Origin of the sequence: Micromonospora phaseoli, assembly GCF_900109115.1 — a bacterium.
Lineage (GTDB): Bacteria > Actinomycetota > Actinomycetes > Mycobacteriales > Micromonosporaceae > Micromonospora > Micromonospora phaseoli.
The window spans coordinates 228,193-285,651 of sequence record NZ_FNYV01000002.1; the positions used below are offsets into that span (position 1 = coordinate 228,193).

General features: G+C 71.0%; 52 protein-coding genes and 1 pseudogene (1 of these 53 only partly in view). 23 read left to right on the plus strand and 30 right to left on the minus strand.

Annotated elements, in window-relative coordinates; genetic code table 11:
- Positions 1–84: 84 nt before the first annotated feature.
- From BMY89_RS05880 to BMY89_RS05915, 8 genes are all read right to left on the minus strand, one after another.
- The gene (locus BMY89_RS05880; RefSeq protein ID WP_092376140.1) at positions 85–873 is read right to left on the minus strand and encodes an IclR family transcriptional regulator; all 789 of its coding nucleotides are present in this window, start codon (positions 871–873) and stop codon (positions 85–87) included.
- Entirely contained in the window at positions 870–1,250 is a 381-nt protein-coding gene (pcaC, locus tag BMY89_RS05885; protein WP_092376143.1) for a 4-carboxymuconolactone decarboxylase, read from the minus strand. The genes BMY89_RS05880 and pcaC overlap by 4 nt, the downstream gene beginning before the upstream one ends.
- A complete protein-coding gene (gene pcaD, locus BMY89_RS05890; protein WP_092376146.1) occupies positions 1,247–2,029 on the minus strand; it encodes a 3-oxoadipate enol-lactonase in 783 nt (260 codons plus the stop codon). Before pcaD ends, pcaC begins: the two co-directional genes overlap by 4 nt.
- Positions 2,026–3,366, minus strand: coding sequence for a 3-carboxy-cis,cis-muconate cycloisomerase (pcaB, locus tag BMY89_RS05895; protein ID WP_092376149.1), 1,341 nt, complete (start codon positions 3,364–3,366; stop codon positions 2,026–2,028). Before pcaB ends, pcaD begins: the two co-directional genes overlap by 4 nt.
- A complete protein-coding gene (gene pcaG, locus BMY89_RS05900; protein WP_092376152.1) occupies positions 3,341–3,910 on the minus strand; it encodes a protocatechuate 3,4-dioxygenase subunit alpha in 570 nt (189 codons plus the stop codon). Before pcaG ends, pcaB begins: the two co-directional genes overlap by 26 nt.
- Complete coding sequence (gene pcaH, locus BMY89_RS05905; protein ID WP_092376154.1) at positions 3,903–4,643, minus strand: protocatechuate 3,4-dioxygenase subunit beta; 741 nt, start codon at positions 4,641–4,643, stop codon at positions 3,903–3,905. The genes pcaG and pcaH overlap by 8 nt, the downstream gene beginning before the upstream one ends.
- A gap of 61 nt (positions 4,644–4,704) precedes the next feature.
- Positions 4,705–5,457: a CoA-transferase subunit beta gene (locus tag BMY89_RS05910; RefSeq protein WP_092376157.1), complete on the minus strand. Its 753-nt coding sequence runs from the start codon at positions 5,455–5,457 to the stop codon at positions 4,705–4,707.
- Positions 5,454–6,272 carry a CoA transferase subunit A gene (locus BMY89_RS05915; protein ID WP_092376160.1) on the minus strand — a complete coding sequence of 273 codons (819 nt, stop codon included), beginning with the start codon at positions 6,270–6,272 and terminating at the stop codon, positions 5,454–5,456. Before BMY89_RS05915 ends, BMY89_RS05910 begins: the two co-directional genes overlap by 4 nt.
- A 335-nt stretch (positions 6,273–6,607) precedes the next feature.
- Between BMY89_RS05915 and BMY89_RS05920 the strand changes: the two genes are divergently transcribed.
- The 3 genes from BMY89_RS05920 to BMY89_RS05930 all read left to right on the plus strand — a co-directional run bounded on the left by BMY89_RS05920 (position 6,608) and on the right by BMY89_RS05930 (position 10,198).
- Positions 6,608–8,068 (plus strand): benzaldehyde dehydrogenase, encoded by a 1,461-nt coding sequence (locus tag BMY89_RS05920; protein ID WP_092376162.1) that lies wholly within the window; start codon positions 6,608–6,610, stop codon positions 8,066–8,068.
- Positions 8,069–8,079: 11 nt separating this feature from the next.
- Complete coding sequence (locus BMY89_RS05925; protein WP_092376164.1) at positions 8,080–8,877, plus strand: IclR family transcriptional regulator; 798 nt, start codon at positions 8,080–8,082, stop codon at positions 8,875–8,877.
- A 151-nt stretch (positions 8,878–9,028) separates the two neighbouring features.
- The gene (locus tag BMY89_RS05930) at positions 9,029–10,198 is read left to right on the plus strand and encodes a 4-hydroxybenzoate 3-monooxygenase (RefSeq protein WP_092376167.1); all 1,170 of its coding nucleotides are present in this window, start codon (positions 9,029–9,031) and stop codon (positions 10,196–10,198) included.
- Between the two features lie 32 nt (positions 10,199–10,230).
- Here the strand turns inward: BMY89_RS05930 and BMY89_RS05935 are convergent, their stop codons facing one another.
- A complete protein-coding gene (locus BMY89_RS05935) occupies positions 10,231–10,953 on the minus strand; it encodes a class I SAM-dependent methyltransferase (protein WP_092376170.1) in 723 nt (240 codons plus the stop codon).
- A gap of 273 nt (positions 10,954–11,226) precedes the next feature.
- Here BMY89_RS05935 and BMY89_RS05940 point away from each other — a divergent pair, with 273 nt between their 5' ends.
- The gene (locus BMY89_RS05940) at positions 11,227–12,690 is read left to right on the plus strand and encodes a PepSY-associated TM helix domain-containing protein (RefSeq protein ID WP_092376173.1); all 1,464 of its coding nucleotides are present in this window, start codon (positions 11,227–11,229) and stop codon (positions 12,688–12,690) included.
- Positions 12,691–12,906: 216 nt separating this feature from the next.
- Positions 12,907–14,769 (plus strand): adenylyl cyclase, encoded by a 1,863-nt coding sequence (locus BMY89_RS05945; protein WP_092376176.1) that lies wholly within the window; start codon positions 12,907–12,909, stop codon positions 14,767–14,769.
- A gap of 68 nt (positions 14,770–14,837) precedes the next feature.
- Here the strand turns inward: BMY89_RS05945 and BMY89_RS05950 are convergent, their stop codons facing one another.
- The 6 genes from BMY89_RS05950 to BMY89_RS05975 all read right to left on the minus strand — a co-directional run bounded on the left by BMY89_RS05950 (position 14,838) and on the right by BMY89_RS05975 (position 20,017).
- On the minus strand, positions 14,838–15,335 hold the full coding sequence (locus BMY89_RS05950; protein WP_092376179.1) for a GNAT family N-acetyltransferase: 498 nt from the start codon (positions 15,333–15,335) through the stop codon (positions 14,838–14,840).
- A 97-nt stretch (positions 15,336–15,432) separates the two neighbouring features.
- A complete protein-coding gene (locus tag BMY89_RS05955) occupies positions 15,433–16,350 on the minus strand; it encodes an oxidoreductase (RefSeq protein ID WP_092376182.1) in 918 nt (305 codons plus the stop codon).
- 74 nt (positions 16,351–16,424) lie between these two features.
- Positions 16,425–16,892, minus strand: a complete 468-nt coding sequence (locus tag BMY89_RS05960; protein WP_092376183.1) for a MaoC family dehydratase — start codon at positions 16,890–16,892, stop codon at positions 16,425–16,427.
- Positions 16,889–18,061, minus strand: a complete 1,173-nt coding sequence (locus BMY89_RS05965) for an acyl-CoA dehydrogenase family protein (RefSeq protein WP_092376186.1) — start codon at positions 18,059–18,061, stop codon at positions 16,889–16,891. The genes BMY89_RS05960 and BMY89_RS05965 overlap by 4 nt, the downstream gene beginning before the upstream one ends.
- A gap of 30 nt (positions 18,062–18,091) precedes the next feature.
- A complete protein-coding gene (gene fabG, locus BMY89_RS05970; protein ID WP_092376189.1) occupies positions 18,092–18,850 on the minus strand; it encodes a 3-oxoacyl-ACP reductase FabG in 759 nt (252 codons plus the stop codon).
- Positions 18,851–18,868: 18 nt separating this feature from the next.
- Positions 18,869–20,017, minus strand: a complete 1,149-nt coding sequence (locus BMY89_RS05975) for an acyl-CoA dehydrogenase family protein (protein WP_092376193.1) — start codon at positions 20,015–20,017, stop codon at positions 18,869–18,871.
- A 113-nt stretch (positions 20,018–20,130) separates the two neighbouring features.
- Between BMY89_RS05975 and BMY89_RS05980 the strand changes: the two genes are divergently transcribed.
- The 4 genes from BMY89_RS05980 (at position 20,131) to BMY89_RS06000 (ending at position 26,333) form a co-directional block, all read left to right on the plus strand.
- The gene (locus BMY89_RS05980; protein ID WP_092376196.1) at positions 20,131–20,796 is read left to right on the plus strand and encodes a TetR/AcrR family transcriptional regulator; all 666 of its coding nucleotides are present in this window, start codon (positions 20,131–20,133) and stop codon (positions 20,794–20,796) included.
- A 43-nt stretch (positions 20,797–20,839) separates the two neighbouring features.
- On the plus strand, positions 20,840–22,258 hold the full coding sequence (locus tag BMY89_RS05985) for an aldehyde dehydrogenase family protein (RefSeq protein ID WP_092376199.1): 1,419 nt from the start codon (positions 20,840–20,842) through the stop codon (positions 22,256–22,258).
- Positions 22,255–23,331: a zinc-binding dehydrogenase gene (locus tag BMY89_RS05990; protein WP_092376203.1), complete on the plus strand. Its 1,077-nt coding sequence runs from the start codon at positions 22,255–22,257 to the stop codon at positions 23,329–23,331. The genes BMY89_RS05985 and BMY89_RS05990 overlap by 4 nt, the downstream gene beginning before the upstream one ends.
- A 1,793-nt stretch (positions 23,332–25,124) precedes the next feature.
- Positions 25,125–26,333 carry a monooxygenase gene (locus tag BMY89_RS06000; protein ID WP_232521085.1) on the plus strand — a complete coding sequence of 403 codons (1,209 nt, stop codon included), beginning with the start codon at positions 25,125–25,127 and terminating at the stop codon, positions 26,331–26,333.
- Between the two features lie 238 nt (positions 26,334–26,571).
- Here BMY89_RS06000 and BMY89_RS06005 read toward each other — a convergent pair whose 3' ends face one another.
- Positions 26,572–27,237 (minus strand): response regulator, encoded by a 666-nt coding sequence (locus BMY89_RS06005; protein WP_092376209.1) that lies wholly within the window; start codon positions 27,235–27,237, stop codon positions 26,572–26,574.
- 255 nt (positions 27,238–27,492) lie between these two features.
- Here BMY89_RS06005 and BMY89_RS06010 point away from each other — a divergent pair, with 255 nt between their 5' ends.
- Entirely contained in the window at positions 27,493–28,014 is a 522-nt protein-coding gene (locus BMY89_RS06010) for a P-loop NTPase family protein (RefSeq protein WP_092376212.1), read from the plus strand.
- Positions 28,015–28,299: 285 nt separating this feature from the next.
- Here the strand turns inward: BMY89_RS06010 and BMY89_RS06015 are convergent, their stop codons facing one another.
- From BMY89_RS06015 to BMY89_RS30260, 5 genes are all read right to left on the minus strand, one after another.
- Positions 28,300–28,581 carry a hypothetical protein gene (locus tag BMY89_RS06015; RefSeq protein WP_092376215.1) on the minus strand — a complete coding sequence of 94 codons (282 nt, stop codon included), beginning with the start codon at positions 28,579–28,581 and terminating at the stop codon, positions 28,300–28,302.
- Between the two features lie 123 nt (positions 28,582–28,704).
- Positions 28,705–29,094 (minus strand): hypothetical protein, encoded by a 390-nt coding sequence (locus tag BMY89_RS06020; RefSeq protein ID WP_175510307.1) that lies wholly within the window; start codon positions 29,092–29,094, stop codon positions 28,705–28,707.
- Between the two features lie 166 nt (positions 29,095–29,260).
- The gene (locus tag BMY89_RS06025; protein WP_170147663.1) at positions 29,261–31,738 is read right to left on the minus strand and encodes an FtsX-like permease family protein; all 2,478 of its coding nucleotides are present in this window, start codon (positions 31,736–31,738) and stop codon (positions 29,261–29,263) included.
- A 53-nt stretch (positions 31,739–31,791) separates the two neighbouring features.
- Entirely contained in the window at positions 31,792–32,502 is a 711-nt protein-coding gene (locus tag BMY89_RS06030; protein WP_092376221.1) for an ABC transporter ATP-binding protein, read from the minus strand.
- Positions 32,503–33,341: 839 nt separating this feature from the next.
- The gene (locus BMY89_RS30260; RefSeq protein WP_170147664.1) at positions 33,342–33,491 is read right to left on the minus strand and encodes an aromatic-ring hydroxylase C-terminal domain-containing protein; all 150 of its coding nucleotides are present in this window, start codon (positions 33,489–33,491) and stop codon (positions 33,342–33,344) included.
- A gap of 26 nt (positions 33,492–33,517) precedes the next feature.
- Between BMY89_RS30260 and BMY89_RS31445 the strand changes: the two are divergent.
- The 3 genes and pseudogenes from BMY89_RS31445 to BMY89_RS06045 all read left to right on the plus strand — a co-directional run.
- A pseudogene (locus BMY89_RS31445) lies at positions 33,518–33,859 on the plus strand (hypothetical protein); the annotation flags it as partial.
- A gap of 108 nt (positions 33,860–33,967) precedes the next feature.
- The gene (locus tag BMY89_RS06040; protein ID WP_175510308.1) at positions 33,968–34,651 is read left to right on the plus strand and encodes a response regulator transcription factor; all 684 of its coding nucleotides are present in this window, start codon (positions 33,968–33,970) and stop codon (positions 34,649–34,651) included.
- On the plus strand, positions 34,648–36,099 hold the full coding sequence (locus BMY89_RS06045) for a HAMP domain-containing sensor histidine kinase (RefSeq protein ID WP_092376227.1): 1,452 nt from the start codon (positions 34,648–34,650) through the stop codon (positions 36,097–36,099). The genes BMY89_RS06040 and BMY89_RS06045 overlap by 4 nt, the downstream gene beginning before the upstream one ends.
- 1,491 nt (positions 36,100–37,590) lie before the next feature.
- Here BMY89_RS06045 and BMY89_RS29795 read toward each other — a convergent pair.
- Positions 37,591–38,049, minus strand: coding sequence for a hypothetical protein (locus BMY89_RS29795; protein ID WP_139217909.1), 459 nt, complete (start codon positions 38,047–38,049; stop codon positions 37,591–37,593).
- Between the two features lie 530 nt (positions 38,050–38,579).
- Positions 38,580–39,857, minus strand: a complete 1,278-nt coding sequence (locus BMY89_RS06050) for an MFS transporter (RefSeq protein WP_175510309.1) — start codon at positions 39,855–39,857, stop codon at positions 38,580–38,582.
- A gap of 146 nt (positions 39,858–40,003) precedes the next feature.
- Here BMY89_RS06050 and BMY89_RS06055 point away from each other — a divergent pair, with 146 nt between their 5' ends.
- The 6 genes from BMY89_RS06055 (at position 40,004) to BMY89_RS06080 (ending at position 46,378) form a co-directional block, all read left to right on the plus strand.
- Positions 40,004–41,065 carry an aromatic ring-hydroxylating oxygenase subunit alpha gene (locus BMY89_RS06055; protein WP_092376233.1) on the plus strand — a complete coding sequence of 354 codons (1,062 nt, stop codon included), beginning with the start codon at positions 40,004–40,006 and terminating at the stop codon, positions 41,063–41,065.
- Positions 41,062–41,286 (plus strand): hypothetical protein, encoded by a 225-nt coding sequence (locus BMY89_RS06060; RefSeq protein ID WP_092376236.1) that lies wholly within the window; start codon positions 41,062–41,064, stop codon positions 41,284–41,286. Before BMY89_RS06055 ends, BMY89_RS06060 begins: the two co-directional genes overlap by 4 nt.
- Entirely contained in the window at positions 41,283–42,236 is a 954-nt protein-coding gene (locus BMY89_RS06065; protein WP_092376238.1) for a PDR/VanB family oxidoreductase, read from the plus strand. The genes BMY89_RS06060 and BMY89_RS06065 overlap by 4 nt, the downstream gene beginning before the upstream one ends.
- Before the next feature lie 30 nt (positions 42,237–42,266).
- Complete coding sequence (locus BMY89_RS06070; protein ID WP_175510310.1) at positions 42,267–43,064, plus strand: IclR family transcriptional regulator; 798 nt, start codon at positions 42,267–42,269, stop codon at positions 43,062–43,064.
- Between the two features lie 82 nt (positions 43,065–43,146).
- Entirely contained in the window at positions 43,147–44,031 is an 885-nt protein-coding gene (locus BMY89_RS06075) for a PaaX family transcriptional regulator (RefSeq protein ID WP_139217910.1), read from the plus strand.
- A gap of 241 nt (positions 44,032–44,272) precedes the next feature.
- Positions 44,273–46,378, plus strand: a complete 2,106-nt coding sequence (locus tag BMY89_RS06080; protein ID WP_092376244.1) for a DUF6351 family protein — start codon at positions 44,273–44,275, stop codon at positions 46,376–46,378.
- Here BMY89_RS06080 and BMY89_RS06085 read toward each other — a convergent pair.
- The gene (locus BMY89_RS06085) at positions 46,375–46,911 is read right to left on the minus strand and encodes a MarR family winged helix-turn-helix transcriptional regulator (protein WP_092376247.1); all 537 of its coding nucleotides are present in this window, start codon (positions 46,909–46,911) and stop codon (positions 46,375–46,377) included. The two genes, BMY89_RS06080 and BMY89_RS06085, sit on opposite strands and share 4 nt — an antisense overlap.
- Before the next feature lie 82 nt (positions 46,912–46,993).
- Between BMY89_RS06085 and BMY89_RS06090 the strand changes: the two genes are divergently transcribed.
- Genes BMY89_RS06090 through BMY89_RS06105 form a run of 4 tightly spaced genes read left to right on the plus strand, consistent with a single transcriptional unit; the run spans position 46,994 to position 50,879 of the window.
- A complete protein-coding gene (locus BMY89_RS06090; protein WP_092376251.1) occupies positions 46,994–47,920 on the plus strand; it encodes an SDR family oxidoreductase in 927 nt (308 codons plus the stop codon).
- Positions 47,921–47,944: 24 nt separating this feature from the next.
- Entirely contained in the window at positions 47,945–48,832 is an 888-nt protein-coding gene (locus tag BMY89_RS06095; RefSeq protein WP_092376254.1) for an amidohydrolase family protein, read from the plus strand.
- Between the two features lie 19 nt (positions 48,833–48,851).
- Complete coding sequence (locus BMY89_RS06100) at positions 48,852–49,304, plus strand: MaoC family dehydratase (RefSeq protein WP_092376257.1); 453 nt, start codon at positions 48,852–48,854, stop codon at positions 49,302–49,304.
- A gap of 48 nt (positions 49,305–49,352) precedes the next feature.
- The gene (locus BMY89_RS06105; protein WP_198413965.1) at positions 49,353–50,879 is read left to right on the plus strand and encodes an acyl-CoA synthetase; all 1,527 of its coding nucleotides are present in this window, start codon (positions 49,353–49,355) and stop codon (positions 50,877–50,879) included.
- Here the strand turns inward: BMY89_RS06105 and BMY89_RS06110 are convergent.
- From BMY89_RS06110 to BMY89_RS06135, 6 genes are all read right to left on the minus strand, one after another.
- Entirely contained in the window at positions 50,803–51,690 is an 888-nt protein-coding gene (locus BMY89_RS06110; protein WP_092376263.1) for a PaaX family transcriptional regulator, read from the minus strand. The genes BMY89_RS06105 and BMY89_RS06110 overlap by 77 nt on opposite strands.
- Before the next feature lie 35 nt (positions 51,691–51,725).
- Positions 51,726–52,538 (minus strand): ABC transporter ATP-binding protein, encoded by an 813-nt coding sequence (locus tag BMY89_RS06115; RefSeq protein WP_092376267.1) that lies wholly within the window; start codon positions 52,536–52,538, stop codon positions 51,726–51,728.
- On the minus strand, positions 52,531–53,355 hold the full coding sequence (locus BMY89_RS06120; RefSeq protein ID WP_092376270.1) for an ABC transporter permease: 825 nt from the start codon (positions 53,353–53,355) through the stop codon (positions 52,531–52,533). The genes BMY89_RS06115 and BMY89_RS06120 overlap by 8 nt, the downstream gene beginning before the upstream one ends.
- Positions 53,352–54,152 carry an ABC transporter permease gene (locus BMY89_RS06125; protein ID WP_175510311.1) on the minus strand — a complete coding sequence of 267 codons (801 nt, stop codon included), beginning with the start codon at positions 54,150–54,152 and terminating at the stop codon, positions 53,352–53,354. The genes BMY89_RS06120 and BMY89_RS06125 overlap by 4 nt, the downstream gene beginning before the upstream one ends.
- Before the next feature lie 69 nt (positions 54,153–54,221).
- Positions 54,222–55,193, minus strand: coding sequence for an ABC transporter substrate-binding protein (locus BMY89_RS06130; protein ID WP_092376274.1), 972 nt, complete (start codon positions 55,191–55,193; stop codon positions 54,222–54,224).
- Between the two features lie 191 nt (positions 55,194–55,384).
- Positions 55,385–57,459 carry the 3' portion of a helix-turn-helix transcriptional regulator gene (locus tag BMY89_RS06135; protein ID WP_092376277.1) on the minus strand. It continues 718 nt past the right edge of the window, so 2,075 of the gene's 2,793 nt are visible here — the last part of the coding sequence; its start codon lies off the right edge, out of view — the gene reads right to left on this strand; the stop codon is at positions 55,385–55,387.

The following is a 57,459-nucleotide window of genomic DNA, read 5'->3' on the forward strand; positions in this document are numbered from 1 at the left end:
GACCGGCTGTCGCGGGCCGATTCCGCACACGGACGGTGGCGCGCCGGCCGAGCGGCCCGAGCCGGCGTACGAGGGCGCGCCGGCCTAGCGGCCCGAGCCGGCGCCCAGGTCCTCCTCGATGCGCTTCGCGGTGGCCAGCAGCGGCGGCAACAGTTCCTTGCGGATCGTCTCGAAGGAGCCGCGACTGGCGTGGGCGGAGACGTTGACCGCGGCGATCACGGACCCGTTGTCGCCGTGGATCGGCGCGGCCAGCGACCGCAGCCCCTCCTCCAGCTCCTGGTCGACGAGCGCGTATCCCTGGGCGGCGATCCTGGTGAGCGTGGTGCGCAGCTTGGCCGGGTCGGTGATGGTGCGCCGGGTCAGCGGTCGCAGCTGCGCCGTGCGGAGGTAGTCGTCCAGCCAGCCGGCCGGTGCAGCGGCGAGCAGCACCCGACCCATCGACGTCGCGTACGCGGGGAAGCGGGTGCCGACGCTGATCCCGACCGTCATGATCCGCTTGGTGGGTACCCGGGCGACATAGACCACCTCGTCGCCGTCGAGGACGGACACCGAACAGGATTCGTGGACCTGCGCGACCAGCGCCTCCATGTGCGGCCGCGCCACCTCGGGCAGGCTCAGGCTGGACAGGTAGGCGTAGCCGAGGTCGAGGATGCGCGGACGCAGCGAGAACAGTCGCCCGTCGGTGTGCACGTAGCCCAACTCGACCAGGGTGAGCAGGAAGCGGCGCGCGGCGGCCCGGGTGAGCCCGGTGCTGCGGGCCACCTCGCTGAGGGTGAGCTGCGGATGTTCGGCGTCGAAGGCCCGGATGACGGCGAGGCCACGCTCCAGTGACTGGACGAACTCACCGGATCTCGTCGCCACCTCGTCGGTCACTGGCCCTCCTGCCGCAGAGTCTGCTGGGCCACCTTGAACGCCCGGTTCGCCGCCGGTACGCCAGCGTAGACGGCCACCTGCAGCAGGACCTCGCCGATCTCCTCGGCGGTCAGGCCGTTGCGCAGCGCGGCGCGCACATGCATGGCCAGCTCCTCGTCGTGGTGCTGGGTGGCCAGCACCGCGAGCGTGATGACGCTGCGGGTACGCCGGTCCAGGCCGGGGCGGGTCCAGATCTCGCCCCACGCGTAGCGGGTGATCAGATCCTGGAAGTCGGCGGTGAACTCGTCGGTGCCCGCGACGGCCCGGTCGACGTGCGCGTCACCGAGCACCTGCCGGCGTACCGCCATGCCGTCCTCGTGCCGCCGCTGGTCGGTCATCGGCTCGCCGTCCCTTCCGGGTCGAAGTGGGCCGTCAGCAGGCGGGTGACGGCCTCGGGTTGCTCGACGTTGGCCAGGTGTGCCGCGCCGTCGAGCACCGCCAGCCGGGCGGACGGAATCCGCTCGGCGATGGCGGCGGCGTGCACCGGCGGGGTCGCCAGATCGTCGGCGGCACCGATCACCAGCGTCGGGGCGCGTACCGCCGCCAGGTCCGCGCGCAGGTCCATGCCGGCGATGGCCTCGCAGCAGGCGGCGTACCCGGCCGTCGGAACGGCGGTCAGCAGGTCCCGGTACGCGGCGACGGTCTCCGGGTGGGCGGCGGCGAAGCCGGGGGTGAACCAGCGTTCGACGATCGTGTCGGCGATGGTGTCGAGCCGGCCGGCACGGACGGTCGCCGCCCGGGCCCGCCAGCCGTCGGCCGGCCCGAGCGAGGCCGAGGTGCACAGCAGGGCGAGGCGGTCGATCCGTTCGGGGGCGTGCGCCGCCAACCACATGCCGACCATCCCGCCGAGCGACAGCCCCGCATAGTGGACCCGTCCGACGCCCAGGTCGTCCAGCAGCCGCAGCACCTTCCGGCCGAGCAGGTCGATCGTGTACGGCCCGGGCGGCACCGGCGAGCCGCCGTGGCCGAGATGGTCGTACCGGATGACGCGCAGGCGCGCGGCCAGCGCCGGCACCTGCGGCTGCCACATCGCGCCGGTGGTGCCCAGCGAGCTGCCCAGCACCAGCACCGGCCCCTCCGGTGGGCCGTCCACGACGGCGTGCAGCCCGGCGGTCACGGCTGCGCCCCGCGATGCAGGTCGAGGGCGCGGTCGACCAGCTGGCCGGCGGAGCCGAGCCAGCCCACCGGGTCGAGTGCGGCGTCGACGTCCTGCTCGGACAGGTGAGCGCTGATGTCCGGGTCGGTGAGCAGCGCCTGCCGGAAGTCGGCTCGGGCGGCGGCGCGGCGGACCAGGTCGTGGGCGACGGCACGGCCCACCGCCGGCGCCAGCCGGGCCGCGACGGCCTCGGCGAGCAGCACTCCACCGGTGGTGTCGAGGTTGGCGCGCATCCGCGCCGGGTGCACGTCCAGGTCGGTGAGCATCCGGGCGGTGCGGGCGGCGGCCCCACCGGCCAGGTGTACCAGGTCGAGCAGGGGTTCCCACTCGGCGTGCCAGCCGCCGGTGGCCCGCTCGTGCTCCTGGCCGGCGGCGGCGAAGAGGGTGCCGACGAGCCCGGGGCCGCGCCGGGCCGCGGCGGTGACCAGCACCGAGTCGACCGGGTTGCGTTTGTGCGGCATCGCCGACGACCCACCGCGCCCCGCGCCGCCCTCGGTCACCTCGCCGACCTCGGTCTGTGCGAGCAGGCCGACGTCGAGCGCGACCTTGCCGCTGGCGGCGAGCAGCCCGCCGAGGGCGGCGGCGACGTCGAGGAGAGGCTGACGGCGGGTGTGCCAGGGCAGCGGGCTCGCCGCCAGGCCGAGGTGGGCGGCGAACCGTTCGGCGACCGCCGGTCCGGCCGAGCCGTACGTCGCGAGGGTGCCGACCGCCCCACCGAGCTGCGCGGGCAGGGCGGCGCGCGCCGAGGCGAGTCTGGTCCGGGCCTCGACCAGGCCGACCAGCCAGCCGGCCGCCTTGAGTCCGAAGGTGGTGGGGGCGGCCTGCTGGCCGAGGGTGCGGGCGACCATCAGGGTGTCCCGGTGGGTCCGGGCGAGCCGGGCGGCGGCGTCGACGGCGTCGGTGAGGTGCCGCAGCAGCGGCCCGGCGGCCCGGACCACCACCAGCGACAGGGCGCTGTCGAGCACGTCCTGGCTGGTCGCGCCGTGGTGCACCCAGGGTCGGGCCGATTCGGCGAGCGCGGCGGTCAACTCCCGCACCAGCGGGACGACGGGGTTGCCGGCGGCCTCGGCTGCCGCACCCAGGGCGGCCGGGTCGTAGCGCTCGGCGCGGCACTGCCGGGCGATCTCGTCGGCCGCCGCGGCGGGCACCAGACCGGCATCGGCACCGGCTCGGGCGAGTGCGGCCTCCACCGTCAGCATCGCCCGCAGCACGGCGCGGTCGTGGATCTCGGCGTCGACGTCGGGCGTACCGGAGAGCCCGCGCAGCAGACCCTCAGACGGCGAAGAAGACGGTTTCATGCTCTCCCTGCAGGCGGATGTCGAACTCGAACCCGTCCGTCGCCGGACGCGCCAGCAGCGTGTCACGGCGGTCGGGGTCGACGGTACGCAGCACCGGGTCGGCCGCGTTGGCCGCCTCGCCGGGGAAGTAGATCCGGGTCACCAGGCGGTGCAGCAGGCCACGGCCGAAGACGGAGACCGTCAGGTGTGGCGCCTCGGTCGCACCGTCGGGGCTCGGCAGCGGCCCCGGCTTGACGGTGTGCAGCGCGTACCGGCCCTGGCCGTCGGTCTCGGTCCGGCCGAAGCCACGGAATCCGTCGACTCCCGGTGGCCGGGCGCCGCGCGGGTCGTCGGGGTGGTCGAAGCGGCCGTCCGGGTCGGCCTGCCAGCTCTCCACCAGCGCGTCGACCACGGCGGCGCCGGTGCCGTCGACGAGCCGGCCGCGCAGCCAGAACGCTCCGGGCGTGCCCTCCGGGACCACGTACGGTCCGTCGGACCAGCGCAGGCCGATGTGCAGGTACGGCCCGACGGTCTGGGCGGGCGTGACGCCCAGGCGCTCACTCATCGTCGTCCTCATCCTCGAATACGGTGGCGTCCCTGCCGCGCAGCACGATGTCGAACTCGTAGGCCAGCGCCCATTCGGGGCGGGTCGCGGTGTGGTCGTACCGGGCGACCATCCGCTGCCGGGCCTGCGGGTCGCGGACCGAGTTGAAGATCGGGTCCTGAGAGAACAGCGGGTCGCCCGGGAAGTACATCTGGGTCACCAGCCGCTGGGTGAAGGCGCGGCCGAAGAGCGAGAAGTGGATGTGGGCGGGCCGCCAGGCGTTGTCGTGGTTGCGCCACGGGTAGGCGCCCGGTTGCACGGTGACGAAGTGGTACCGCCCCTGGCCGTCGGTGAGGGCCCGCCCGACGCCGGTGAAGTTCGGGTCCAACGGCGCCGGCCAGGTGTCGGCGGCGTGCCGGTAGCGGCCGGCGGCGTTGGCCTGCCAGATCTCCACCAGGGTGTGCGGTACGGCGTGGCCGTCGCCGTCGAGGACCCGGCCGTGCACGATGATCCGTTGCCCCTGCGGCTCGCCGTCGTGCTGGCGGGTCAGGTCGTGGTCGAGGTCGCCGAGGCGACCCTCGCCGAGCAGCGGGCCGGTGACCTCGGTGAGCCGCTGCGGCAGGTAGACCAGGGGTTGCCGGGGCGCACGGGTCACCGTGGAGCCGTAACCGGGGCTGAGCAGGGGTGGATGGACGTCGACGTCGTCGCGCCGGTAGCTCGGCAGCACCAGTTTCCGGCCGGTGTCCTGGGTCATGACGGCAGTTTCTCCCCTCAGGCTTTCAGTATGGATCCGTGACCCGGTGGGCGGCGAGGTGTCAGGCCGCCATCAGGGCACGCAGCACGGCGAGCTCGTCGGGGGTGGGCGGTTCGCCGGTGGCCAGGTCGTCGGCGACTGCGAGGGGCCAACCGGTGGCCTCGCGGGCCCGCTCGACGGTGACGCCCGGGTGCAGCCGGGTGAGGGTGAGTTCACAGGTGACCGGGTCGGCCTCGAGGACACCGAGATCGGTGATCACGGTACGCGGGCCGCCGCCGCGCAGACCGAGTCGCGCCCGGTCGCCGGGGCCGGCACCGAAGCCGACCGAGGTGACGAAGTCGACGCGTTCGGTGAAGGTACGCAGGCTCTGCCGGACGATGACGACCACCTCTCCGCAGGACGCGGCGATCTCCGGTGCGCCGCCGGCGCCGGGCAGGCGCACCTTCGGGTCGGTGTAGTCACCGCCGATCACGGTGGTGTTGATGTTGCCGTAGCGGTCGAGTTGCGCGGCGCCGAGGAAGCCGACGTCGATGCGACCGGGTTGCAGCCAGTAGTTGAAGACCTCGGGCACCGACACCACCGAGTCGGCGGTGTCGGCGAGGATGCCGTCGCCGATGGAGAGCGGCAACCGGTCGGGCTTCGCGCCGAGGCAACCCGATTCGTAGATGAGCACCAGGCCCGGGGCGTGGGTGGCGCGGGCCAGGTTCGCCGCGGTGCTGGGCAGCCCGATCCCGACGAAGCAGGCGGTGCCGTCGCGCAACTGGCGGGCGGCGGCGACGGTCATCATCTCGTCCGCGGTGTAGTTCGCACTCATGCCTGCGCCTCCGCCGTCAGCACGTGCTGCGTGATCCAGTCCCGGAACGTGTCACGGTCCCGGCTGATCTCGTCCCAGGCCTGGTAGAAGTCGTTGTCCCGGACGGAGTAGCCCTGGGCGTACGACGGGTGCGCCCCACCGGGCGCGTGCGCCACCGCGGTGATCGCCCATCCGGGCAGGACGACCTGCCCGGGTAGGGGCTCGAACTCGTCGACGATCTCCTCGACGGTGACCAGTGACCGCCGCGCGGCCAGCAGGGCCTCCTTCTGTACGCCGGTGATGCCCCACATCTGCACGTTGCCGGCGCGGTCGGCCCGCTGGGCGTGCACCACGGTGACGTCGGGGCGCAGGGCGGGGACGGCGGTGAGTGTCTCGCCGGTGAACGGGCAGTCGATGGTGCGGATGTTTGTGGTGTGCCGGGGCAGGTCGGTGCCGGTGTAGCCGCGCAGCACCGCGAAGGGCAGGCCGGAGGCGCCGGCGACGTAGCGGTTGGCCATCCCGGCGTGGCTGTGCTCCTCCAGCTCCAGCGGTGCCGGCCAGGAGTTCTGCACGGCGTCGCGGAAGCGGTGCAGCGACCCGACGCCGGGGTTGCCGCCCCACGAGAAGACCAGTCGGCGGGCGCAGCCGGCGCCGATGAGCTGGTCGTAGATGACGTCGGGTGTCATCCGTACCAGGGTCAGGTCCCGTCGCCCCTGCCGGATGATCTCGTGTCCGGCAGCGAACGGGATCAGGTGGGTGAAGCCCTCCAGCGCCACCGTGTCCCCGTCGCGGACCAGTTCCGCGACGCCGTCGGCCAGCGAGACGAGCTTCGCCATGAGCCTCCCCGCCTCCTGTGTCGTACCCCGCCGACCGCTGTTCGGTATGCGGACCGACGTACTTATCTCGAACGTAATCCGCGTCGGTGAGGTTCGTCAACGCGCCACGGCCGGCCGGATTCCCGCGTCCAACCTATTGCAGAAATGTTGCGGCGATCCGTTGACGCGAGTCGAGTCCCGTGCAAATGTCCTAGATGAGAACGCTTGTTCGGCAAGCGAACAGGCGGCGCGCGGTCGGCCCTGGCTACCGACGGACCGCTGTCCGCGTACGGCGTGGTCGACACCCACCCGCCGGCCACCGCCTGCGGCTGTTCTGCGGCGCAAGGAGGATCACCATGCCCCTGCTCGACACCGACACCTGGCACGGCCGGCTCTACAGCGACGGCTGGGTGACGGCGGCCGGCGGCACCGCCATCGTTCGCGCGCCCGCCACCGGCGAGGAGATCGGCCAGATCGGCGTGGCCGACGCCGACGACGTCGCCCGGGCCAGCGCCCGGGCCGCCGCCGCGCAGCGGGCCTGGGCCGCCACCAGCTACCTGGAGCGGGCCGCCGTGCTACGCCGGGCCGGTGCGTTGTGGGAGCAGCACGCCGCCGAGGTCGGCGACTGGGTGGTCCGCGAGTCCGGATCGATCCCGCCGAAGGGCGTCCTGGAGACCAGCACCGCCGCCCAGGAGTGCTACGAGGCCGCGACGCTGCCCTCGCGTTCGCTCGGTGAGATCATCCCCAGCGCCCAGCCACGACTGAGCATGGCCCGCCGGCTACCGGTCGGCGTGGTGGGCGTCATCTCGCCGTTCAACGCCCCGCTGATCCTGGCCATCCGTTCGGTCGCCCCGGCGCTGGCGCTGGGCAACGCGGTGGTGCTCAAGCCGGACCTGCGTACGGCGGTCTGCGGCGGGCTTGCCATCGCCCGGGTCTTCGAGGAGGCCGGGCTGCCCGAGGGGCTGCTGCACGTGCTGCCCGGCGGCGTGGCAACCGGCGAGGCGCTGGTCGCCGACCCGCACGTGCGGGTGATCAGCTTCACCGGTTCGTCCGCCGCGGGCCGCAAGGTCGGCGAGGCCGCCGCCCGGCACCTCAAGCGGGCGCACCTGGAGCTGGGCGGCAACTCCGCGCTGGTGGTGCTCGACGACGCGGACCTGGACCTCGCCGTCTCGGCCGGCGCGTGGGGTTCCTTCCTGCACCAGGGGCAGATCTGCATGACCACCGGCCGGCACCTGGTGCACGAGAGCGTCGCCGAGCGGTACGTCACCGAGCTGGCCGCCAAGGCCGACCACCTACCGGTCGGCGACCCCGCCAAGGAGCAGGTGGCGCTCGGGCCGATCATCGACGAGGCGCAGCGCGACAAGATCCACTCGCTTGTCACGTCGAGTGTGGACGCGGGTGCCCGGCTCGCCGCCGGCGGCACCTACGACGGCCTGTTCTACCGGCCGACGGTGCTCGCCGACGTCACCCCGGACACCCCGGCGTACGCGCAGGAGGTGTTCGGTCCGGTGGCCCCGGTGCTCACCTTCTCCGACCTCGACGAGGCGGCGGCGCTCGCCGGCGCCAGCGAGTACGGGCTGTCGCTGGGCATCCTCAGCCGCGACGTGATGAAGGCGATGGCGCTGGCCGAGCGCATTCCCAGCGGCATCGTGCACATCAACGACCAGACCGTCAGCGACGAGGCGGTCGCGCCGTTCGGCGGTGTCGGCGCCTCCGGCACCGGTTCCCGCTTCGGTGGGGCGGCGGCGAACATCGAGGCGTTCACCGAGACCCAGTGGCTCACGGTGCAGGGCGACATCACCCGCTACCCGTTCTGAGCAGGCCGGGCATGGCGGGCAGGACGGGAACTCCCGGGGCGTCGGTGACCTCGCGGCTGTTGGCCGTGCTGGGCGCGTTCGACGCGGCCCACCCGGCGTTGACGCTCAGCGAGATCGCCCGGCGCAGCGGGCTGCCGCTGGCCACCACGCACCGGCTGGTCGCCGAACTGGTGGCCGGTCGGGCGCTGGCCCGCGCCGCCGACAGCAGATACACCATCGGTGTCCGGCTGTGGGAGGCCGGGCTGCTCTCTCCGCTGCACACCCGGCTACGCGAGGTGGCCCTGCCCTACCTGCAGGAGTTGCACACCGCCGTGCGGGAGAACGTGCACCTCGCGGTCCGCGACGGCGACGAGGCGCTGTACGTGGAGAAGGTCACCGGGCACCGGTCGGTGCCGACCGTCTCCCGGGCCGGTGGGCGGCTGCCGCTGCACGCCACCGGCGTCGGCAAGGCACTGCTGGCGTACGCTCCGCCGGAGGTCGTCGCCGCGCACCTGCGCCGGCCGCTGCGCCGCTGCACCGCGTACACGGTGACCGAGCCCGGCCGGCTGGCCCGCGAGCTGGCCACGGTGCGCGAACGCGGCTGGGCGCGGACCCACGAGGAGATGACCCTCGGCTCCTGCTCGGTGGCCGTCCCGGTGCGCGGGGCCGACGGAGCCGTGCAGGCCGCGATCGGCGTCGTCGGGCACAGCCTCGGCGCCGCGCCCCAACGGCTGGTGCCGGCGCTGCTGGCCGCGGCCGAGCGGGTCGCCGCCCGGCTCGCCGAAACCGCACACGTTCCGGGCGACGCCGCGCTGCGACAGAGCGCCTGAAGGTCCGGCCGACACCGGGCCGCGGACGACCGGCCCGCACCGGGCTTCCACTGAGTGGAAACCGGCAGCGGCGGCGTGGGGCGCGAGCGGGCAGGCTGGGAAGCCGGGTGACAATGTCGCCCCCACCACCATCGGCGGCGAGGAGGCACGGATGCGTACCCAGGTCGGCATCATCGGAGCGGGACCGGCCGGTCTCATGCTGTCGCACCTGCTGCACCGGCACGGGATCGAGTCGGTGGTGATCGAGAGCCGCAGCCGGGAGTACGTGGAGCACCGGTTGCGCGCCGGGGTGCTCGAACAGGGCTCGGTCGACCTGCTGCGGGACAGCGGCCTGGGGGCGCGTCTGGACCGGGAGGGGCTGCGGCACGAGGGCATCGAGCTGCGCTTCGACGGCGAGTCGCACCGGGTGCCGATGACCGAGCTGACCGGCCGGGCGATCACCGTGTACGGGCAGCAGGAGGTGGTCAAGGACATGATCGCCGCCCGGTTGGCGGCGGGCGGGACGATCCTGTTCGAGGCGCCGGCCGAGCGTCTGTCCGGGCTGGACTCGGCACCGGTGGTCCACTTCCGCTTTCAGGGCCGGGACGAGGAGCTGCACTGTGACTTCGTGGTCGGCTGCGACGGCTACCACGGGATCAGCCGACCGACCGTGCCCGACGGGGTGCTGACCACCTACGAGCGCACCTACCCGTTCGCCTGGCTGGGCGTGCTCGCCGCCGCCCCGCCGGCGGTGGAGGAGCTCATCTACGCCCACCACGAGCGCGGCTTCGCCCTCTACAGCATGCGCTCGCCACAGATCTCCCGGCTGTACCTACAGGTCCCGGCGGACGAGGACATCGCCGACTGGCCGGACGAGCGGATCTGGGCGGAGCTGCGTACCCGGCTGGAGACGGTGCCGAACTGGACGCTCAACGAGGGGCCGGTGCTGGAGAAGTCGATCACACCGCTGCGCAGTCTGGTGGTCGAGCCGATGCAGTGGCAGCGGCTGTACCTGGCCGGCGACGCGGTGCACATCGTGCCGCCGACCGGCGCCAAGGGCATGAACCTGGCACTCGCGGACGTCGCGCTGCTCGGTGACGCCTTCGCCGCCTGGTACGCCGACGGCAGCACGCAGCTGTTGGACGGCTACTCGCGCACCGCGCTGCGCCGGGTCTGGCGGGCGCAGCAGTTCTCCTGGTGGATGACCTCGATGCTGCACCGGCTCAACGCCGACGACCCCTACGAGGCGAAGCTCCAGTCGGCGACCCTGCGCTACGTCACCACATCTGCGGCGTACGCGACCAGCCTCGCGGAGAACTACGTCGGCCTACCCGAGGTCTGAGCGCGGAGCGGATCGTCCGAAGACGACGGACGTCAGTACGAGGCGGCCGGCTTGCCCGCCAGGATGAGCCGGAACCGTGGGCTGCCGTCGCGGTGCTGACCCAGCACGGTCAGGGCGGTGTCCGTCACGGTGAAGCCGACCGCCGTCAGGTCGCCACGGAGCGCGGCCAGGCCGGTGGTGTGGTAGTACATCACGAACGGGGGTCGCCACACCGCGTTGCGGACCCGCATGGCCAGGTCGAATCCGCGGGTCACCCAGTGCGAGACCGAGGTACGCGGCGGCCCCGTACCGATCGGAACGGCGAAGATCCCGCCCGGCCGCAGCGCCCGGTACACCCCGCCAAAGAGCGCGGGCCGTTCCACCGGCAGGAAATGTCCGAGCGCGCCGGCGCTGACCGCGAGATCGAACCCCTCGGTGAACGGCAGGGCCCGAGCGTCGGCCCGCACCCAGGAGGCATCCGGGTGCGCGCGGCGCGCCTGGGCGAGCATCCCGGCGCTGAAGTCCACGCCCGTGGTCCCCTCCCGGCACAGGGACCTGAGGACCTGCATGCCGGCGCCGGTACCGCAGCACACGTCCAGCCCCCGGTCGAACGACCCGAGTTCGGAGAGCGCTTGCGCGGTCGCGCCGAGAACGCTGTCCGGCGTACGGAAGGGCGTGTAGTCGAACTTCGGCGCCAGCAGGTCGTAGCCGCGCTCGACCGAGGAGAGCGCCTGGACGCACAGCTCCCGTAGCGAGGGGCCGTTGGGCGAGAACACCGGCCGAGGGTACCTTCCGGACCGCCGATCCAGGGCCGACGTCGGGCCGTACCGCCGACGTCGGGCCGTACCGCCAGCCGCGCGAGGGCGGGCGGACGAACGGGTGGCAGTCGCGGGAACCAGTACGGCCCGCCGTGCGACTAGGTGATCGAGCGGCGGCATCCGGGCGACGGCAGGCGGCACTGACCCGACGGGCACGGGCCAGTGCAGCACTGGCCCGACGGGCACGGGCCAGGTCCGCATCACGACCTCCTGATCCGAACGGAAACACGCATGTCCTTGACCGAATTGTCCGACGAGTCCGCACCGGAGTCCCGCTCGGGCCCGGCACCCGGGACCGCTCTCCGCCCACCACGACGCGCCTCGCCGCTGGCAGCACTGCTGCTGCGCCTGCACTTCTACGCCGGGGTCCTGATCGCCCCGTTCCTGGTGGTCGCCGCGCTGACCGGCCTGGCGTACACCGTCACGCCGCAGCTGGACCAGCTGCTCTACGGCGACCAGCTCACCGCCGCCACCGTCGACGATCAGCCCAGGCCGCTAGCAGAGCAGGTCATCGCCGCCCGAACCGCCCATCCAGACGGCGATCTGGTGGCGGTGGCGCCGGGCACGGGCGACCAGACGACCCGGGTGGTCTTCGCGCTGGAGGAGTTGGGCGACAAGCAGCACACCGTCTACGTCGACCCGTACACCGGCGAGGTGCGGGGGCAGTTGACCACCTGGTTCGGCTCCACCCCGGCCACCACCTGGCTCGACGACCTGCACCGCAACCTGCACCTGGGCGACCTGGGGCGGCACTACTCCGAGATCGCCGCCAGTTGGCTGTGGGTGCTGGCGCTCGGCGGCATCATCCTGTGGTGGCGTCGCCGGCAGGTCGGACGCGGTCTCGCCAAGCACCTGCTGGTGCCGGATCTCGCTGCCGGCAAGGGCGTACGGCGGACCCGAGGCTGGCACGCGACCACCGGCATCTGGCTCACCGTCGGCCTGCTGTTCCTCGCCGCCACCGGGCTGACCTGGTCCCGCTTCGCCGGTGCGAACTTCGGCGCCGGGTTGGACGCGCTCGACGCCCGCAGGCCCACGCTGTCGACCACGTTGGACGGTGCGCCCAGCGTCGGTGGTGGCGAGCACCAGCACGGCGGCGCGTCGTCGGCGGCGGCAGCCGACCCGGCCACCTTCGATGAGGTGCTGGCGGTGGCCCGCGACGCGGGTCTGTCCGGGCCGGTCGAGATCAGCCCCGGTGCGCCCGGGACTGCCTGGGCGGTCGCCCAGACCGACAACCGGTGGCCGGTGCGGTTCGACCAGGTCGCCGTCGACCCGGACACCAACAGGGTGGCCGCGCGGAACGACTACGCCGACTGGTCTCTGCTGGCCAAGCTCAGCGCCCTCGGCGTGCAGGCCCACATGGGGCTGCTCTTCGGCCTGGTCAACCAGATCCTGCTCGCCGCGCTGGCCGTCGGCCTGCTCTGTGTGATCGTCTGGGGCTACCGGATGTGGTGGCAGCGCCGCCCGACCCGGACGGACCGACGGGCCCTGGTCGGCACGCCACCGGACCGCGGCGGCCTGCGCGGGCTGCCACTGTGGGCGGTGCTGCTCGGCGTGCCTGTGATCGCCGCGGTCGGCTGGGCGCTGCCGTGGTTCGGCGTCCCCCTGGTCGGCTTTCTCGTGATCGATGTCGTCGTCGCGGCGCTCACCCGCCGACGCCTCGACCGCCGACGCGATCCCGCGCCTGCCGCCGGGTGACGTCCGCCCGATGACGGGCACCGTATCGGCGGGACGGTGGGGCTTCGCGCGTCCGGCCCCGCCGGCCCGCCGCAACGGTGTCCGATCCGATCCAGGCATGGCGTTCGGCGGCGTTACGGGGTAGAAACATCTCGGCGAGAGAGCGCTCTCACGCCGCGTGGTCTCCCACGTCGTCGGAGCGGACAACGCACCGCACCCGACCGGAAGGACGAACCTATGCCGACCCCACCACCACACCGGCGACTCGGTCGGGCACTGGCCTTCGGGCTGGCCCTGACCACCGCCGCAGTCGCCACGAACACGCCGGTCAGCGCCGGCCCGCCCCGACCGGCCAGCCCCGACTTCGGGCCCAACGTCACCATCTTCGACCCGAGCATGCCGGTCAGCCAGATCCAGGCGACCCTCGACGCGGCGCACGCCGCGCAGGTCGACAACGAGATGGGCACCACCCGGCACGCCTACCTGTTCCGGCCGGGTAGCTACGGCACCGCCGAGCAACCCCTGCAGATCAAGGTGGGCTACTACACCGAGATCTCCGGCCTGGGCGCCTCCCCCACCGACGTGGTCATCAACGGCAAGATCGAGGCGTACAACCGCTGCCTCACCGAGGGCGGCACCGGCAACTGCATCGCTCTGGTCAACTTCTGGCGCACGCTGAGCAACCTGTCGCTGTCGATCAACGCCGCCGGTCAGGACGACTGCCGCGCCTCGGCCAACTTCTGGGCGGTCTCCCAGGCGGTGTCGATGCGCCGGCTGGACATCAGCGGCGGCGGGCTGTCGTTGATGGACTACTGCACCAACGGCCCGCAGTACGCCAGCGGCGGCTTCATCGCCGACTCCCGGCTACCCGCCACCACCAACGGCTCCCAGCAGCAGTGGCTGACCCGCAACAGCGAGGTCGAGAGCTGGTCCAACGCCGTGTGGAACCAGGTCTTCGCCGGGGTGGTCGGCGCACCCGACGACGCCGGCTTCCCCGACCCGCCGTACACCACGCTCGACACCACTCCGCTGAGCCGGGAGAAGCCCTACCTGTTCGTCGACGGCAAGGGGAAGTACCAGGTCCGCGTGCCCGTCGCGCGCCGCGACACCCGCGGCGTCACCTGGGATACGCGCACGACGCCCGGCCGGAGCATCCCGATCGGCGACTTCTTCGTCGCCAAGCCGTCGGACCCGGTGCAGGTCATCAACCGCGAACTCGCCCGCGGCAAGCACCTGCTGCTCACCCCCGGCGTGTACGACGTGGCCCGCAGCATCGAGGTCCGTCGACCCGACACGGTCGTGCTGGGCATCGGGCACGCCACCCTCACCGCGGTGAACGGTGCGGTGCCGCTCGACGTCGCCGGGGTGCCCGGCGTCGTGGTCGCCGGGGTCACCATCGACGCGGGCCTCAAGGAGTCGCCGGTGCTGCTGCGGGTCGGCCAGAAACACGGGCGCAACCACAGCACGCCGCACAACCCGATCACGCTCTCCGACGTGTACTTCCGAATCGGCGGGCCGCACATCGGCAAGACGGACACCGCGCTGGAGGTCAACAGCGACCACGTCCTGATCGACCACACCTGGGTGTGGCGGGGCGACCACGGCGTCGAGGGCTTCACCGAGGGCGTCAACGGCGACACCGATCGCTGGCGGACCAACACCGGCCGCTACGGCGCGGTCATCAACGGCGACCACGTGACCGCCACCGGCCTGTTCGTCGAGCACTTCCAGCGCTACAACACCGTGTGGAACGGCGAGCACGGCACCACGATCCTCTACCAGAACGAGCTGCCCTACGACCCGCCGACGCAGGCCGACTGGCGCAACGGCAAGGTCAACGGCTGGGCCGGCTACAAGGTCGGCGACCGGGTCCGCCACCACACCCTGTACGGCGGCGGCGTCTACGTGTTCAACCAGAACAACCCGTCGATCCGTACCGAGAACGGCTTCGAGGTGCCGGTGCGGCCCGGCGTCCGGCTGCACCACATCATGACGGTGAACCTCAGCGCCGGCGTCATCGACCACGTCGTCAACGGCGTGGGCGAAGCAGCCGACATGGACCGGATCGGCGCACCCGTCTACCTCAAGCAGTACCCCTAAGTAAGGAGGGGCCCCTTCTTAACGCCTCAGGTATAGGAGGGGGCCCCTATTAACGGTGCGGCGCCCGGTCACGTCACCACCGCGCTGCGCCGCTCCAGCAGGACGACGTCGCGCCAGCGGCCGTGGTGGCGGGCCACCCGCTCCCGGGTGCCGATCACCCGGAAGCCGGCCCGCCGGTGCAGGGCGAGGCTGGCGGCGTTCTCGGCGAAGACGCCGGACTGGATGGTCCAGACGCCCGCCGCCTCGGTCGAGGAGATCAGCGCGTCGAGCAGCAGCCGGGCCACACCTCGCCCCCGGGCCGCCGGGTCGACGTAGACGGAGTGCTCCACCACCCCGGCGTAGACCGCCCGCGAGGAGGTCGGCGACACGGCGATCCAGCCGAGCACCGTCCCGTCGGCATCCACCGCCACCAGGCGGTGCGCCGGCAGCCGACCGGCGTCGAAGTCCGCCCACGACGGCGCCACGGTCTCGAAACTGGCGTCCCCGCCGTCCAGCCCGGCCTGGTAGATCGCCAGCACCCGGTCGGCGTCGTCGGCCGTCATCGGACGCAGCGTCACCTCGGCCATCGGCGGCTCCCTTCGGATCACGGGCGAATCGTAGCGCCGCGCCGGGCAGGGCAGGCGGCTCGGTTTCCCGCAGCAGTGCGGCGGCCGGCCACCGCCGTCACTGCCCAGGGCGGCCGAGGGGGACCGCGACGCCGGTGAGCCGTTCGCTCGCCGCCCACAGCCGCTGCGCCACGGCGACGTCCTGCGCCCGCTTCGTCGTGGTGACGGCCACCGGTGGGCCGGCGTACTGGAGACGGTGGGCCGGCCCCCAGTAACTGCCGCTCGCGGCGTCCGGATCGGTGGCCGCACGGAGTGTCGGCAGCGCCCCATCGTGCGTCGTCATGGCGAGGAACCGCCCGACGGTGTTCACAAAGCCCTCGCCGGCCCGTCCCTGACCGGTGTACGTCCAGCCGGGGTGCGCGGCGGTGGCCCGGATCGGCGCGTCGGCCGCGGTCAGCCGGCGACGCAGTTCCAGGGTGAACAGCAGGTTCGCGAGCTTGCTCTGGGCGTACGCGGCGAATCGCCGGTAGCGCCGCCGTTCCCAGTTGAGGTCGTCGAGATCGATACGCCCGGTGCGGTGGGCGTTGCTGGCGACGGTGACGACCCGCGCCGCCGGGGTGGCCAACAGCAGCGGTAGCAGCCGGCCGGTGAGCGCGAAGTGGCCAAGATGGTTGGTGCCGAACTGAAGCTCGAAGCCCTGCCGGGTACGCCGAAGCGGGGGATACAACACCCCGGCGTTGTTGACGAGCAGGTCGAGCCGGTCATGGTCGGAGCGGTACGCGACGGCGAACGCGGCGACCGAGTCGAGGTCGGCGAGGTCGAGCCGGGCACACGTCACCGCACCGGCAGGTGTCTCCGCCCGGATCCGGGCGGCCGCCGCCACCCCCCGGCCGGTGTCCCGGCAGGCGAGGACGACCCGGGCCCCCCGGCCGGCGAGCATCCGGGCGGTCTCGAAACCGAGCCCGGTGTTGGCTCCGGTGACGATCGCGGTCCGCCCGCGTTGATCGGGGATGTCGTCGTACGTCCAGCGCGTCATGCCCACGCCCCTCGGCCGGTGCCGACGAGGACACCCGACCGGCTGGATCAGGTTGACGTGGCTCGATCACCACGTCAAGCAGACGTCGGCCCGACGTACAGCCGGCTGACCGTCTCGGCGACGCAGACCGGCTTGCCACCGGCGTCACTGTCCACGGTCACCGTGGTCAGCACCTGCGCACCGCCCTCGACCGGCTCCACCCGGCCGATGGTGGCGGCGGCCCGCACCGCGCCACCGACGCGTACCGGGGCCGGGAACCGGACCCGGTTGAGGCCGTAGTTGACCCCCATCCGCACCCCGTCGACCCGGTAGAGCCCGCCGACCAGCGCCGGCAGCAGCGACAGCGTGAGGTAGCCGTGGGCGATGGTGCCGCCGTACGGCCCGGCCGCCGCCCGCACGGGGTCGATGTGGATCCACTGGTGATCGTCGGTGGCGTCGGCGAACAGGTCGACGCGGCGCTGTTCGACCGGGTACCACGGGCCCGGGCCGAGAGTCTCGCCGACCGCGGCGGCCAGTTCGTCGATGCTGGTGAAGGTCCTCATGCCAGATGCCCGCCAAGCTTGGTGTAGCCGCGCAGCAGGTCCCGCGCGATGATCAACCGCTGCATCTCGTCGGTGCCCTCGAAGATCCGGTAGAGGCGCACCTGCCGGTACCAGCGTTCGATCGGCAACTCACGGGTGTAGCCCATGCCGCCGTGGATCTGGAGCACCCGGTCCACCACCCGGTTGACCATGCCGGCGCCGTAGAGCTTCGCCATCGAGGAGGCGTGCCGCGGGTCCAGGCCCTGATCCACCGTCCACGCGGCACGCAGGATCAGCCAGCGGGCCGCCTCCAGCTCGGTCTCCGAGTCGGCGATCATCCACTGGATGGCCTGGTTGGTGCCGATCTTCGCGCCGAAGGTCTCCCTGGTGTTGGCGTGCTCGATCGCCATCCGCAGCGCGCGCTCGGCGATGCCGACGGCGTGCGACGGGATGGTGTAGCGGCCCTTGCCGATCCACTGCATGCCGAGGGTGAAGCCCTGACCGACCTCGCCGAGGATGTTGCGGTGCGGTACGCGTACGTCGTCGAAGACCAGCGACGCCGGCCCGCCCTCGCCCATCGTGGGAATGAACTCCGACCGCCAGCCCATCGACCGGTCCACCAGGAACGCGGTGGCTCCACCGTCGCGGGCCCCCCGCTCCGGGTCGGTGACCGCGATGACGATGGCGAAGTCGGCCTCGTTGCCGCCGGTGATGAAGGTCTTCTCACCGTTGAGGATCCAGTCGTCGCCGTCGCGGCGGGCGCTGAACCGGATGTTGGCCGCGTCCGAACCGGCGCCCGGCTCGGTGATGGCGAAGCAGGAGATCCGCTCACCCTCGATCGTGGGCAGCAGGAACTCGCGTTGCTGCTCATCGCTGGCGTGGAAGAGGATGTTGTCCGCCTCGCCGCCGAACCGGAACGGCACGTACGTGCGACCGATCTCCGTCCAGATCAGCGACTGGCCGACGGCGGGCAGGTCCATGCCCCCGTACTCCTGCGGCGTGGCCAGCCCCCAGAAGCCGAACTTGCGGGCCCTGAGCTGCAACTCGCGCAGCTCGGAGCGTTCCAGGCCGGGGCGGTGGGCCCGTTCCCGGCGCAGCAGCTCCTGCTCCAGCGGCATGACCTCTCTGGTGATGAAGTCGCGGGCGGTGTCGCGGATGGCCCGTTCCTCGTCGGACAGCCCGAAGTCCATGTGCTCACCGGTTCCTTTCCGCGGACGCGCTCAGCGCGCGCCACCGTTGACGTAGAGGGTCTGGCCGCTGACGTAGGACGCGTCGTCACTGGCCAGGAAGGCGATCACCGAGGCGATCTCGGCGGGCTGCGCCACCCGGCGCAGCGGGGTCTGCTCGGCGGCGAACTTCTGGTGCTGCTCGGCGGTGCTGCCGACCCGCTCGGCGGTGGCGGCGGTCATCGCGGTGGCGACGTAGCCGGGGGCGACGGCGTTGACGGTGACGCCGAACGGGCCCAGCTCGATCGCCAGGGTGGCGGTGAGGCCCTGCACCCCGGCCTTGGCCGCCGCGTAGTTGACCTGGCCCCGGTTGCCGAGCGCGGAGCGGCTGCTGAGGTTGACGATCCGGCCGTACCGGGCGTCGACCATGTGCTGCTGGGCGGCCTGGCAGCAGAGGAACATGCTGGTCAGGTTGGTGGTGAGCACCGCCTGCCACTGCGGCAGCGGCATCTTGAACAGCAGGTTGTCGCGGGTGATCCCGGCATTGTTGACCAGCACGTGCCAGCCGCCGAGGCGGCGTACCACCTGCTCCCCCAGCGCCGCGACGGCCTCGGCGTCGGTCACGTCGCAGCCGATGCCGACGGCCTGTCCGCCTTTCGCCACGATCTCGTCGGCGACCGCCTGGCTGCGGCCGGCGTCGAGGTCGACCACGGCGACGGCGGCGCCCTCGGCGGCGAGGCGGTGGGCCGTGGCGGCTCCGATGCCCTGCGCGGCGCCGGTGACGACGGCGACCCGGTCGGCGAATCTGGTCACGGTTGCTCCCTGGAGTTCCTAGAAGGCGTTGACGCCGGTGAGCGCCCGGCCGATGAGTAGCTGCTGGATCTGGCTGGTGCCCTCGTAGAGGGTGGCGACGCGGGCGTCGCGCAGGAACTTGCCGACCGGGTACTCGTCGATGTAGCCGTACCCACCGAAGACCTGGATGGCGTCGTTGGCCGCCCGGACGGCGGCCTCGCTGGCGAACAGCTTGGCCATCGACGCCTCGGTGGCGAACGGCTGACCCCGGTCGATCAGGTCGGCGACCTGCCAGACGAGCAGCCGCGCGGCAGCGGTGTCCACGGCGATGCTGGCGAGCAGTTGCTGCACCAGTTGGTGCCCGGCGATCGGTTTGCCGAACTGGGTGCGCTGGCCGGCGTAGCCGACGGCGGCGTCGAGGCAGCCCTGGGCGATGCCGACGCAGCCGGCGGCGACCGACATCCGGCCCTTGGCCAGGGTGGCCAGGGCGAGCCGGAAGCCGGCGCCCTCCGCCCCGAGGCGGGCGGTGTCGGGTACCCGGACGGTGTCGAGGACGAGTTCGGCGGTGGCCTGTCCACGTAGGCCGAGCTTGCCGTGGATCTCCGAGCGGGTGAGGCCGGGGCTGTCGGTGGGGATCAGGAAGGCGGTGATGCCCCGGTGGCCCGGGCCGCCGGTGCGGGCGAACAGCAGGGCCACGTCGGCGGTGGTGCCGTTGGTGATGAAGGTCTTGCGGCCGGTGACCAGCCAGTCGTCGCCGTCGCGGACGGCCCGGGTGGTGAGCGCGGCGGCGTCGGAGCCGCTGTCCGGTTCGGTCAGCGCGAAGCAGCCCAGGGCGGTACCCGCGCAGAGCCGGGGCAGCCATCGTTCCCGCTGCTCGGGGGTTCCGTGAGTGGCGATCGACTTGGCGACCAGGCCGAGCGAGACCGAAACGATGCCGCGTACGGCGGAGTCGCCCCGGCCGAGCTCCTCCAGCACCAGGCAGTACGCGAGGTGGTCGCCGCCGGATCCGCCGTGCTCCTCGGCGATGGTGAGGCCCAGGAAGCCGACCTCGCCGAGCTTGCCGACGATGGCGGGGTCGACCGCCTCGCGTCGGTCCCAGTCGGCCGCGTACGGCGTCACCTCGCGGTTGACGAAGTCGGCGGCGAGGCGACGGACCGCAGCCTGCTCGGCGGAGAGGTGAAGGTCCATGACCGCTAAACTAGCGGTGCAAGTTTTATGCTGTCCAGACCCCGGTGTGGCAAAGTTCCGGGCGAGACACCAACACCGGGTCCCCACCGGACGCCACCCACAGGAGGAAGCCCATGCCCCGGCCGCGACAGGCGCTGCTCAGCCGGGAGCGGATCGTCGAGGCCGCCGCCGCGCTGATCGACAGCGAAGGGCTGGAAGGTTTCTCCACCCGCCGGCTCGCCGCCACGCTCGGGGTACGCGGGCCGTCGCTGTACAACCACTTCGGCACCAAGGACGCGATCCTCGACGCGGTGGCCGACAGCATCACCAGCCAGGTCGACGTCTCCTACTTCGACGAGGTCGACTGGCGCGAGGCGCTGCACCGGTGGGGGCACTCCTACCGGGCGGCCCTCGCGGCACACCCGAACATCGTGCCGCATCTCGCCCAGGGCCCCGGACGACGCCCGGCCGCGCTGGCCATGGCCGACGCCGTCTACGGCGGGCTGGTCAGGGCGGGCTGGCCACCGGCCCGGGCGACCCACATCGGCGCGCTGATGCGCTACTTCGTGACGGGCTCGGCGCTGGGGTCGTTCGCCCGGGGCTTCGTCGAGGACCCTGGCCTCTACGCCGACCAGTACCCGCACCTGAGCCAGGCCCACCGCCTCGCCGAACACCAGCAACGCGTCGACGAGGGCGCGTTCACGCTGGGCCTGGAGGCGCTGATCGACGGGTTGTCGCGCACCTACGAACGCGCGATCGGCCCACTGCCGCCCCTCCCGCAGACGGGCCAGGCGTACTAGAGTCCAAACTTGCACCGCTAGTTTTAGGCGAGGTGAGGGGCGTATGGAGTTCGCAAAGACCGACTTCTACCTCGACGGGCGATGGGTCGCCGCCGGCGGCGGGTCGCCCCTGCCGGTGCACAACCCGACGACCGAGGAGGTCGTCGCGACGGTGCCCGCCGGCACCGCCGAGGACGTCGACCGCGCCGTGGTGGCCGCCCGCACCGCGTTCGAGAGCTGGGCGGCGACCGACCCGGCCGACCGGGCCGCCCACCTCGACCGGCTGCACGCCGCACTGACCGCCCGCGCCTACGACATCGCCCGCACCATCGTGCTGGAGCTCGGCACCCCGCTGAAGGTCGCCACCCGGATCCAGACCGGCCTACCGCTGACCGTGCTGCGCAGCTACGTCGACCTGGCCGCCCGGCCGCCGGCGCCGCAGACCGTGGGCAACTCCCTGGTGGTACGCGAACCCGTCGGCGTCGTCGGCGCGATCACCCCGTGGAACTACCCGCTGCACCAGGTCATGGCCAAGGTCGCCGCCGCCCTCGCCGCCGGCTGCACCGTCGTGCTGAAGCCCAGCGAGCTGACCCCGCTGACCGCGTACCTGCTCCTCGACGCCGTGCACGAGGCCGGCCTGCCGCCGGGCGTGGTCAACCTCGTCACCGGCACCGGTCCGGTGGTCGGCGAGGCGATCGCCAGCCACCCCGACGTGGACCTGGTCTCGTTCACCGGGTCGACCGCCACCGGACGACGGATCGCGCACCTGGCCGCCGACCGCGTCGCCCGGGTCTCCCTCGAACTGGGCGGCAAGTCGGCCAACGTGATCCTCGACGACGCCGACCTGGCCACCGCGGTCAAGGTGGGCGTCGGCAACGCCTTCCTCAACTCCGGGCAGACCTGCACCGCGTGGACCCGGATGCTGGTGCACCGCTCCCGCTACGACGAGGCCCTCGACCTGCTCGCCAAGGCCACCGAGGGCTACCGGCTCGGCGATCCGCTCGACCCCGGAACTCGCCTCGGACCGCTGGTCTCCGCGTCTCAGCGGGACCGGGTACGCGACCACATCACCCGAGGGCTCGCCGACGGCAGCCGGCTGGTCGCCGGCGGACCCGACGCCCCGGTACCGCAGCAGGGCTGGTTCGTCGCCCCGACGGTGATCGCCGACGTCGACCCGGACAGCGCGCTGGCCCAGGAGGAGGTCTTCGGGCCGGTCCTCGCGGTCATCCCGGTGGACGACGACGACCACGCGGTGGCGGTGGCGAACAACTCCCGCTACGGTCTGGCCGGCGCGGTCTTCTCCGGCGACGAGGAACGGGCGTTGCGGGTCGCCCGACGGCTGCGCACCGGCGCCGTCGACATCAACGGCGCTCAGTTCAACCCGATGGCCCCGTTCGGCGGCTACAAGCAGTCCGGCCTCGGACGCGAGTTGGGCATGCACGGCCTGGAGGAGTTCTGCGAAGTGAAGGCGATCCAGCGGTGAGGGGCCTGGTCGCCCGGGCCGCCGGGACACCGCCCCAGGTCGAGCAGATCGACCTGCCCGCCACCGGCCCCGGGCAGGTACGGGTGCAGATCCGCGCGGCGGGCGTCTGCCACTCCGACCTGTCCATGGTGGACGGTACCCTCACCGCGCCGTACCCGCTGCTGCTCGGCCACGAGGCCGCCGGCGTGGTCACCGAGGTCGGCGACGGCGTCGACCGGGTCACCACCGGCGACCACGTGGTGCTGAACTGGGCGCCCGCCTGCCGCACCTGCTGGTACTGCACGCACGGCGAACCCTGGCTGTGCGAGCGCGGCGGCGCACCCGCCGCCGCCCGTGGGCACACCGCCGACGGCGAGCCACTGCACGTCACCCTCGGCCTCGGGGCCCTCGCCGAGCAGGTGGTGGTGCCGCAGGAGGCCGTGGTGGGCGTACCGGCCGAACTGGCCTTCCCCGACGCGGCGCTGCTGGGCTGCGCCGTGCTCACCGGCGTCGGCGCGATCCGCCGTACCGCCGGGGTCCGTCCCGGCGACTCGGTCGCCGTCATCGGCATCGGCGGCGTCGGCCTGTCGGCGGTGGCCGCCGCCCGCGCGGCCGGCGCCAGCACCGTCATCGCCGTCGACGTCTCACCCGCCAAGGCCGACCTGGCCGCCGCCGCAGGCGCCACCGACTTCCTGCTCGCCGACGAGACCCTCAACCGGTCGGTCCGCACCCTGACCGGCAAGCGCGGCGTCGACCACGCGATCGAGTGCGTCGGCCGGGCCGCCACCATCCGCACCGCCTGGCGGACCGCCCGGCGCGGCGGGCAGGTCATCGTGGTCGGCATGGGCGGCCGGGACGACATCGTCGGCCTCAGCGCCCTGGACATCTTCCACTCGGCGCGCACGCTGCGCTCCTCGGTCTACGGCTCCTCCGACCCGGACCGGGACGTGCCGGAGCTGGCCCGCGCGGTGCTGGACGGCACACTCGACCTCGGTTTCCTGGTCACCGACCGGGCCACCCTGGACGAGGCACCGGAGGCCCTCGCCCGGATGGCCCGGGGCGAGGGGGCCCGCACGGTGGTCCTGTTCGACTGACCCGCCCCGCCGGCCGGCGGCATCCCGCTCCGCAGCATTGCGCTCGACGAGCAGGTGTGGCGACGGCTCACGGGCTGCCGCACCCACGACCGCGCAACGCGACTGACCCGTTCGTTCGGTTCAGATCCATGGCGAGTATCCGAGGTAAACCGCGTTACCGTCCCCTTCCGCCTGCACCGACCTGTAATCAATGGTCCTCCCGAAACACACCGTCCACCCGTTCGCCCCGATCCCCGATGACTGACAGGCCCAAGCGCCGAACGTTTGGGTGTACTCGCGCAGGCGCACGAATGCGGTGGTACTGAAGGAGCTGGATCTATTGTTACGCACAATCACCGCCCCTTGCATCGCTGCCCCGCTTGCCGACCTGATTGCGCACACCTGTGCAAGAACATTGGTGGCAACCGTCTCGGTGGCGCCGCAACGCCAGGTGCTCGAGCTGGACGTGATCGGGTTCTTGTTGCCGTAAGCAACCCAGGTGCCGTTATCGATCGCAGCTGCGGCGGGGCTCGCGGTCGCCAGGATCAGCCCTGTCAGGGCAGTTGTAACGGCTGTCAACCCTGCCACTAACCGTGCAACTCGCATGTCGATCCCTTCCAGATCCGGTGACGGCGAACCCGAATCCTAGCGAAGCTCATGGATTCGCGAAAGCTCCTCCGGTATTGACTTCCGATCATCCTGTCCTGGATGGCAATGCCCGTCCCACCCGCAGTGGTCATCAGCGCCGCAGTCCGGTTCCTTATGTGGATGACAGTCGATTGATTAAGCTTGGTCGGGCTGATCGAAACTGGGAGGCTTCCTGAGCTGCGTGGACCATACGTGGCAGAATAAGAACCGCGTTTTCCCAGTTCATGGGCCAGATGTGCCAGTCGCGGCGGTTCGGCTACGTCGGGACGTCGCCCGGAGGTGGGACACTGCGCCGACCGGCATCAGGTAACCACCGTTCCGCGAAAGCGGGGAGACCTCACTCTCGCAGAACGCGATCCTCACCGAGGATGCCTGGCGAGCAGGTCGGCGGGTACCCTAGACGACCTGCCCTGCATCCACGGCCAGCTCGGCCCCCTCACTCCTGGACCGGCACGGCCGGACGACCACCCGCTCCGCGCGCTTGCTAACGAGCTCGCTCAGGACTGAGCCTCGATCTAAGCTGGGTGTGGGCGGCGATGATCACGCCAGGTCCACCGCTGAGCGGTCTCGGTGGTGGTGGCGTCGGTGGCGGAGCACCACAGCCACACCGGTTTCGGATCGCGCTCGCCGGCAGGTGTTCGACCTGTAGCCGGATCAGGGTGCCTTGATGATCGGCAGGTCACCGTCGTGGTCGATCCAGCAGGTTCGGCGGGTCAGCCTGGGGTGCAGCCGGTCCCACGCGGTGGCCGTAGCGGTGCCGCACCGGGTGGTCTGCGTGGTGGTGACGTGGTGTGGTGCGGGCCAGGTGGCCGGGTCGTTGCAGGCGAACTCGGTGCCGTGTTTGCGGGCACGGCCCAGGGTGCCCGGCTGTCTACGGCTTGGGAAACCGCAGGACCCGGTCGGCGCGGATCCGGCCGACCAGGAGCACGGGCAGGTCGGACAGTACCCAGGCCAGCCGCGCGGTGTCGTAGCCGGGATCAGCGCACGCACGACACCATCGACGCCGTCCGCGAGTCGGTACCCGCGGTGCCGCCGGGAAATCGGACGTCGGTACCGGCGCTCCCGGATGGCGCTCCGGAGAGGTAGTACCGTGGCACCACCTCCCTTCCGAGGATGACGACCGCAGTACGACGAAACAGGACGGAATCGGGCCTAGCTTTCAGGCTATGACGAAACTTGACAGTCCACTGCGGAGGTTCGGGGCGGCCACCATGGCGCTGGCGACGGCGTTCGCTGCCGTCGCCGCCTGCGGGTCGGACGCCGACAACAGTGCGGCGCCCGGCGCGGCCGGCTCGCACAGCGCGCACGAGGGCGGGTCGTCGGCTCCACCGCAGCCGCTGCGCGCCGGCGAGCGGTTCGTCGACCTGAAGATGGCCGAGGCATACACGCCCGCGCCGCCGGGGGGCGGCACGGACGAGTACCGGTGCCAGATGATCGATCCGGGCCTGACCAAGGCGGCGTTCCTGACCGGGACCCAGTTCACGCCGGAGAACGTCGCCATCGCGCACCACGCCATCGTGTACGCGGTGCCGCCGGGCGGCGCTGCCGCGGTGCGCGAGCACGACGCGAAGACCCCTGGTCTCGGCTGGCAGTGTTTCGGCGGGACCGGCGTCGCCGGCGCCGAGGTCGAAGAGGGGGACGCGGCGTGGGTGGACACCTGGGCGCCGGGCGCCACGGAGACGCTGCTCGACCAGGACGCCGGCCACAAGCTGGAGCCGGGCAGCCTGGTCGTCCTCCAGATCCACTACAACCTGCTCGCGACCGACGGCAAGCCGACCGGGTCGGACCGCTCGGCGGTGCGGCTGCGGCTGACGGACGGCACGCCGCAGACCCGGGAACTCGAGACGTGGTCGCTCGACGCGCCGACCGACCTGCCCTGCGCCGTCGACGAGTCGGGGCCGCTGTGTGACCGGGCGGCCTCGATCGCGGACGTGACGAAGCGGTTCGGGGCGGACGTCGGCGAAATGGCGGACCGTCAGGTGGAGGAATGCAACCAGGGCGGCGTGCCGAAGCCCGGTAGCACCCAAACCTGCGATCACAAGGTGGAGGAGCCGATGACGCTGTTCGCCGGTTTCGGCCACATGCACATGCTCGGGCGCGCCATGAAGGTCGAACTCAACCCGGGCACGCCAAACGCCAAAGTCGTGCTGGACGTGCCGCAGTTCGACTTCGACAACCAGCGGCTGATGAAGCTGCCGTCGCCGGTGGAGATCGGTCCGGGGGACACGCTGCGGGTGACGTGTACGCACGACGCGGGGCTGCGCAAACGAGTGCCGCAGCTGAAGAAGCTGCCGCCGCGCTACGTGGTGTGGGGCGACGGCACCAGCGACGAGATGTGCATTGGCATCATGACGGTCTCCCCCCGCAAGTCCTGACGAAGCGTCGAACGTGTGTGAGCTCACTGAGGTCAACAAGTCGAGAAACAGCTCTGAGCTCACACACGTCCGCGCTGAACTCACACCCGTACGGCGTCGTGGCGGTCGGACGGGTGGTGACGTGGGCGGCTGCACGCGGACCCGGCAGCGGAGCGGTCGATCACGCGGAGCGGATCGGCCCGGAGCGGTGCGGCTGGGAACCACGGTCGCGCCCCCGACGGACGCGCGAGATGAAGCGCTAAATCGGCCGGGTGAGCCTCAGGTTGTAGGCGAGGATGACGGCCTGGATCCGGTCCCGTGCGCCGATCTTGGCGAGGACCCGCCCGACGTGGGTCTTCACCGTCGACTCCGACAGCGTGAACCGTTGCGCGATCTCGCCGTTGGTGAGGCCGTGGCCGATGGCGACGAGGACCTCGCGCTCGCGGTCGGTCAGGAAGTCCAGCCGGGGATCCTCCCGCACGGGCCCGCATAGGTCATCCTCGAGCCGGTCGGCGAACGCGTCGAGCAGCCGCCGAGTCAGCGCCGGCGCGATCACCGCGTCCCCGGCGGCGACGGCCCGGATGCCGGCGAGCAGCTCCTCCGGGCGGGTGTCCTTGAGCAGGAAACCGCTCGCCCCGGCCCGCAGCGCGGCGAGCGCGTACCGGTCCACGTCGAACGTCGTCAGCACCAGGATCCGCGAACGCCCACCGGCGGCGACGATGCGCCGGGTGGCCTCGATCCCGTCGACGCCCGGCATGCGGATGTTCATCAGCACCACGTCGGGATGCAGCTCGGTGATCCGCCGAACGGCCTCGGTGCCGTTCTCGGCCTCGCCGACGATCTCGGTGTCGGGGGTGCTCTCCAGCAGCATGCGAAACCCGAAGCGCTGCAGCGGCTGGGCGTCCACCACGAGCACAGTGATCATGAATGGCTGCCTTTCAGGGTCGCGTGGACGGTCCAGCCGCCGTCCGGTGTGGGGCCGGCGCTGACCGTGCCGCCGTAGAGCACGGCGCGTTCGGCCATGCCGGCGAGGCCGAGACCCGCGTCGCCCGGCGATGCCTACTTCATACCGAGCGAACCTGAGACGACTGTTAAACGGCGCTCCTGCGCCATCGGGACTTGGTGCCGTCATGACCCGCCGTGTCCGCCCAACCTCGCCCCGCCCATACCCTGGAGGACCATGGACAGGATCGCCATCATCGGCTGCGGCGGCAGCGGCAAGTCGAGGATCGCCCGGAAGCTCGCCCAGATCCTCGACGCGCCCCTGACCCACCTCGACGCGATCTACTACGACCAGCAGTGGAACCCACTTCCCCAAGAGAAGTTCGCTGCCAAGCAGGAGAAGCTCGTGGCTGGCGAACGCTGGATCATCGAGGGCAACTACGCCGGCACCCTGCCGATCCGGCTGGCCACCGCCGACACCGTGATCTTCCTCGACCTTCCCGCCGCCACCTGCCTCTGGGGCATCGCTCAACGCCGCCGACGCTACCGGGGCGGCCAGCACCAGGCCGACGGCGTCTACGACCGGATCACCTGGAACTTCATCCGATACATCCTCGGCTACCGACGAGCCATGCGACCCCGGATCCAGAACCTCATCCAGGCACACGAGCCGCACGTACGGCTGATCTCGCTCACCAGCCGCCGGCAAGCCAACCAACTGGTCGACCGACTACGACAAGGAGCCCAGCCGACGACCTGACCGACGCGGGACGGGAGGCGACCGGTGTCGGCTAACCGTTCCTCGATGGCCGCGTCGCCAGGGCGTAGCTGACGGCGGACCGGCAGCCCGGAAGGATATACGGATCTGCCCTATCCCCACGGTCATCTACAGGCCGTCGGTGCGACGATCCGGCGTTCTCCCGAGTGTCGTCGCCGCGGCGCCAGGCGGCCTCCTCCGACGCCACTCGCCGACGAAGTCGATCAGTGCCGCGGTTGGTCCTGGGCGCGGTGCTCGACCCGCTCGGAAGCCTGGTGGCGCGGGCTGTCACGTATCCGGTGCCCGGGTGATGTGCAGCCATGGGTAGTTCAAGCCGTCGCCGATGCGGGACCGAGCGGCGTGGACAGTCGGGTCGGTTGTCGACCGTGTGTGGTGTTGCTCGTCGAGGATCTGCCACCGGTCGACGGTGACGGCGGCGGGGTCGAGGTGGTAGTGGCCGCCGGTGTTGACGACCGGCTCGGGTCGGGTGGCGTCGGCCATCTGGTGACGGTCGGTGGCGGCGACCGCGGTCGCACCGTGGTGGTCAGCCGTGTCCTGCGGCGATGGCACGGCGCCAGTGTTCTCGGCTGGCGGTGTGGGCTCGTTCGGTGCGCACCGGCCGCGGCGGCGGACGGGGTGTTGTCGGCCTGTCGGGGGCGGCGGGTGCCGCCGGTGGTCGGGGTGTCGCGGCCGTCAAGGACATGGTCGGCGGTCAGTTCGTTCGCCGAGTAGGGCGGTGAGGCCGTCGTAGTCGGCGTTGACGTGCAGCCGGCGGCCACCTGCGTCAACATGCTGGACCGGCCCGGTGCGGACCTGGACGAACGATCCGAACCAGATCACCGAGCGATCGTCGCTCCGGCGCATGAGACGGAGCAGCGCCACGGCGAGTAGCGGCCGCAGCGCGACCGGGCTGGAGGTCCATGCGAGGGTGACGACGTCCAACACACCGATCGCCACGACGGTGGCTCGACCGAACCGACCGGTGACGACGAGCAGCACTGCGGCGACGGCCGCGATCGCGATGCCTGGGAGCTGCCGTCCGGCCACGACGTCCGGACCGTTGAGCAACACGCCGATCGACACCGCCGACGCGGCGACGAGCGCAGCGAGATCGGCGCGACCGGTGCAATGATCCGTGTGCGTCGCGGCATGATCATCGTCGCGGCCGATGGCGGGCGCGTACTCCGCCGGGAGATTCCTGCACCGGGACCGGTCGTGGGCCGCCCGGTCCAGGCGCAGGACCTGCGCATCAGCGGTCCCGGCCCGCCAGCTCGAGCACGGGCACCCGGGAGACCCGGAACGCGGGCCACGCTGCAGCGACGACGCCGGCTGCGACCGCAACGACGAGCGTCACCGCGAGGCGGGACCACGGTACGACGACGGATGGGATCTCCGCGCCACCGGTGACGTCGATCAGCGCCCAGCCGAAGCCGACTGCGACGGCGATGCCGATCGATGCTGCCACGAACGACAGGAGTGCCACCTCGAGCCGCACGATTCGACGCAGCTCTCGGCGAGTCGCGCCGACCGCTCGCAGCAGCCCGAGCTCTCCAGAGCGTTCATTGATCGCGAGCGCCGTGGTATTGGCGACTCCGAGAAGCGCGATGAAGCTCGCGAGGAGGAGCATCCCGTCGATGAAGTTCCGGAACGCGGCGATTTCGCTCCCGCTGTTGGCGACGTGTTCTGCCCGGGTCTCGAAGAACGACCCGGGCGTGGCTCGGACCAGCGCCCTCACGTCTTCCTCGGCGTCCGCGACCGCACCGTCGGCGAGGTCGACGAACAACAGAGCGTCGAGCAGACGACCGACCGAGGCGTCGAGTGTCGCACGGTCGACGAAGTACAAGGGGGCTTCGAAACCGCCGGTGCTCCTCGCGACCACGGCGACGATCGGCGCCTCGAGTGTCGAGCGTTCGAACTCGATCGCGAGGGTGCCGCCGAGCAGCGTGGGGTCGTCGCCGACCACGGCCACGCCCCCATCGCTCAGGTCGGCGAGGTCGCCGGCGATCGGGTCGAGGTCGAACGTGGTAGGCAGTGCCGTCGGGTCGATGCCCCCGATCGCCTCGGCTTTCCCTGCCACGATCCCTTCGGCGATCGACAGCGCGGCGACTTCGTCGACGTCGGGCAGCGCCGCGATCCGGCCGGCCAGGGTGGGGTCGATCGTCGGGAAGTCGGCGGTCGCCGACGTGACCACCAGGTCCGCCTGCAGTCCTTCACGAACGTCCGTCCCGACCGCGCTCGTCAGTGAGCTCGCGAAGATCGCGAACATCGTCACCATCGCGGTACCGAGCATGAGCGCGAGCGCCGTCGACGCCGATCGGCGGGGGCTCGCAGCCAGGTTGCCCGCCGCGATCGAGCCGCACACACCGGCGGCGCGACGGGCCACCTGAGCGCTCCCGCGCGCTGCGGCGGTCACGATCGCCGGGCCGCACAGCACGAGCGCCGGGACGATGGCAACGACCAGCAGGGCCCACGTCGCGCTCGACCGCGCCACAGCCACAGCTCCTCCAGCGATCGCCACCGCGGCGAGCACGAGCCCGCTCGCAGTTCGCGCTGGGCTCACGACCCGGGGTTCCGCCGCGCTCTCGCGCAGCGCCTCGATCGGCGGTGTCGCCGCCGCGCGGCGAGCCGGGATCCATGCCGCTAGGACCGTTGCGCTGATACCGACGGCCGCGGCGACCGCGATCGAGGTCGTGCTCACGATCGACGGCCCGGTGAGCAACGTGATCCCGGCGAGTCCGACGAGCCAGCGCAGCGCGCCCACTCCCGCGACCCCGCACACGAGGCCGACGAGCGTGGCGATCGTCCCGACGAGCGCCGCCTCGATCACCACTCCGCCGAGCAGTTGGCGTCGTTCCGCACCGATCGCACGCAGCAGCCCCGACTCCCGCCGGCGGCGGGCGACGGTGAGCGCGAACGTGTTGAAGATGATCGTCACACCGATCAACACCGCGACCACGGCGAAGGCCAGGAGAAAAACGGTCAGGAACTGCAGCGGTGACGTCGCGGCGTCCTGCATCGTCCGGATGTGGTCGGGCCCGTCGATGACCTCGGCATCAGTCAGCGCCGACAATCGGCCGAGCACCTCGGCGCGGTCAGCGCCCTCCGCGACGCCGACGAGCACCTCCGTCGGCGCTGCGGTGTCGAGCCAGGCGGACACCGCTTTGTCGGGCAACAGCACCGTTCGCTGCAGCGGTGCCGCGTCCGCCGACGCGAACGTCGCGACACCGGTGACGGTCGCGTCGTACATCCCCGTCGTGGTCAGGACCTGTACGACGTCACCCGGAGCCAAGCCTGCGTCACCGGCGAGCGATCGGTCGATCACGATCTCGCCGACCTCGGTCGGTGGTCGCCCGCTCGCGAGCCGGAACGGATTCAGCGCCGGGTCGGCGACCCAGTTGCGACCGACGTCGCTCGCCGTGCCGGTTCCGACTGACGATCCGTCAACGACCAGCTTCGCGAAGCCGACCCATTGCGAGGCGGCCCCGTCGACGCCATCGACCGTAGCCACGCGCTCGGTGATGTCGGGATCCAGTGATCGCCGAACCGACCTTTCCGGATCTCCCGGCCCTCCGCCGGGCTCGCCGAGGACGACGCCCTGCACCACGGCGTCCGTCCCGGCCAACGCTTCGGCGATGTCACCGGCCGCTCGGCCACGCATCGAGTCGGACAGCACCAGCGTCGCGACGAGGAACGCCACCGACAGCATGATCGCCGTGCCCGTCAGCATGAACCGACCCCGACTCGCGAGCACGCTTCGAGCCGCACTCCGCATCATCTGGCTCATCGCCCCAGGCCCTTCATCACGTCGATCACCGAATCCGCCGACGGGTGATCCATCACGTCGTGCACTCGGCCGTCGACGACGAACACGACGTGGTCCGCCCAGGCAGCGGCGTTGGGATCGTGCGTGACCATCACGATCGACTGGTGATGCAGATCGACTGCTGATCGCAGGAATCCGAGGATCTCCTGTCCGGACCGGGTGTCGAGGTTGCCGGTGGGCTCGTCGGCGAAAACCACCTGCGGTCGAGCGACCAGCGCCCGGGCGACGGCGACTCGCTGTTGCTGGCCACCCGAGAGCTCCGTCGGCCGATGATGCATGCGATCGCCGAGGCGCAGCAGCGACACGACCTGATCGAGCGCTGCGACACTCGGCCGGCGCCCCGACAACGTCATCGGCAGGCAGATGTTCTCCTCGGCCGTGAGCGTCGCCACGAGATTGAATGCCTGGAACACGAACCCGATCCGTTCTCGGCGCAGCCTGGTCAACTCGCGGTCGTCGAGGGCCGACAGATCGGTGTTGCCGACGAATGCGCGGCCAGATGTCAGTTGATCCAGCCCGGCGGCGCAGTGCATCATCGTCGACTTTCCCGAACCCGACGGGCCCATCACAGCCGTGAACTTCCCCGCCGGGAACGCGATGGTGACGTCGTCGAGCGCGACGACGGCCGACCGGCCGGAGCCGTATCGCTTGACGGCGCCGACGAGCATGGCCGCAGCGTCATCAGCGTTGGCTGACAGCGCGCTCCCGGACTGCCGATCGACGACCGTGGAATCTGGACGTGAGGACACGAGACCTCCGATAAGTGGTTGGTCAGGGTTTTGCAAGAAATCCGGAGTTGTAGGTCTAGCTGGGGACCGGGCCGGTCGCTGATTCAGCCGCCGATCCACCTAGCCGCCTGGGGTTGCCCCCGGAGCTTTTCGTCCGGCCAGGTACGCCCTCGATACCAAGGGTCGGTCCGTGAGTCTCAGCGCGCAGCGCGCGCATCGATGTGGCCATGGGCAAGCTGCCTCGGCCGGTTGGTAGTGCCAACAGTGAGTTCACGCCCGCGTTACCGCGACTAACTCCTGCTGTCCGCTGCACGCCCGAGGACGGGATCTCCTTCACCTCGAGCAGCTGACTTACGGGCAACCACCGGCTGCTTCACAAGGTGCTTCAGGGGGCAGCCCAACCGCTCCGTGAAGCGGCCCGCTGGCGGGCCGTTGAAACAGCTCTCGAACTTCACACGGTGCTCCATGAAACCGGTGGTGCTTCACCAATTCGTCGTCGTTGCCCCCGCCGGGGTCGGCGTGCACACAGGCCCGGCGGCACCCGCAGCTGTCTCATGGAGCAGGTCTGCCTCACCGCTCGATGTCCAGATGCGGCGAGCGACCTGGGACCCAGCGCCACCCACCAACCACGGCACCCACCGGCCTGCCAACCGACCGGCCGGGCGTTTCCCCGGACGGCGCTGCGTTGACTGCCATCACCAGCCTCCTACATACGGGTTACATCGCTCATCTGACGCCTTCATACCGAGCGAACCTGAGACGACGGTTAAATGCGGCGCTCAGGCGGGTTGGCCGAACCAGGTGCCCAGCGCACGCACCAGCGTGGTGGCGTCCAGGTCCTGCCCGGTAGGCAAGGCCCAGGCGACACAGCCGCCGGGCCGGATGAGCAACGCGTTGCCGTCCACCCGGTCCGCCGCTGCGGAGGTCATCTCGTTCTTAGCTTGATCTTTGACCCGTGCGCACCCCACAAGCCGCCGACCGATGGACCTGGCTGATCATCGCCGCCCACACCCAACTGCGGCTCGCGCGTGCCCTCGTCGCGGACCTCCGCAGACCATGGGAACGGCCAACACCCCCCGAACGCCTCACACGCGCCCGCGTCCGCCGCGGGTTTCGGAACCTGCGTCCGAAGACACCCCTCCCAGCGCGTACTCCGAAACCCAGCAGACCAGGACCCGGACGCCCACCCGAATCACGAAACCGCCAACCAGCACCCCGCCACGACGTCGGCAGACCGCCAAACGCGACCCGAGCATCACCGCACGCAAACAGCGCACGGGTTAAAGATCAAACTTAGGTATCCGTAAGAGCGCGGTCCCAGCGACGCTAATCCTGGCCTCAGGTTGATCGGGAACAATGAGCGGCAAAAGCATCGACTGGAAGGGGGCGGGCCGGCGTGCGGATCATGATCGCGGATGATGACGCGGCTATCCGTGAGTCGTTGGAGCGGGTGCTCCAGGTCGAGGGTTACGACACCAGCACCGTCGCCAACGGTCTCGCCGTGCTCGACGGGGTCGGTGGGCCCGGCGGCGACGCACCGGATCTGCTGATCCTCGACGTGATGATGCCCCGCCTCGGCGGGTTGGAGACCTGCCGGCGGTTGCGGGCCGCGGGTCGGGATCTGCCGGTGCTGATGCTGACCGCCCGTGACCAGGTCACCGACCGGGTCGCGGGGCTGGACGCGGGCGCCGACGACTACCTGCCCAAGCCGTTCGCCACCGAGGAGTTGCTGGCCCGGGTGCGGGCCCTGCTGCGCCGGCGCACGCCGGGCGACGGCGAGTCGCAGATCCTCTCGTTCGCCGACGTCCGGCTCGATCCCGACAGGTTCGAGGCGTGGCGGGGCGGGCGGCCGCTGCGCCTGACCCGGACCGAGTTCTCCCTCCTGCAGGTCCTCGTGCGCAACGCGACCCGGGTGTTGACCCGCGACGCGCTGTTCGAGGCGATCTGGGGCTTCGACATGAGCGCCACCGCCAACAACCTCCAGGTGTACGTGAGCTACCTGCGCCGCAAGATGGAGGCCGAGGGTGAGCCACGATTGATCTACACGCTGCGCGGCCTGGGATACACGTTGCGGGAGACTCCTCCGTGAGCAGGCCCGCCGGCCAGGAACCGCGCCGGCTGACCCGATGGTGGCGCCGGCGGTCCCTGCGGACCAGGCTGACGGTGATCGCGGCGACGGCCATCGCCGTCAGCGTGTTCATGGCCTTCCAGGTAGCCAGCGAGCTGCTGGACTGGCAGCTGCGGGACACCGCCGAGAATCAGCTGCGCGCCGACTCCCGCGTCTTGGCGACGAACGCGGAGCGCGCCGGTCTGGCGCAGGTCCCGCTACCGCCGTATCCCGGATCCGGTCCGCTGGTGCGGGTCATCCTGCCCGACGGCTCGACCCGGACGCCGGCCGGCCAACCCGCGCTGCCCCCGGTCAGCGAGCACGCCGGGCACGTGGCGCAGGGCGCGTCGGCCGACCTGATGGAGTCGAACGACAGCGACGAGGACGGCTACCTCATCTACACGCTCCGGGCGGGCGACGGCGCGGTCCAGGTGGCCCGCGTCGTCGACGACAGCCCGATCAACCAGTTCGGGTTCGGTATGCTGCTGATCGGGCTGCTCTGCGTGGTCGGCGGCGCCCTTGTCGGGCGGACCGTGGCGCGGACCGGGCTGGCACCGATCGACCGGCTGACCGCCGCCGCGGAACGTGTCGCGCACACCCGGGATCTCGACGCCCACATCCCGGATGAAGGCGGTGGGGAGATCCGGCGGCTGATCCAGTCGATCAACGACATGCTCGCCGCGCTCCGGGACTCCCGGCAGGCCCAGCGGCTGCTCGCCGAGGACGCCGCCCACGAGCTCAAGACCCCGCTCACCAGCCTGCGCCTCAACGTCGAGCTGCTGATCCGGCTCGATCGGCGCGGCACCCTGGACAGCGCACTGCCGGCGGAGAGCCGGACCCGGCTGCTCAACGATCTCGGCGCCCAGGTGGCCGAGTTGAGCACCCTTGCCGCCGAGCTGACCGACCTGGCCCGCGGTGACGTCAGCGACGAAAACACCGAGCTGCTCGACCTCGCCGACGTGGTGGTGGCCGCCGCGACCCGGGCGCGTTCCCGCGTGCCCGACATCGAGATCGCGCTCGACCTCACCTCCGTGTGGGCGAGCGGCCGTCCCGCTGCGCTCCAGCGGGCGGTGCTCAACCTCATCGACAACGCCGGCAAGTGGTCCCCCGCGGACCAGCCGGTCCAGATCCGGCTCCGTGCCGAGGGCGCGTCGGCGGTGCTCGAGGTCGACGACGCCGGACCGGGCATCGACGCCGCCGACGTACCGCGGGTGTTCGACCGGTTCTACCGTGCCGACAGCGCCCGGGCGTTGCCGGGATCCGGTCTCGGGCTGTCGATCGTGCAGCGGGTCGTCGACGCCCACGGCGGCCGGGCCACCGTCGCCCGCTCCGCACGCGGTGGCGCACTGCTGCGGGTCGACCTTCCGGCCCCGGCCCCGCCCGCCCCGATCGCGCGGCTCACCGCCGGGGAGGACACCACGATGCGCTGACCTGCCCGGCGGCGCAGCGCAGGACAAGGGACGGGGCCCTCGGGCATGGCCCCGCGCGGCTCACCGTCGGGGCAGGACACCGCGGTGCGCCGACCCCAGCCCCGGCCGCACAGCGCTGGGCCAAAGGGCGGCGGCGTCGGGCAATGGCCTACGCGGCCCACCACCGGGCAGGACACCGCGATGCGCCGACCCCAGCCCCGGCGCGTGGCGCAGGGCCAAAGGGCGGCGACCGTCGGGCCAATGAAAAGATCCGGGACGGGCCTGGGTCCCCGTCCCGGATCTCGACCGTGCCGCCGCGCTCACCGTTGCAGCGCGGGTGTCGCCTCTCCTGGAAGGGGCGAGAAATGCCATCGAATAGATTTCTTCTACGAGGCCGTGGCACCGGCATCGCGCAGATTCCGACGCGATCGCAAGCAACGAAACAGGTCATGGCGCCGAGACCGAAAGATGATCATTAACGGGACCCGAGTCGGGTGACGCCGGATGGGGCGAGACCAGACATCCTGGGCCGCGTCCGGACTCGGGTCCGTCGTGGAAAAGGCAAGAGCAGCGAGATCAAAGCTGGCCGAGTAGCAGGCAGACGGCCGCCGCACCAACTTTGAACCACGCGACCAGACGCGGACCCGCACCGCAAGAACGCGTTTCCCCAGCCCACTGCACATCTGGTCGAGGTGGTTCGCGCACTGCCAACCACGGGCTCACGTTTCCCCAGTTCAGGGAATTTTGGTGGACCATACTTGGCAGAATCCGAACCACATTCCCGCAGCTCACGGTCCCGCAGTAGCCGTCTTGCCGGTTCGGCGTCGCACCGCGCGCCACCGGTGACAGCACGACCCGGGGCCAAACAGCAGAGCTGACCTGGCCATGAGGTCCGACTGTCGGGCGTGGCAGCGATGCCGGAGCCGCTGCATGCTCGGCGGATGCGAGTTCATGTCGGAGTCCCGATGTCGACCAGACAACCATGATGTCGATAACGGCGAGCTGCAACTGGTGGCCCGCTGATGACAGCAGCCAGCTGTCTATGCCGTTGGGATCCGGTTCGTGTGCCAGGATCGACACAAACCGATTTCCAACCCGGATCGGGTCTGATCGGCGTCATCCCGCTCGGCTGATATCCACCCTACCTGGACTGGAGCGGGACCCGGGCTGGCGGCCCAGTTCCCCGCCCCGGCTGGAAGGTTCTCTTTGACGGTGACGGCTGGCGTGCCACTCGGCCTCGCGGCCGTGTCGGGTCGCATGGCCCATCCGGGTGCCATGCGTGTTCTGGTGTGATGTAGCTGTGAGGGTGCAGGACGACAACGAGCCGGCGGTGTTGACGGATCGGTTGCGGCGGGATAGCCAGAAAGCCCTCAACAAAGGCGCCAGGTGAATTGCGCGAAAGACCCGGAAGGTGCCGGAAAAGCTAGCAACCTCCGGGTCTTCACATCAATCCATATGAAGGAGATCAGGCTCCATATCGCGGAGCATCCAACTGTCTGCCAATCGCCATTGTTACACCTTCTCAAGGGTGACGCGGTGACCGAGATCAGGGTCACCGACGGTCCAGAACAGAACCAACTTTCCGTCAGCCAGATCCGATGCGAGCTTGACCGAGAAGGGGACGGGAACGTCGTCGAGATCCTCGAAAACCAACACGAGCTGGGTTTTCTTCTCACTGGAGTCGTTCACATCCGCCTGAATGGACCACCTCCCGACACCCGGAACGGTAGACGTAGTCGCCTGCGAACCAACCAGCGAAGACGGGAGCCCTTTGGCGGAGAACGTCCGGTCGCCCGCAATGATCAGTTCAGACGCGCCACTCCCCCGCCACGCTCCCACCACTGCAGAATCAGTAAGTTCAGGGCGTTGGTCACTGGACCATCTGCTTACCGAAAAGACCACAGCGACAGCAGCAAGGCAGGCCAAGGATACGACAATCCCCGCCGCCAACCGCCCGTAGCTCCTAGTCATCGCTGGCACGCCGAGTTCACACAGGTGGTGATGCGGAACCGGTAGCTTTGGATCTGGTAGTGCTCAAGTGGGTAGGCATCCACTCCGCTGCCGGCGAAACCATTCCCGCGTGGGGGGTCACTCCAGGAACTCTCGTACCAGACGCGATCGTAGTGGCATTGGTTACGTGGTATTCAACCACCGGATTATTGTTCTGGTATCCAACCACATTCCATTCCACATCAAAAGATCCGGTGAACGACATGATGGGCCGACCGAAGGGCGTGCGCGGGTTCTGCTGCTTCAGCCCCGACGTGAGCTTCGGGCCGTCCCGGAGCAGAATAGCCTCCAGACTCTGCGATGGCGGGAGCTTCGAGTAATGGAAGTCCTGACGTCCGCCGACCTCACCAGCGGCCGACCGCCGGTCGATCTCCAGATAGATATTGGAGAACTCAGCCGTCTTCCAGAGCTCCGAATGTGAGACAGAGCCGAATGTGAGACAGAGCCGAAATCGCCACACTCCCGGACCCGACGAACTGATGCCGGCGCGGTCAGTTGGCCGCGTCGCGTTCGGCAGCGTCGATGTTGGCGTCGGTGACCTGGAGCATGCCGAACAGCAGGGTGAACGCCAACACGCCCATGATCGCGAAGACCGCGCGGAGGCCGAACAACTCGGCCAGCAGGCCGCCGGCAAGCGCGCCGATCGGTATGCTCCCCCAGGCCAGCAGGCGATAGCTGCTGTTGACCCGGCCGAGCAGGCGGTCCGGGGTGATCCGCTGGCGCAGCGATATCGTGATCACGTTCCAGGCGGCGAGCAGGATCCCGCCGCCGAAGAAGACCGCGCCGATCACGAACGGGTTGGTGCTCAGCGCCGGTACGCCGACGACCGCCGCCATGGCGACCACGGACACGCCGAGCGCGCGGGCCCGGCCGAGCAGCTTCTCGATCCGCCCAGCGACGAGCGAGCCGAGCACGATGCCCGCGGCGATGGTGGTCAGGAGGAGGCCGTACCCGGGCTCGGTGAGCCTCATCGCCGAGCCCGGACCGACCGCGTAGAGCACCAGCACCGCGAAAATCGCGCTGGTGATGAGGTTGCTGCCGCCCACCATCGTCGCCAGCGTGCGCAGCAGCCGGTGGCGCCAGAGGAAGCGCACGCCTTCGGCGATGTCGGCGCGCAGCGTGGTCGGTCCGTTCCGCTCGACCCGGAACCGGCCGCCGACCAGGAGCAACGCCGCGACCGCGACCGCCCACAGCCCGGCCGGCCCGGCCAGTGCCAGTGCCGCGCTCGCGGCCACCAGGAAGCCGGCCAGCGGCGGGCCGACGAACTGGTTCGCGGCCAACTCGACGGCGTGCAGCTGCCCGTTGGCGCGAGGCAGCAGCTCGCGTGGCACCACCTGCGGCAGGATCGACTGGGCCGACGTGTCGTAGAGGGTCTCCGCGACGCCGGCACCGAACGCCACCAGGTAGAGCAGCCAGATCGAGCCGGCGTCGAGCGCCACGGCCACCGCCGTCGCGCCGAACAGCCCGGCGCGCAGGGTGTTGGCGGCGAGCATCACCCGACGCCGGTCGAGCCGGTCGACGAGCGCGCCGGCCGGCAGCGCGAACAGCAGCCACGGCAGGCTGAACGCCGCCACCACCCCGGCGACCAGCACCGGGGAGCTGGTGAGCCCGACGGCGATCAGCGGCAGCGCGATCTTGACAATCCCGTCGGCGAGGTTCGACACCGCCGACGCCGACCAGAGCCGCCAGAACCTGCCGCCCAACCCGCGCGGGTCGGGGCGCGAGTCCGCCCCCGGATCCGTACGCGGTGCATCCTCGACCCCCGTCACGGGGTCGAGGATGGCAGAAGCCACGCCTCCGTCCAAGCCGCACGCCGGATGGGCTTTCACTCAGTGAAATCGTGGGTCGCCGGAGGCGGACCTGCCACGGGACCATCCGAACCACAGCGTCGCTCGTCCCGAGGAGGTCCGGTCGCATGGCGTTCGCCCGCAACCAGTGGTACGTGGCGGCCTACAGCAGCGAGGTCGGGCGGGATCTGCTCGCCCGCACGGTGCTGGGTGAGCCGCTGGTGCTCTACCGCACCGAGTCGGGGGCGGCGACGGTCCTCGCCGACCGGTGCGTGCACCGCCGCTACCCGTTGTCGGAGAGCCGGCTCGACGGTGACACCATCGTGTGCGGCTACCACGGCTTCACCTACGACCAGACCGGCACCTGCGTCTTCGTACCGGGTCAGCAACGCATCCCGCGTACCGCGCGGGTCGCCGCGTACCCCGTGGTGGAGCAGGACTCGTTGGTGTGGGTGTGGATCGGCGACCGGGACCGCGCCGACCCGACCAGCATCCCCCGCGCGCCCTGGCTGGACGATCCGCGGTACACCGTGGTTCGCGGGATGGCGCCGCTGAACGCGCGGTACGAACTGCTCGTCGACAACCTGATGGACCTGTCCCACGAGACCTACCTGCACGGCGGCTACATCGGCACGCCCGAGGTGGCGAACACGCCGATCACCACGGAGGTGGACGACGAACGCGGCATCGTCTACGTCAGCCGACACATGGACGACGCCGAGTGCCCGCCGTTCTACGCCCGCTCGACCGGCATCCAGGGCCGGATCACCCGCTGGCAGGACATCGAGTACCACCCGCCCTGCCTGTACCTGCTGCACAGCCGGATCGCGCCACAGGGCGTCTACCCACCCGCCGAGGGCGAGGACAAAGACGCCTTCCACGCCGAGATCGTGTACGCGATCACCCCGTCGACCGAGCACACCACCTACGACTTCTGGGCGGTGGCCCGCGACTTCGCCGTCGACGACGAGTCGGTCAGCGAGTACCTGCACCAGAGCAACCACACGGTGGTCATGCAGGACGTCACGGCGCTGAACATCCTGGAGCAGGTGATCGCGTCCGAGCCGGACAAGTACCAGGAGCTCAGCATCAACATCGACACCGGTGGGCTCGCCGCCCGACGCCTGCTCGCGCGGCTGGTCGAGGCGGGAGCGGTAGGGGCGGCGGGGACGGTGGGAGCGCCACGATGACCGCGCCGGCCGGCATGCTCACCGGCGACCGGGTCTACCGGATCCACTGGATGCCGGGTACCGACACGCTGCGCGGGATCTGCCACTGCGGGGCCGAGAGCACCGCCGAGGAGCCCGTGGAGCTGTGGGACTGGCTGCTCGCCCACCCGCGCGGCCACCAGGTGCCGGCGGTGGTCCCGCCGGCACCGCAGCCGAGCGCCCGCAGCGCGGTACCGGTATGAGCCTCGACGAATCCCCGTGCGCGGAGCTGGTGGTCGCCGGCCGGGACCAGGTGGCCACGAACGTGGTCGTGTTGACCCTGCTCCGCCCCGACGGCGGCGACCTGCCCGGCTGGACCCCGGGCGCGCACGTCGACCTGGAGCTGGGTGCTGACCTGGTACGCCAGTACTCCCTCTGCGGCGACCCGGCGGATCGCACCGCGCTGCACGTGGCGGTGCAGCTCGAACCGGACGGCCGCGGCGGCTCCCGCCAGGTGCACGAACGGCTCAAGCCCGGCGCCACGGTCCGGGTGCGCGGGCCACGGAACAACTTCGAACTGGTCCCGGCCCAGCGGTACCTCTTCATCGCCGGCGGTATCGGCATCACCCCGATCCGGCCGATGGTCGCCGCCGCCGACGCCGCGGGCGCCGACTGGCGGCTGGTGTACGGCGGACGCAGCCGCGCCACCATGGCGTTCGCCGCCGGGCTGCGGGAGAAGTACGGCGATCGGGTGAGCCTGTACCCGCAGGACGAGACCGGGCTGCTCGACCTGGACGGGCTGCTGGCGCCGCCCTGCGACGGGCTCGTCTACTGCTGTGGGCCCGAGCCGCTGATCGACGCGGTGCAGCAGCGCTGCCGGGCGTGGCCCCCGGGCACCCTGCACGTCGAGCGCTTCACCCCCGTGGCGATCGCCGACGGTGACGAGACCGCCGTCGAGGTCGAACTCGCCCGCACCGGCCGAACCCTGACCGTACCGCCGGGCACCTCGATCCTGGCGGCGGTGGAGGCAGCCGGCGTGCAGGTGCTCTCCTCGTGCCGCGAGGGCACCTGCGGCACCTGTGAGACCCCGGTGCTGGCCGGCGTGCCGGAGCACCGGGACAGCCTGCTCACCGAGGAGGAACGGGCCGTCGGCGACACCATGATGATCTGTGTCTCCCGGTCCCGGACGCCTCGGCTCACGCTGGAGCTGTGACCGACCGTCGGGGGTGGGCATGATGGCGGGGTGCACGCGCAGCCCGGACGGTCGGTCACCAGCAAGGTGTTGGCCCTGCTCGACTCGTTCACCCCGGCCAGCCCGGCGTTGACCCTGAGCGAGCTGGCCCGCCGCGCCGAGATCCCACTGCCCACCGCGTCCCGTCGCGTCGCGGAGCTGGTCGCGTGGGGGGCGCTGGAGCGGGGCGCGGACGGGCGGTACCGGATCGGGCTGCGGCTCTGGGAGGTGGGCTCGCTCGCTCCCCGGGGGCTGGGGCTACGCGAGCTGGCGCTGCCGACGATGGAAGACCTTTACGAGGTGACGCACGAGAACGTCCAGCTGGCCGTCCGGCAGGACCTCGAACTCGTCTTCATCGAGCGGATCGCCGGGCGGCACGCGGTGCCGGTGCTCACCCGGGTCGGTGGCCGCTTCGCGTTGCACGCCACCGGCGTCGGGTTGGTGCTGCTCGCCTACGCGCCGACCGAGGTCCAGGAGCAGACGCTGGCCGCGCCGTTGGAGCGGTGGACCGAGCTGACCATCACCGACCCGGGGCGGCTGCGCCGGGCTCTGGCCGAGGTGCGCCGCACCGGGTACGCGGTCAGCGACCGACAGGTCACCATGGACGCCCTCTCCGTCGCCGCGCCGATCCGCGGTCCGGACGGCTCGGTGGTCGCCGCGATCTCGCTGGTGGTCGCCCACGACCGGGCGGATCCGGTGGCGCTGGCGCCGCTGGTACAGGCGGCGGGCCGGACGATCTCCCGGGCGCTGGGCACCCCCGTACGGGCTGCGGCGACGAGCCACGTGACGCCGTTACCGCCCGTCACGTGACGCAGTAACGTATCCGGGTGTTCATTGTCCGCGCCTGCTCTGGTCAGCCCTGTTCCGACGCCCTCGGCGACGGGTCACCGTGGTGGTGAACGACGGCCTGGGCGGGCAGCCCGTCCTGGGGTCGCCGTCGGATCGGGCGGCGGTCGGGCGGGCTCGGGCGCAGCGGCTGCTGGTCACCCTGCTCGGTGACCACTGGCACGCCGGCCGGTCCCCGCTGCCGTCCGGCGGGCTGGTCGCGGTGCTGGCCGAGTTCGACATCGCGCCGGCCAACGCCCGCGCGACGCTCAGCCGGCTGACCCAGCGGGGGATGCTCCAGCGGACCAAGGAGGGCCGGCGGACCAGCTACCGACTGACCGAGCCGGGGTGGCACATCCTCCAGCGGGGCGCTCGGCGCATCTTCGCCACCACCGACGAGAGCAGTTGGGACGGCAGTTGGACGCTTATCGCGTTCACGTTGCCGCTGGACGACGCGAACCAGCGCCGGCTGCTGCGGGCCCGGTTGCGCTGGCTGACGTTCTGGCCGCTGTACGACGCCACCTGGGTGACCCCGCACGACCGGTTCGACGAGGTACGCGAGCAGCTCAGCGAGCTCGGCATCACCGACGCGGTGGTCGTGCGGTCCAAGGACCTGGACCTGCTGCCGAACGGCAGGGCGCGGCTCGACGCCGCCTGGCGCATCGACGAGTTGGCCGCCGGCTACCAGACATTCCTGCACCGCTACCGTGAGCTTGCCGGCCGGGTCGCGGCCGGTGGGGTGACACCGGCGGAGGCACTCGTCGCCCGCACCAGCCTGGTGAGTGACTGGCGTGCGCTGGTGGGGACCGATCCGGACCTGCCGGTCGACTTCCTGCCCCCCTCCTTTCCCCGGGCCGAGGCTCGGGCGGTGTTCCTGAGCATCTCCGAGGCGCTGGCTCCGCTGGCCCAGAAGCGCTTCGAGGATCTCGTCCAGACGCTCGAACAGCTCTGACGCCGCACCGCCCCGCCGGGTCGTCGGTCCACTCCGCACGGTGGCGGCACACCTGACTCGCCCCGCCCTGTCCACCGCCTGACGTAGATACACTGCAAAATCGTTGACTAGCGATCAGATTTCGCATTACGTTGCCCACACGCCTTTGACCAGGTGGTCCAGCCGCCCGTTCCCGGCTGAAAGGGGTTTCGTCATGCATTCCCATCGATCAACCAGGAAGATTCGGCGACGATCTCTACGGGTGGCGCTGACGGCGCTCGTCACCGCGGCGCTGATCAGTGGCCTCACCGCATCGGCCGGCGCCACCGCCCCCGCCGGCAAGGGCGGCCACCGCACCTTCGACCTGGCGGTCGTCTCCGGCCGCGCAGACATGATCAGTGGTGATGACGCGCTGGTCCGCATCGGCGTACCGCAGAACGTCGCACCGCACCAGGTGAAGGTCCGCCTCGACGGCCGTGACGTGACCGGGCGGTTCCGGCCGGCCGATGACAAGCGGACGCTGCTCGGCCTGGTGGACAGGCTCGCGTTGGGCAAGAACCGGCTGGAGGTCCGCGCCAACGGGTTCGGCAAGGGCCGGCCCAGCGCCGCGCTGACGTTGGTCAACCACCCCGCCGCCGGCCCGGTCTTCTCCGGACCGCACATCCCGCTCTTCTGCACGGCCTCGGGCAGTCCGTGGCACCTCGGCCCGGTCGACGAGAACTGTCACGTGGCCCAGCCGCAGGTGACCTACCAGTACCGCACCACCGCCGGCAGCTTCGCCAGCCTGCCCGACGGTCCGCTGCCCACGGACGTGGCCACCACTACCACCACGGCCGGCAGGACCGTCCCGTACGTCGTGCGGATCGAGCGCGGCACCATCAACCGGGCGGTGTACGAGATCGCGGTGCTGCACCGGCCGGGGGACGCCGCCCCCAGTCCCTGGACGACGAACCGCGGCTGGAACGACCGGCTGGTGTACACCTTCGGCGGCGCCTGCGGCATCGGCTACACCCAGGCCAACAGCACCGGCGGGGTCCTCGACCACACGCTGCTGAGCCGCGGCTACGCGGTCGCCAGCGCGACCTTCAACGTCTACGCCCACAACTGCAACGACGTCACGTCCGCCGAGACGGCCATGATGGTCAAGGAGCACGTCATCGAGACGCTCGGCGTACCGGCCTTCACCATGGGTTGGGGCGGTTCGGCCGGCACCATGCAGCAGTTGCTGATCTCCAACGCCTACCCCGGCATCCTGGACGGCGTCGTCGGGCACATCGGCTACCCCGACGAGCGCAGCACGACGCTCACCGGGCACGAGTGCCGGTTCATCTCCCAGGCGGCCACCGCCGCCGGCCTGTCGAGCACCGAGCAGACCGCCGTGGGCGGCTTCGGCAGTCCCAACACCTGCGTCGGCTATCAGTTCTTCGACAGCGTCGACTGGCCCACCGCCTGCCCGAACCACGTTCCGGCCGCCCTGCGCTACCACCCGGTGACCAACCCCGACGGCATCCGCTGCGCGATGGCGGACTTCATCTCGAACGTGTACGGCGTCGACCCGGCCACCGGCGCCGGCCGACCGATCATCCCGGACACCGTCGGCGTGCAGTACGGCCTGCAGACACTCCAGCAGGGAATCATCAGCCCGGAGCAGTTCGTCCGGCTCAACGAGGGCATCGGCGGCCTGGACGTCGAGGGCAACCGGACGCCACAGCGCACCTCGGCGAACGTCGAGGCGATCAAGGTGGCGTACGCGACCGGCCGCGTCAACCAGTTCGACGGCGGGCTGCGGTGGACCCCGATCATCGAGACGCGCGGCTACACCGACCCCACCGGCGACTTCCACGACCGGTTCCGCTCCTGGACGATGCGAGAGCGCCTGTTGAGGGCCAACGGCAACGCCGACAACCACGCCAGCATCACCAGCCCGGCCGGCGCCGCCGCCACGGCGAGCCAGGAACAGGCACTGGCGGACATGGACGCCTGGCTGACCGCTCGCACCAGGCTCGCGGCGACCCGTCCGCACCTGGACCCCGTCGCGCTCACCCGGCTGTCCCGACCACGCGGCGTGCTCGACAGCTGTGTCACGCCCGACGGGGAGCGGATCGTGGAGAGGTTGACGCTCGATCCGGCGGCCCGGTGCAACCAACTGTTCCCGTACCACCGCAATCCACGGGTGGTCGCGGGCGGACCAACGACCTCCGTCGTGCTCAAGTGCCAGCTACAGCCCCTCAAGCAGTCGCGGTACGGGGTGAGCTTCACCGCCGGTCAGTGGCAGCGCCTGCGGGCGGTCTTCCCCGACGGCGTCTGTGACTGGTCGAAGCCCGGCGTCGGTCAGGTGCCACTCGCCCGCACCTGGATCCGTTTCTAGCCCAGGTGTCGGGCGGACCGGGCAGTGCCACGGGAGCGCTGCCCGGTCCGGCTGTCCGACACCGCCCAGTCGGGGAACGCGAGCAGGCGCAGCAGGTCGGCCAGCCGCTCGTGCTCCTCGGGCGTCACCGTGGCCAGCAGGCCCAGCTCCACTGCGCGGGCGGACTCCTGTGCGCGAGCGAAGAGCGCCCGACCCGCGTCGGTCGCGACGAGGACGTTGGCCCGGCGGTCCGCGGGGTCGGTGCGGCGCTCGATCAGCTGACGCTTCTCGAGCCCGTCCACGAGGGCGACGATCTGACTCGGATCGAGACGGAGGAACTCGGCGAGCTCGCGCTGGGTGGGGCGGGCTCCGTCGGCGGCGAGCGCGAGCACGGAGTAGGACCGTGCCTTGAGCCCATGCTCCGCGAGGGCGGCGTTCGCCGCCGCGAGCATGAGCGCGTTGGCCCGGGCGAGCAGGAAGACCAGGTCCCCACCGAGGACACTGTCTCGCAGAGCATCCTGCCCGGGCAGCCGGGTCTTCTCGCTAGGGGGCATGGCGACGATGGTAGCAAGCTTCACAAATAATTGACTTTTTCAACGGTACGTGCTCAGATCGGGTCGACACGAAGGAGTTTCCATGTCTCTGGACGGCAAGGTCGCCATCGTCACCGGATCGGGACGAGGTCTCGGGCTCGCGTACGCGCAGGAGCTCGCCCGGCAGGGCGCGTCGGTGGTGGTGAACGACGTCGACGCACAGACCGCGGCCGACGCCGTCGCGTCGATCCAGGCGCTCGGCGGCCGGGCCGCCTCGGTGGTCGCCCCGGTCGGCCCGACCGAGACCGCCAAGCAGCTGGTCGCCACGGCGGTCGAGACCTTCGGGCGACTCGACATCCTGGTCACCAACGCCGGCGTCCTGCGCGACACCGTGTTGTGGAAGATGAGCGACGAGGACTTCGACACCGTCATCAACGTGCACCTGCGCGGCACCTTCACCACCGTGCGCGAGGCGGTGCTGCAGATGCGGGCCGCCGGCGAGGGCGGGCGCGTCATCTGCATCGGCTCCCCCACCGGCCAGCGCGGCAACTTCGGCCAGACCAACTACGCGGCCGCCAAGGCGGGCATCGTCGGCATGACCCGAACGTGGGCGCTGGAACTCAAGCGCGCCGGCATCACCGCCAACACCGTCGTGCCGGTGGCCGCGACCGCGATGACGGCCACGGTCCCCTACTTCGCCGCCGCCGTCCAGGCAGAGACGAACGGCGAGCCGATGCCGGCGTTCTTCCGGCACGATCTCGGGTTCGGCACCGCAGACGACGTCGCCGGGCTCATCGCGTTCCTCGGCTCCGACGCCGCCGCTGGCGTCACCGGCCAGGTGATCGGAGTGGGCGGCGACCGCCTCCAGATCTGGACCCACCCGGAGGCGGCACTGACCGCCTACCGCGAGGGCGGCTGGACCTACGACGCCCTGGTCGATGCCTGGCCGGCGGAGTTCGCCGGGACGATGCAGAGCGTCGGTGAGCGGTTCCCGGAGCTCCCCGAGGAGTTCAAGCCCGCAGCCTCCTGACCCGCCGGACGAAGGTTCCCGACCATGTACCAGCCCGCCATCGACCTCAACAGCGTCACGGCGATCGACATGCACGTACACATCGAGGTCGACGACCACGGCCACAACTCGCTACCCGACGACCTCGTGGCGGCGGTGTCGAAGTACTTCAGGACGGACGGGCCGCGCCCGGCGATCGAGGCGGTGGCGCAGTACTACCGGGAGCGCCGGATGGCCGCCGTCGTCTTCACCGTTGACGCCCGCACGCAACTGGCACACCAGCCGCTGTCGAGCGTCGAGATCGCCCGCGCCGCCGCCGACCACGCCGACGTCCTGATCCCCTTCGGCTCGGTCGACCCGCGTACCGGCGAGGCGGCGCTCGAACTCGCCACCCGGCTCGTCGAGGACGAGGGGGTGCGCGGCTTCAAGTTCCACCCCACGGTGCAGGGTTTCGATCCGAGCGACGAGCAGTACGCGCCACTGTGGGGTCTGATCGAGAAGGCCGGCGTACCCGCGCTGTTCCACACCGGACAGACCGGCATCGGTGCGGGGATGCCGGGTGGTTACGGCTTCCGGCTCGGGCTGTCGAATCCGATGCTGCTCGATCCCATCGCGGCGGACTTCCCGCAGTTGCAGATCATCATGGCTCACCCGTCGGTGCCCTGGCAGGACGAGGCGTTGTCGGTGGCGACGCACAAGCACAACACCTGGATCGACCTGTCCGGCTGGAGCCCGAAGTACTTCCCGGCGGAGCTGGTGCGCTACGCGAACTCGATGCTGAAGCGTCGGGTGCTCTTCGGCACCGACTTCCCGCTGCTCACCCCCGACCGCTGGCTGCGCGACGTGGCAGCCACCGAACTCAAGGCCGAGGTGCTGCCCGGCATCCTGAAGGACAATGCCGTCCGGCTACTTCGGCTGGCGGACACACCCTGAGAACAACGGGAGGAAGCCCATGACGACGACCATCGCCTACGACCAGCTCGCCGACCTCGCCGGTACGGACCTCGGACACACCGAGTACCGCACGGTCACCCAGGACCAGGTGAACCTCTTCGCCGACGCCACCGACGACCACCAGTGGATCCATGTCGACCCGGCGCGGGCGAAGGACGGACCGTTCGGCGCGCCGATCGCGCACGGCTTCCTCACCCTCTCGCTCGCCGTGCCGTTCTGGACGGAGCTGCTCGAGGTCAAGGGCGTCTCGACGAAGGTCAACTACGGCCTCGACAAGGTGCGCTTCCCCGCCCCCGTCAAGGTCGGGTCGCGAGTGCGCATGCAGGCCGTCGTCGCCGAGGTCGCCGAGGTCCGGGGTGGCTACCAGATCACGGTCGACCAGACGATCGAGATCGAGGGCGGGGCCAAGCCGGCCGTCGTCGCGCGCGGGCTGTACCGCTTCTACGCCTGAGTACGCCGCAGGACACCGCACCGCACCGCCGCCACCACCGGGAGACTGATGATGCACAGGTTCGGAATCGGCGCCTGGCTGAGCAGGCGTCGACTCAAGTCACCCGACAAGACCGCGCTGATCTTCGGCGACCAGTCGGCCATCACGTACGGGCAGTTGGCGGACGACGCGGACCGCATCTCGGTGCTACTCGGGCAGCACGGCATCGGCAAGGGCGACGCCGTGGCCTATCTGGGCGAGAACAGCCCCGAGTTCCTTCAGGTGATGTTCGGGGTCGCGCAGCTCGGTGCGGTCTTCGTGCCCGTCAACACCCGACTCGCGCCGCCCGAGATCGCCCACGTCCTGGCCGACTGCGGGGCACGCGTACTGATCCACGACGCCGAGTTCACGCAGCGGGTGACCGCCGCCCTACCGGGCACCCGGACCTCGCACGTCATCGTCACCGGGGAGGGCGTCCCGGGGGCCCCGGGACTCACCCGACTGCGCCGGACGGCGACCGCGCAGCCGCCGATCGTGGACGTCACCCACCAGGACCCCGCGGCGATCATCTACACCTCGGGCACGACGGGCCGGGCCAAGGGCGCCGTGTTGACCCACGGCAACCTCACCTGGGTCGCCCTCAACTGCGTCGTCGACTACGACGTCGTCTCGACCGACGTCGCGCTCATGATCTCGCCGCTGTTCCACGTCGCCTCGCTGGGCATGGGGGCGCTACCGGTCATCCTCAAGGGCGCCACGATCGTCCTGGAGAAGGGCTTCGAGCCCGGACGCGCGCTCGAACAGATCCAACGGCACGGTGTCACGATGCTCAGTGGTGTGCCGACGACGTACCAGTTGATGGCCGACCATCCCGACTGGGCCTCGACCGACCTCTCCACGCTGGCCAAGCTCACCTGCGGAGGTTCGGCCGTACCGCTGCGCATCCTCAACGCGTACGAGGAGCGGGGCCTGTCGTTCTCCCAGGGCTACGGCATGACGGAGGCCTCGCCCGGCGTCACCGCGCTGGCGCCCGCGATGACCCGCGCGAAGCAGGGCAGCGTGGGTCTCCCGCACTTCTTCGCCGACGTGCGGATCGCCGACGAAAACGGCGTGCCGGTGCCCGCCGGCACCATCGGCGAGATCGAGATAGCCGGGCCGAACGTCTTCCCGGGTTACCACGGGCTGCCCGAGGAGACGGCCGCCGCGTTCACCGCGGACGGCTGGTTCCGCTCGGGCGACCTCGGCTACCTGGACGACGAGGGCTACCTCTACATCTCGGGCCGGATCAAGGACATGATCATATCGGGCGGCGAGAACATCTACCCGCCCGAACTCGAGCACCTGATCGGCGAGATCGACGGCGTGAGCGGGGCAGCGGTCATCGGCGTACCGGACGCCCGCTGGGGAGAGGTGCCGTGGGCGATCGTCACCGTGCGGGAGGGGGCAGCCGTGGACACCGAAACGGTACGGGAGTACCTCGACGGCCGGATCGCCCGCTACAAGCTGCCGAAGAACGTCATCATCGTGGACGAGTTGCCACGGACTGCGTCGGGGAAGGTGCGGAAGGCAGACCTTCGAGCCCGGTTCGGCGCCTAGCCACGCCACGGTCGGTGACCAGCGCGGCGAACTCCGCGGCGGAGTCCTCGGCCAGTCTCTCGTGCATCCGTCGGTAGACCTCCGTGGACCGTGCGGCCGGCCACCGCGTGCCCATGAACTCCGGAGGCAGCCGTGGATCGGCGCGCAGCAGCGCGAGCCAGTCCGCCACGAGCATCGTCCGGACGGTCAGCGCGCTCGGTGCCAGCGCCACCGCTGCCGGGTCGTCCCAGGTCTCGATGAAGGCGAGGTGTTCACGCCGGATCGCCTCGATGTCCCAGGCGGCCCGGACGCTATCGCCGATCGGAAACCCGGCCAGCTCGCGGGCGTGGAAGGCAACCACGGCGTTGGGCGGAAAATCCTGCCGCAGCGGCTCCAGCGAACCGGCCAGGTCGACCTCGCCGGGCGCGAGCCACAGGCCGTCGCGTAGCGGCACGAAGCCCTCCCAGGTGAGGGTCGAGCGCAGCCGGTGGCGCAGGGTCCGCTGCCCCTCGGGGATCGAGAACGTGACGAGTGTCCACCCCGTGCCCTGCGGGTCGAAGGGGCGCGGACCGCGAACGCGGTCCGTCGCTTCGCGTAACACCGCCGTCCCGTGCCCGGTCAGCGAGAACAGGATCTCCCGGCCGCTCTTGCTACGCGCGAGGATGCCGCTCTGCACGAGCCGGTCGAGGGTCGCGCGGGTCGCCGGGGCCGCGACCCCGGCACCTTCGAGCACGCCGATCAGGGCGCTCGCCCGGATCGGTCCGGTGGCGGCGTCGGCAACGTGCTCACCGAAGAAGGCGAGCAACAGTTGCTTCGGCTGACGACTGCGCACAGTTCTCCCTCTCGGCGGTCCGACCGTCGACTCGATCACCGCGCCAACGGCGGGGCGACACCCTGCCCGCGCTTGGCGCGCTGGATCTGGTCGTAGACGTGGGTGCGCAGTGCCGTGAAGCGGGGCAGGGCCCGAGTGGTGATCTGGTCACGCTCGGGCGGGAGGTCGATCGCAAGGTCCTCCTGCACCCAGGTAGGCGACTTGGACAATACCAGGACACGCTGCCCCAAATACACCGACTCGTCGATGTCGTGGGTGACGAAGACGATGGACATGCCACGGGTCGCGTGCAGCTCACGCACCAGGTCCTCAAGGTCCGCGCGAGTCTGGGCGTCCACCGCGGCGAAGGGCTCATCCATGATCATGAGTTCGGGTTGGTAGGCGATGGCTCGCGCGATCGCCACCCGCTGCTGCATGCCACCGGAGAGCTGCCACGGGTGGCTGCGCATCGCGTGTGCCAGCCCCACCGCCTCCAGCGCGTCGGTGACGAGCTTCTCGCGCTCGGCACGGGAGAGCTTCTTGTGGCGCAGCGGCAGCTCGACGTTTCCCCGAACCGTCAGCCACGGGTAGAGGCTGCGGCCGTACTCCTGGAAGACCACGGCCATCGCGGGGCTCGGCCCGGTCACCGGCGATCCGTCCATCTCGACCAGACCACCGGTGGGCCGCAGCAGGCCGGCGAGGCATTTCAGCAGCGTGGTCTTGCCGCATCCGGAAGGTCCGACGATGCAGACCAACTCGCCGGCATTCATCGTGAAGCTGACGTCGCCGATCGCCTCGACGTCACCGGTCGTGGATTCGTAGACCTTCCGCAGGCTCTCCACCCGCAGCAGAGTGCTCCGATCAGGCACGGGAAACCTCCCTGATTCCGTGGTACCAGCGCAGGACGCGCCGCTCGACGACGCCGAAGGCTACGGCGAGAAAGACACCGACAAGACCGAGGAGGAGGATCCCGCTCCACATCTCGGCGATGAGGTAGTTCCGTTGGAAGTAGGCGATCCGGTAGCCGAGCCCGGAGGACGAGGCGAACATCTCGGAGATGACCATCAGGATGAGTGCGACCGAGAGCCCCTGCCGGACGCCGGCCATGATGCGCGGGCTGGCCGCCGGCAGCACCAGGAACCGCAGCCGCTCCCACCAGGTGACCTGGAACGAGTCCGCGGTCTCGGTCATGACACTGTCGGTCGCTCGGACGCCGTCGATGGTGTTCAGCAGGATCGGCCAGATCGCGCCGGAGACGATGACGACGACCTTCATCGTGTCGGTGATGCCCAGCAGCAGCATCACCACGGGGATCAGCACCGGCGGCGGGATGGCCCGGAAGAACTCCAGCAATGGTTCGAGGAGTTCGCGCAGCCAGCGGACCAGGCCGATGAGGGTGCCGACCGCGACACCGACGACGATCGACGCGAGGATGCCGAAGCCGAGGCGATACAGGCTCGGCAGCACGTCCTCCACGAAGGCCGGGCCGACCCAGGTGTCCACGAAGGCTTCGAAGATGGTGAGCGGGCCGGGGAAGAAGCGGTTGGTCGACGTCGAGGTCGCCACCCCCCAGATCACCAGAAGCAGGAACGGCAGTCCGAGCGCGTGCAGGAAACTGGCGCCGACGCGGAACCCGATTCCGCGCCCCCGCGCGGTCGAGGCGACGCTGCCGGTGTGCGCGGTCACAGGACCTCCTCCCCTCGTACGGACTGGTGCCAGGACAGCGAGCGCCGCTCGATGAAGCGGAAGACGAGGTTGACCAGGAGCCCGAGCAGCCCGGTGACCACGACGAAGGCGTACAGGCCGACAGAGTCGCCGGCGGAGCGGGAAAGCTCGATCATTCGCCCGAGACCGGGGTTGCCGATCACCATCTCCGCGGTGATGGCGAGGATGAGAGCGACCGACGCGGCGAGTCGAAGACCCGTCATCAGGTACGGCAAAGTGGTGGGCAGCACCAGGTGCGACAGCCGCTCCCGGCGCGTCAGGCCGAAGCTGCGGGCGGTGTCGCGGGCCACCGCGTCGACGTCGGCGACGCCGTAGATCACCTGCACGAAGACCTGCCAGAACGACGCGTAGATGATGATGACGAGCGCGGCCTGACGCTGGATGCCGAACATCAGCACGGCGAGTGGAATGAGGGCGACCGACGGAATCGGTCGCAGGAACTCGACCGTCGTGTGGGTCGCGCGACGCAGGAAGGGCACCAGGCCGACGATCGTGCCCAGGACGATCGCGGCGAACGTAGCCACCGCCAGGCCGATCGCCCAGGACGTCATGGTGGCTCCCAGCCTGCGCCAGAAGGCCAGGTCGCGGAGCTCCTCGGAGAGCCGCGCGATCACGTCCGTCACGTACGGCAGGTACTGCGAGTTGATCAGGCCCAGCGTCGGGATCAGCTGCCAGATGGCGAGGAATCCAGCAAGACCGACGACGCCCAGCAAGGCCTTGCGCAACGCGCGCAGGCGCCGGGTGGAGGGGACGCGCATATCACTCCCGTGGTCGAGCGGCAGCGCCCTCCCCGGCACGAGACACCGGGGAGGGCGTGCGATTGCCGGTTACTTCTGCTGGAGGAGGCGGTCGAAGTTGGGCTGCTGGTCGAGCACCTTGTACTTCTGCGCCAGCTCGGCGAGCGTCTGCAGGCTCGTCCGGTCGAGTTCCCAACCGAAGGCCGGCAGCTTCACCGAGTCCGCGACCGGCTCCGGAAGCTCCAGGTTGTCCTTGATGGCCTGCCGGACGGCCGCCTCGTTGGCGGAGTCCTGCGCCCACTCAAGGGTCTCCTTCATGGCCGCCGTGAAGTCCTCGATCAGCTTGGCGTCGGAGTCCACCTTCTCCTTGGTGGTGATCGTGGTGAGGGTGGCCAGCCCGGGGACGACCGCCTGGTACGGCGCGACGATGAAGGTGTCGCCGCGACCGCGCAGCTGGGTGACGAAGGGCTCCGGCACCCAGGCGGCGTCGATGTTGTCGGCCTCGAGCTGGGCCGGGACGTCGGGGAAGGCGACCTCGACGAACTTGATCGTGGACGGGTCGCCGCCGTCCTTCTCCACCGCTGCCATGATCGTCACGTCGCCGGCCGCGCCCAGGCTGTTGACCGACACTCGCTTGCCCGCGAGCTCCGCCGGCCGGGTGATGCCGGACTTCGCCGAGGCCACGACGGCGTTGATGTCGTCACCTTCGGCGTACGACGACGCGTAGTTGCCGATCACCACGACGCCAAGATCCTGCAGGTCGGCCCGGAACGGACCGAACGGCTGGCCGATGGCGAAGTCGATGTCGCCGTTGATCAGCGCGGGGATGGCCTGAGCACCACCCTGGGCGGGGAGCACCTCGACCGCGAGGCCGTGCTTGGCGAAGAGGCCCGCCTTGATGCCGCCCCACAGCGCGGCGGTCTCGGTGATGGGCAGCGCCGCGACCCGGACCTGACGCAGATCGCCGTCGGTCTGGTCGGACGGGGAGCTATCTGAATCTGTACATCCAGTGAGGGCGATCGCGGTTATGGCGACCAACCCGAGGGCGATGACCTTCTTCATTGACGAGGCCCTTTCCTGGGCGGTTGGGTGGGGGTGCGTCAACACCGGCGGCTGCCTCGGAGCTGGGGTGTACCTCGGTGTGATGCAGGGCACGCCGCCGTGTTGGCCATGGTTAGCCACAGGCCATCGAATGTCAAGAAATTCTGACGCCCGTCATGAATAAATTGAACATTGACCTGGGCGGCGGGTGACTAGCCCAGCACCCGGGCCAGCTCGGTACGCGAGCGGATGCCGAGCCGGTGGAAGATGTTGCGCAGGTGATGGTCGACGGTCCGGGTGGACAGGAACATCGCGGTGGCGATCTCCCGGTTGGTGGCGCCGGAGGCGACCAGGTAGGCGATGTGCAACTGCTGCCCGGTGAGCAGGCGCGCCGCCGGTCGGTCCGGTGCGCCGACCGACTCCCCCGCCGCGCGCAGCTCGGTGGTGGCCTGCTCCGCCCACAGCTGCGCACCGAGCAGCGTGAACGTCTGCCGGGCGCGGTGCAGGTAGTCGCGCGCGTCGCGGGGACGACGACTGCGGCGCAGTTCCCGACCGAAGAGCAGTTCGGTGCGGGCGCGTTCGAAGGTGGCGCCGGCGGGGTGCAGTCGCAGCGCCGCGCGGAACTGCTTGTCGGCCTCGGCGCTGCCGCGCGGCGCCAACAGCGCGTGGCAGCGGGCCGACAGTGCCCGGCGCGACGGGCTGGCCGTACTGCCGACCCAGCGGTCGAAGACGGCGAGTGCGGCGCGGGCCTGCGCTGGCCGACCGTCATGTGTGGCGGCCTCCACCAGGTGGGGGGTGGCCATCACCTGGACGAGGACCTGCCCGCGCCCGGTGCCGGCGCGGGCCAGCGCGGCGAGCCGGTCGGCGGCGTCGGCGTAGCGGGCGTCGACCAGGTCGAGTACCGCCAGGGCCCACTGGGCGAGGGCGTACGGGCGGCTGTCGGGGGTGACCGCCTCGCCCATCTCGGCGACGTACCGAAGGCTGGTGTCCCGCTCGGCCCGCACGGCAGCCAACACCGCGAGCAGGCCCAGGTGCACGGCGGCACAGGTGTGCTGGCCGCCGGCCCGCGCCACCCGCAACCCTTCCTGGCAGCTCTGGATCGCGGTGGCGTGCCGCCCCAGCCAGTACTCGGTCATCGCGCGCAGTTCGAGCGTCCGGGGCAGCAGCGACAGCTCGCCGCGGTCGCGCGCCAGCTCGACGGCGCGGTCGGCAAGCCGGTGTGCCGGGGCGTCCACGGCCACCAGCAGGCCGGCCACGGCCGCGCCGCTCAGCGCGGTCGGGGTGAGCGCGGCGCCGGTCAGGCGGCCACCGAGGACGACGGCCCGGCGCAGCAGCGGACCAGCCCCGGTGTGCTCCCCCCGCAGGGTGGCGGCGACCCCGCCGACCAGCGTGCTCATCAGCTGCGCCTGCGGTGGATCTCCGTCGCGGCGCAGGGCGGCCATCCGACGCGCCACCTCGGCGTAGCGGTACTGCTCACCGGAGAAGCAGACCGCCTCGCCGGCCCGCACCAGCGCGACCATCGCCGAGCCGCGGTCGGTCTCGGCCAACGCGGTGGCGGCGGCCAGCAGAGTCGGCAACGCGGCCGGCGGGGCGCCACAGCGCAGTCGCATCTCACCACGCAGCAGGTCGGCGTGGCCGACGACGCTGGTCACGGCCGGTTGGGCGGAGGGCGGCGGGGCGCCAGTGCTCGGCTCGACCGGCGCGGGCGCCACGGCGTGCAGCAGCGCGCGGGCCCGGTCGGGGTCTCCGGCGAACCACGCGTAGCGGGCGGCGGTGACCCGCCTGGTCACGGCAAGTGACGGATCATCGCTGAGATCGGCGGCCCGGGTCAGCGCAGTGGCGGCGGTTGCCCAGTCGTCCACACCGTCGGCCGTCGCCGCCTCCAGCTCGGTCGCCAGGAGCGGGTCCGGGCCGTCCGCGGCGGCGGCCCGGTGCAGGGCCCGGGGCAGCCGCTGGCCGGCGGCGTCGAGCACGTCGGCGAGCAGCAGGTGGACGGCGCGCAGCTCGGTGCGGGACGCGGCGGCCCCGACCATGTCGCGGACGAGCGGTCGACCGAAGACCACCCCGCCCTGTGCGTCGACCCGGACCACACCGGCGGCCTCGGCCGGGGCCAGCGCCTCGACGCTGCTACCGGCGGAGCGGATCGCCCGGACCAGGGTGTCGGCGTCAAGATCGGCGGCGAGCGCGGCCAGCAGCAGTGCCCGGCGGGCGTCGTCCGGCAGCCGGCCCAGCAGCGACCGGTACGCGCGGGCCAGGGCACCGTCGGGAGGCGGCGCGCCGGGCAACG

Bases quoted from the DNA above. Each gene is read 5' to 3' on its own strand.
- BMY89_RS06125 (WP_175510311.1), bottom strand. From the start codon at position 54,152: ATGCGCGTCCCCTCCACCCGGCGCCTGCGCGCGTTGCGCAAGGCCTTG.
- BMY89_RS06030 (WP_092376221.1), bottom strand. From the start codon at position 32,502: ATGCTCGTCGGCGCCGTCAAGCGATACGGCTCCGGCCGGTCGGCCGTC.
- pcaH (WP_092376154.1), bottom strand. From the start codon at position 4,643: ATGACCCAGGACACCGGCCGGAAACTGGTGCTGCCGAGCTACCGGCGC.
- BMY89_RS05930 (WP_092376167.1), top strand. From the start codon at position 9,029: ATGCGTACCCAGGTCGGCATCATCGGAGCGGGACCGGCCGGTCTCATG.
- BMY89_RS05965 (WP_092376186.1), bottom strand. From the start codon at position 18,061: ATGGACTTCGGGCTGTCCGACGAGGAACGGGCCATCCGCGACACCGCC.
- pcaB (WP_092376149.1), bottom strand. From the start codon at position 3,366: ATGAAACCGTCTTCTTCGCCGTCTGAGGGTCTGCTGCGCGGGCTCTCC.
- BMY89_RS05960 (WP_092376183.1), bottom strand. From the start codon at position 16,892: ATGAGGACCTTCACCAGCATCGACGAACTGGCCGCCGCGGTCGGCGAG.
- BMY89_RS06095 (WP_092376254.1), top strand. From the start codon at position 47,945: ATGTACCAGCCCGCCATCGACCTCAACAGCGTCACGGCGATCGACATG.
- pcaG (WP_092376152.1), bottom strand. From the start codon at position 3,910: ATGAGTGAGCGCCTGGGCGTCACGCCCGCCCAGACCGTCGGGCCGTAC.
- BMY89_RS06065 (WP_092376238.1), top strand. From the start codon at position 41,283: ATGAGCCTCGACGAATCCCCGTGCGCGGAGCTGGTGGTCGCCGGCCGG.
- BMY89_RS06090 (WP_092376251.1), top strand. From the start codon at position 46,994: ATGTCTCTGGACGGCAAGGTCGCCATCGTCACCGGATCGGGACGAGGT.
- BMY89_RS06105 (WP_198413965.1), top strand. From the start codon at position 49,353: ATGATGCACAGGTTCGGAATCGGCGCCTGGCTGAGCAGGCGTCGACTC.
- BMY89_RS06100 (WP_092376257.1), top strand. From the start codon at position 48,852: ATGACGACGACCATCGCCTACGACCAGCTCGCCGACCTCGCCGGTACG.
- BMY89_RS06040 (WP_175510308.1), top strand. From the start codon at position 33,968: ATGATCGCGGATGATGACGCGGCTATCCGTGAGTCGTTGGAGCGGGTG.
- BMY89_RS05975 (WP_092376193.1), bottom strand. From the start codon at position 20,017: ATGGACCTTCACCTCTCCGCCGAGCAGGCTGCGGTCCGTCGCCTCGCC.
- BMY89_RS05915 (WP_092376160.1), bottom strand. From the start codon at position 6,272: ATGGCGAAGCTCGTCTCGCTGGCCGACGGCGTCGCGGAACTGGTCCGC.
- BMY89_RS29795 (WP_139217909.1), bottom strand. From the start codon at position 38,049: ATGACTAGGAGCTACGGGCGGTTGGCGGCGGGGATTGTCGTATCCTTG.
- pcaC (WP_092376143.1), bottom strand. From the start codon at position 1,250: ATGACCGACCAGCGGCGGCACGAGGACGGCATGGCGGTACGCCGGCAG.
- BMY89_RS05925 (WP_092376164.1), top strand. From the start codon at position 8,080: ATGGCGGGCAGGACGGGAACTCCCGGGGCGTCGGTGACCTCGCGGCTG.
- BMY89_RS06000 (WP_232521085.1), top strand. From the start codon at position 25,125: ATGACGAAACTTGACAGTCCACTGCGGAGGTTCGGGGCGGCCACCATG.
- BMY89_RS05940 (WP_092376173.1), top strand. From the start codon at position 11,227: ATGTCCTTGACCGAATTGTCCGACGAGTCCGCACCGGAGTCCCGCTCG.
- BMY89_RS06010 (WP_092376212.1), top strand. From the start codon at position 27,493: ATGGACAGGATCGCCATCATCGGCTGCGGCGGCAGCGGCAAGTCGAGG.
- BMY89_RS05985 (WP_092376199.1), top strand. From the start codon at position 20,840: ATGGAGTTCGCAAAGACCGACTTCTACCTCGACGGGCGATGGGTCGCC.
- BMY89_RS06055 (WP_092376233.1), top strand. From the start codon at position 40,004: ATGGCGTTCGCCCGCAACCAGTGGTACGTGGCGGCCTACAGCAGCGAG.
- BMY89_RS05920 (WP_092376162.1), top strand. From the start codon at position 6,608: ATGCCCCTGCTCGACACCGACACCTGGCACGGCCGGCTCTACAGCGAC.
- BMY89_RS30260 (WP_170147664.1), bottom strand. From the start codon at position 33,491: ATGACCTCCGCAGCGGCGGACCGGGTGGACGGCAACGCGTTGCTCATC.
- BMY89_RS05980 (WP_092376196.1), top strand. From the start codon at position 20,131: ATGCCCCGGCCGCGACAGGCGCTGCTCAGCCGGGAGCGGATCGTCGAG.
- BMY89_RS05950 (WP_092376179.1), bottom strand. From the start codon at position 15,335: ATGGCCGAGGTGACGCTGCGTCCGATGACGGCCGACGACGCCGACCGG.
- BMY89_RS06005 (WP_092376209.1), bottom strand. From the start codon at position 27,237: ATGATCACTGTGCTCGTGGTGGACGCCCAGCCGCTGCAGCGCTTCGGG.
- BMY89_RS06060 (WP_092376236.1), top strand. From the start codon at position 41,062: ATGACCGCGCCGGCCGGCATGCTCACCGGCGACCGGGTCTACCGGATC.
- BMY89_RS06025 (WP_170147663.1), bottom strand. From the start codon at position 31,738: ATGCTGACGGGCACGGCGATCATGCTGTCGGTGGCGTTCCTCGTCGCG.
- BMY89_RS05955 (WP_092376182.1), bottom strand. From the start codon at position 16,350: ATGACGCGCTGGACGTACGACGACATCCCCGATCAACGCGGGCGGACC.
- BMY89_RS05910 (WP_092376157.1), bottom strand. From the start codon at position 5,457: ATGAGTGCGAACTACACCGCGGACGAGATGATGACCGTCGCCGCCGCC.
- BMY89_RS05945 (WP_092376176.1), top strand. From the start codon at position 12,907: ATGCCGACCCCACCACCACACCGGCGACTCGGTCGGGCACTGGCCTTC.
- BMY89_RS06085 (WP_092376247.1), bottom strand. From the start codon at position 46,911: ATGCCCCCTAGCGAGAAGACCCGGCTGCCCGGGCAGGATGCTCTGCGA.
- BMY89_RS06130 (WP_092376274.1), bottom strand. From the start codon at position 55,193: ATGAAGAAGGTCATCGCCCTCGGGTTGGTCGCCATAACCGCGATCGCC.